55 protein-coding genes and 1 rRNA gene (1 of these 56 cut by a window edge) are annotated in these 55264 nt (G+C 69.3%); 23 read left to right on the top strand and 33 right to left on the bottom strand.

Annotated elements, in window-relative coordinates:
- Both IEX13_RS00280 and IEX13_RS00275 read right to left on the bottom strand, forming a co-directional pair.
- Positions 1-21 carry the 5' portion of a hypothetical protein gene (locus tag IEX13_RS00280; RefSeq protein WP_188659791.1) on the bottom strand. Its footprint begins 555 nt before the window's first position, so 21 of the gene's 576 nt are visible here — the first part of the coding sequence; the start codon lies at positions 19-21; its stop codon lies beyond the left edge, outside the window.
- 68 nt (positions 22-89) lie between these two features.
- Entirely contained in the window at positions 90-569 is a 480-nt protein-coding gene (locus tag IEX13_RS00275; protein WP_188659788.1) for a copper resistance protein NlpE, read from the bottom strand.
- 133 nt (positions 570-702) lie between these two features.
- Here IEX13_RS00275 and IEX13_RS00270 point away from each other — a divergent pair, with 133 nt between their 5' ends.
- Positions 703-1377: an energy transducer TonB gene (locus IEX13_RS00270; protein ID WP_188659784.1), complete on the top strand. Its 675-nt coding sequence runs from the start codon at positions 703-705 to the stop codon at positions 1375-1377.
- A gap of 68 nt (positions 1378-1445) precedes the next feature.
- The gene (locus IEX13_RS00265; RefSeq protein ID WP_188659781.1) at positions 1446-2213 is read left to right on the top strand and encodes a MipA/OmpV family protein; all 768 of its coding nucleotides are present in this window, start codon (positions 1446-1448) and stop codon (positions 2211-2213) included.
- Here the strand turns inward: IEX13_RS00265 and IEX13_RS00260 are convergent.
- From IEX13_RS00260 to IEX13_RS00235, 6 genes are all read right to left on the bottom strand, one after another.
- Positions 2198-2944: an HAD family hydrolase gene (locus tag IEX13_RS00260; RefSeq protein WP_188659779.1), complete on the bottom strand. Its 747-nt coding sequence runs from the start codon at positions 2942-2944 to the stop codon at positions 2198-2200. The genes IEX13_RS00265 and IEX13_RS00260 overlap by 16 nt on opposite strands.
- Positions 2941-3540 carry a hypothetical protein gene (locus IEX13_RS00255; RefSeq protein WP_188659775.1) on the bottom strand — a complete coding sequence of 200 codons (600 nt, stop codon included), beginning with the start codon at positions 3538-3540 and terminating at the stop codon, positions 2941-2943. The genes IEX13_RS00260 and IEX13_RS00255 overlap by 4 nt, the downstream gene beginning before the upstream one ends.
- A 61-nt stretch (positions 3541-3601) precedes the next feature.
- A complete protein-coding gene (locus IEX13_RS00250) occupies positions 3602-4480 on the bottom strand; it encodes a DMT family transporter (RefSeq protein ID WP_188659772.1) in 879 nt (292 codons plus the stop codon).
- Positions 4481-4483: 3 nt separating this feature from the next.
- Positions 4484-4921, bottom strand: a complete 438-nt coding sequence (locus tag IEX13_RS00245; protein WP_188659769.1) for a hypothetical protein — start codon at positions 4919-4921, stop codon at positions 4484-4486.
- Positions 4922-5029: 108 nt separating this feature from the next.
- On the bottom strand, positions 5030-5497 hold the full coding sequence (locus IEX13_RS00240; protein WP_188659766.1) for a DUF4124 domain-containing protein: 468 nt from the start codon (positions 5495-5497) through the stop codon (positions 5030-5032).
- Positions 5498-5500: 3 nt separating this feature from the next.
- Positions 5501-7483 (bottom strand): S9 family peptidase, encoded by a 1983-nt coding sequence (locus IEX13_RS00235; protein WP_188659763.1) that lies wholly within the window; start codon positions 7481-7483, stop codon positions 5501-5503.
- 184 nt (positions 7484-7667) lie between these two features.
- Here IEX13_RS00235 and IEX13_RS00230 point away from each other — a divergent pair, with 184 nt between their 5' ends.
- Positions 7668-9323, top strand: a complete 1656-nt coding sequence (locus IEX13_RS00230; protein WP_188659760.1) for an ABC1 kinase family protein — start codon at positions 7668-7670, stop codon at positions 9321-9323.
- Positions 9324-9338: 15 nt separating this feature from the next.
- On the opposite strand, the gene IEX13_RS00225 is transcribed toward IEX13_RS00230, so the two are convergent.
- The gene (locus tag IEX13_RS00225) at positions 9339-9854 is read right to left on the bottom strand and encodes a DUF2059 domain-containing protein (protein WP_188659757.1); all 516 of its coding nucleotides are present in this window, start codon (positions 9852-9854) and stop codon (positions 9339-9341) included.
- A 171-nt stretch (positions 9855-10025) separates the two neighbouring features.
- Here IEX13_RS00225 and IEX13_RS00220 point away from each other — a divergent pair, with 171 nt between their 5' ends.
- Positions 10026-10502: a PA2169 family four-helix-bundle protein gene (locus IEX13_RS00220; RefSeq protein WP_188659754.1), complete on the top strand. Its 477-nt coding sequence runs from the start codon at positions 10026-10028 to the stop codon at positions 10500-10502.
- 42 nt (positions 10503-10544) lie between these two features.
- Here IEX13_RS00220 and IEX13_RS00215 read toward each other — a convergent pair whose 3' ends face one another.
- From IEX13_RS00215 to IEX13_RS00195, 5 genes are all read right to left on the bottom strand, one after another.
- The gene (locus tag IEX13_RS00215; RefSeq protein WP_188659752.1) at positions 10545-11363 is read right to left on the bottom strand and encodes an EcsC family protein; all 819 of its coding nucleotides are present in this window, start codon (positions 11361-11363) and stop codon (positions 10545-10547) included.
- A gap of 10 nt (positions 11364-11373) precedes the next feature.
- Positions 11374-12102: an energy transducer TonB gene (locus IEX13_RS00210; RefSeq protein WP_188659749.1), complete on the bottom strand. Its 729-nt coding sequence runs from the start codon at positions 12100-12102 to the stop codon at positions 11374-11376.
- Positions 12103-12112: 10 nt separating this feature from the next.
- A complete protein-coding gene (locus IEX13_RS00205) occupies positions 12113-12394 on the bottom strand; it encodes a putative signal transducing protein (protein ID WP_188659746.1) in 282 nt (93 codons plus the stop codon).
- A gap of 897 nt (positions 12395-13291) precedes the next feature.
- On the bottom strand, positions 13292-14032 hold the full coding sequence (locus IEX13_RS00200; protein WP_188659743.1) for an energy transducer TonB: 741 nt from the start codon (positions 14030-14032) through the stop codon (positions 13292-13294).
- A gap of 167 nt (positions 14033-14199) precedes the next feature.
- Positions 14200-14520, bottom strand: coding sequence for a putative signal transducing protein (locus IEX13_RS00195; RefSeq protein ID WP_188659740.1), 321 nt, complete (start codon positions 14518-14520; stop codon positions 14200-14202).
- Positions 14521-14723: 203 nt separating this feature from the next.
- On the opposite strand from IEX13_RS00195, the gene IEX13_RS00190 reads away from it, so the two are divergent.
- The gene (locus tag IEX13_RS00190) at positions 14724-15092 is read left to right on the top strand and encodes an SH3 domain-containing protein (RefSeq protein ID WP_188659736.1); all 369 of its coding nucleotides are present in this window, start codon (positions 14724-14726) and stop codon (positions 15090-15092) included.
- Between the two features lie 21 nt (positions 15093-15113).
- Here IEX13_RS00190 and IEX13_RS00185 read toward each other — a convergent pair whose 3' ends face one another.
- The 4 genes from IEX13_RS00185 to IEX13_RS00170 all read right to left on the bottom strand — a co-directional run bounded on the left by IEX13_RS00185 (position 15114) and on the right by IEX13_RS00170 (position 22133).
- Complete coding sequence (locus IEX13_RS00185) at positions 15114-18026, bottom strand: bifunctional diguanylate cyclase/phosphodiesterase (protein ID WP_188659733.1); 2913 nt, start codon at positions 18024-18026, stop codon at positions 15114-15116.
- A gap of 341 nt (positions 18027-18367) precedes the next feature.
- Positions 18368-19150 (bottom strand): TSCPD domain-containing protein, encoded by a 783-nt coding sequence (locus IEX13_RS00180; RefSeq protein ID WP_188659730.1) that lies wholly within the window; start codon positions 19148-19150, stop codon positions 18368-18370.
- A gap of 104 nt (positions 19151-19254) precedes the next feature.
- The gene (locus IEX13_RS00175; RefSeq protein ID WP_188659727.1) at positions 19255-19929 is read right to left on the bottom strand and encodes a hypothetical protein; all 675 of its coding nucleotides are present in this window, start codon (positions 19927-19929) and stop codon (positions 19255-19257) included.
- Between the two features lie 50 nt (positions 19930-19979).
- A complete protein-coding gene (locus IEX13_RS00170; RefSeq protein WP_188659724.1) occupies positions 19980-22133 on the bottom strand; it encodes an adenosylcobalamin-dependent ribonucleoside-diphosphate reductase in 2154 nt (717 codons plus the stop codon).
- 505 nt (positions 22134-22638) lie between these two features.
- On the opposite strand from IEX13_RS00170, the gene IEX13_RS00165 reads away from it, so the two are divergent.
- The 17 genes from IEX13_RS00165 to IEX13_RS00085 all read left to right on the top strand — a co-directional run bounded on the left by IEX13_RS00165 (position 22639) and on the right by IEX13_RS00085 (position 38882).
- Complete coding sequence (locus tag IEX13_RS00165) at positions 22639-24102, top strand: Do family serine endopeptidase (protein WP_425489064.1); 1464 nt, start codon at positions 22639-22641, stop codon at positions 24100-24102.
- 70 nt (positions 24103-24172) lie between these two features.
- A complete protein-coding gene (locus tag IEX13_RS00160) occupies positions 24173-24460 on the top strand; it encodes a hypothetical protein (RefSeq protein ID WP_188659721.1) in 288 nt (95 codons plus the stop codon).
- A 9-nt stretch (positions 24461-24469) separates the two neighbouring features.
- A complete protein-coding gene (locus tag IEX13_RS00155) occupies positions 24470-24922 on the top strand; it encodes a hypothetical protein (RefSeq protein ID WP_188659719.1) in 453 nt (150 codons plus the stop codon).
- Positions 24919-25416, top strand: a complete 498-nt coding sequence (locus IEX13_RS00150; protein WP_188659716.1) for a hypothetical protein — start codon at positions 24919-24921, stop codon at positions 25414-25416. The genes IEX13_RS00155 and IEX13_RS00150 overlap by 4 nt, the downstream gene beginning before the upstream one ends.
- On the top strand, positions 25403-26536 hold the full coding sequence (locus tag IEX13_RS00145; protein ID WP_188659713.1) for an AI-2E family transporter: 1134 nt from the start codon (positions 25403-25405) through the stop codon (positions 26534-26536). The genes IEX13_RS00150 and IEX13_RS00145 overlap by 14 nt, the downstream gene beginning before the upstream one ends.
- Before the next feature lie 47 nt (positions 26537-26583).
- Positions 26584-27297 (top strand): HAD family hydrolase, encoded by a 714-nt coding sequence (locus IEX13_RS00140; protein ID WP_188659710.1) that lies wholly within the window; start codon positions 26584-26586, stop codon positions 27295-27297.
- Entirely contained in the window at positions 27294-28688 is a 1395-nt protein-coding gene (locus IEX13_RS00135) for a leucyl aminopeptidase family protein (RefSeq protein WP_188659707.1), read from the top strand. Before IEX13_RS00140 ends, IEX13_RS00135 begins: the two co-directional genes overlap by 4 nt.
- Before the next feature lie 105 nt (positions 28689-28793).
- Entirely contained in the window at positions 28794-30035 is a 1242-nt protein-coding gene (locus IEX13_RS00130; protein WP_188659704.1) for an efflux RND transporter periplasmic adaptor subunit, read from the top strand.
- A gap of 53 nt (positions 30036-30088) precedes the next feature.
- Positions 30089-30778: an ABC transporter ATP-binding protein gene (locus IEX13_RS00125; protein ID WP_188659701.1), complete on the top strand. Its 690-nt coding sequence runs from the start codon at positions 30089-30091 to the stop codon at positions 30776-30778.
- Between the two features lie 10 nt (positions 30779-30788).
- Positions 30789-31949, top strand: coding sequence for an ABC transporter permease (locus IEX13_RS00120; protein WP_188659698.1), 1161 nt, complete (start codon positions 30789-30791; stop codon positions 31947-31949).
- A 12-nt stretch (positions 31950-31961) separates the two neighbouring features.
- On the top strand, positions 31962-33143 hold the full coding sequence (locus IEX13_RS00115) for an ABC transporter permease (protein ID WP_188659695.1): 1182 nt from the start codon (positions 31962-31964) through the stop codon (positions 33141-33143).
- Positions 33144-33210: 67 nt separating this feature from the next.
- Positions 33211-34170, top strand: a complete 960-nt coding sequence (rarD, locus tag IEX13_RS00110) for an EamA family transporter RarD (RefSeq protein WP_188659692.1) — start codon at positions 33211-33213, stop codon at positions 34168-34170.
- 38 nt (positions 34171-34208) lie between these two features.
- A complete protein-coding gene (locus tag IEX13_RS00105; protein ID WP_188659690.1) occupies positions 34209-34667 on the top strand; it encodes an iron-sulfur cluster assembly scaffold protein in 459 nt (152 codons plus the stop codon).
- Positions 34667-35611, top strand: coding sequence for an XdhC family protein (locus IEX13_RS00100; protein ID WP_229668483.1), 945 nt, complete (start codon positions 34667-34669; stop codon positions 35609-35611). The genes IEX13_RS00105 and IEX13_RS00100 overlap by 1 nt, the downstream gene beginning before the upstream one ends.
- Positions 35608-36225: a nucleotidyltransferase family protein gene (locus IEX13_RS00095; RefSeq protein WP_188659686.1), complete on the top strand. Its 618-nt coding sequence runs from the start codon at positions 35608-35610 to the stop codon at positions 36223-36225. The genes IEX13_RS00100 and IEX13_RS00095 overlap by 4 nt, the downstream gene beginning before the upstream one ends.
- A gap of 36 nt (positions 36226-36261) precedes the next feature.
- A complete protein-coding gene (locus IEX13_RS00090; protein WP_188659684.1) occupies positions 36262-36729 on the top strand; it encodes a (2Fe-2S)-binding protein in 468 nt (155 codons plus the stop codon).
- Positions 36726-38882: a xanthine dehydrogenase family protein molybdopterin-binding subunit gene (locus IEX13_RS00085; RefSeq protein ID WP_188659682.1), complete on the top strand. Its 2157-nt coding sequence runs from the start codon at positions 36726-36728 to the stop codon at positions 38880-38882. Before IEX13_RS00090 ends, IEX13_RS00085 begins: the two co-directional genes overlap by 4 nt.
- Before the next feature lie 9 nt (positions 38883-38891).
- On the opposite strand, the gene yedA is transcribed toward IEX13_RS00085, so the two are convergent.
- From yedA to IEX13_RS00015, 14 genes are all read right to left on the bottom strand, one after another.
- Positions 38892-39779 (bottom strand): drug/metabolite exporter YedA, encoded by an 888-nt coding sequence (gene yedA / locus IEX13_RS00080; protein ID WP_188659680.1) that lies wholly within the window; start codon positions 39777-39779, stop codon positions 38892-38894.
- Complete coding sequence (locus IEX13_RS00075; RefSeq protein WP_188659678.1) at positions 39776-40636, bottom strand: methylated-DNA--[protein]-cysteine S-methyltransferase; 861 nt, start codon at positions 40634-40636, stop codon at positions 39776-39778. The genes yedA and IEX13_RS00075 overlap by 4 nt, the downstream gene beginning before the upstream one ends.
- A gap of 56 nt (positions 40637-40692) precedes the next feature.
- Positions 40693-42873, bottom strand: coding sequence for a carboxy terminal-processing peptidase (locus IEX13_RS00070; protein WP_188659675.1), 2181 nt, complete (start codon positions 42871-42873; stop codon positions 40693-40695).
- Between the two features lie 108 nt (positions 42874-42981).
- Positions 42982-43989: a lipoyl synthase gene (lipA, locus tag IEX13_RS00065; RefSeq protein WP_188659673.1), complete on the bottom strand. Its 1008-nt coding sequence runs from the start codon at positions 43987-43989 to the stop codon at positions 42982-42984.
- Between the two features lie 6 nt (positions 43990-43995).
- Positions 43996-44700 (bottom strand): lipoyl(octanoyl) transferase LipB, encoded by a 705-nt coding sequence (gene lipB, locus IEX13_RS00060; RefSeq protein ID WP_188659671.1) that lies wholly within the window; start codon positions 44698-44700, stop codon positions 43996-43998.
- Positions 44688-44966 (bottom strand): DUF493 family protein, encoded by a 279-nt coding sequence (locus IEX13_RS00055; protein ID WP_188659670.1) that lies wholly within the window; start codon positions 44964-44966, stop codon positions 44688-44690. The genes lipB and IEX13_RS00055 overlap by 13 nt, the downstream gene beginning before the upstream one ends.
- 60 nt (positions 44967-45026) lie before the next feature.
- The gene (locus IEX13_RS00050) at positions 45027-46250 is read right to left on the bottom strand and encodes a D-alanyl-D-alanine carboxypeptidase family protein (RefSeq protein WP_188659668.1); all 1224 of its coding nucleotides are present in this window, start codon (positions 46248-46250) and stop codon (positions 45027-45029) included.
- 70 nt (positions 46251-46320) lie between these two features.
- Entirely contained in the window at positions 46321-47307 is a 987-nt protein-coding gene (locus IEX13_RS00045; protein WP_188659666.1) for a septal ring lytic transglycosylase RlpA family protein, read from the bottom strand.
- The gene (mltB, locus tag IEX13_RS00040; RefSeq protein WP_188659664.1) at positions 47304-48335 is read right to left on the bottom strand and encodes a lytic murein transglycosylase B; all 1032 of its coding nucleotides are present in this window, start codon (positions 48333-48335) and stop codon (positions 47304-47306) included. Before mltB ends, IEX13_RS00045 begins: the two co-directional genes overlap by 4 nt.
- Before the next feature lie 56 nt (positions 48336-48391).
- Positions 48392-49501: a rod shape-determining protein RodA gene (gene rodA, locus IEX13_RS00035; protein WP_188659662.1), complete on the bottom strand. Its 1110-nt coding sequence runs from the start codon at positions 49499-49501 to the stop codon at positions 48392-48394.
- Positions 49498-51360 carry a penicillin-binding protein 2 gene (gene mrdA, locus IEX13_RS00030; RefSeq protein ID WP_188659660.1) on the bottom strand — a complete coding sequence of 621 codons (1863 nt, stop codon included), beginning with the start codon at positions 51358-51360 and terminating at the stop codon, positions 49498-49500. The genes rodA and mrdA overlap by 4 nt, the downstream gene beginning before the upstream one ends.
- Positions 51361-51364: 4 nt before the next feature.
- Entirely contained in the window at positions 51365-51853 is a 489-nt protein-coding gene (mreD, locus tag IEX13_RS00025) for a rod shape-determining protein MreD (RefSeq protein ID WP_188659658.1), read from the bottom strand.
- Positions 51850-52821: a rod shape-determining protein MreC gene (gene mreC, locus IEX13_RS00020; protein ID WP_188659654.1), complete on the bottom strand. Its 972-nt coding sequence runs from the start codon at positions 52819-52821 to the stop codon at positions 51850-51852. Before mreC ends, mreD begins: the two co-directional genes overlap by 4 nt.
- Positions 52822-52858: 37 nt before the next feature.
- Complete coding sequence (locus IEX13_RS00015) at positions 52859-53896, bottom strand: rod shape-determining protein (protein ID WP_188659651.1); 1038 nt, start codon at positions 53894-53896, stop codon at positions 52859-52861.
- Positions 53897-54065: 169 nt separating this feature from the next.
- Between IEX13_RS00015 and IEX13_RS00010 the strand changes: the two genes are divergently transcribed.
- Positions 54066-55004, top strand: coding sequence for a carbohydrate kinase family protein (locus IEX13_RS00010; RefSeq protein WP_188659647.1), 939 nt, complete (start codon positions 54066-54068; stop codon positions 55002-55004).
- 165 nt (positions 55005-55169) lie between these two features.
- On the opposite strand, the gene rrf is transcribed toward IEX13_RS00010, so the two are convergent.
- A 5S ribosomal RNA gene (gene rrf, locus IEX13_RS00005) occupies positions 55170-55264 on the bottom strand; the annotation flags it as partial.

Below are 55264 nucleotides of genomic sequence, written 5' to 3'. Positions count from 1 at the left end.
GATCAGCAGTTTGTTCTTCATGGCGGACTCCTCGAGATTCTTGTCCCGGCGCCGATTGTGACCGGCCCGGGTGAACGCGGAAGAAACGGTCAGATGCGCTGCAGCCGGTGGCCGACGGCATCGGCGCGTGGCGCGCCCTGGGCATCGAGCAGTTCAAGGCTGCCATCGGGCTGCAGTTCGAACCAGTGGTCGGCGCCTTCCGGGTCGATCCGGAACACGATGGCCGGGCCGGCGTCGCCGCGCTGCCGCACCTGGCGCCAGGTGCCGGCCAGGGTGAATACATTGCCGTCGTCGGCGCCAAGGAAGGTTTCTTCCAGCTCGAAGTCCTGGCCACCCTGGTCGTCGCGACGCAAGGTGAGGCGGGTCTGGATGCCGCTGCAGTCGCTGCAGGGCAGCACGCCCTGCCAGGTGCGCACGAAGGCTTCCCGGTCCGGTGGCGCCAGCCCCGAAAGCGGCGCGGGCTCGTCGTCGGGCAGCGCCGGTTCGCCGGGATCCGCGCCGCAGGCGGCCAGGGCCAGCAGCAGCGCGAAAATGAACGACAACTTACCGAAGGACGTGATCGAAGCCATGGATCGCATCCTAACGCTTGCGCGCCGCTACGGCGCAGGCGCACCTTCAAGCCATACGACGGACGGCGATCGCCAACCCCATCGACGGCGCCGGCACGTTCAAGACCCTGCCACCCACCGAAGGAGGTGCCCCATGGTCCGTAGCCTGCCGTCGTCCCACTCCACCCCGCCCTGGTCCGGCCTTGATGGCAAGCGCATCGCCGGCACCAGCCTGGCGATCAGCGTGCACGTCGTGGTCCTGGGCGTGCTGATGTTCCCGATGAACTGGCAGCCGCCCGCCGAACAACCGCGCCGCGAATCCGTGCCGGTGCAGTTCGAACGCCTGCCCGAGCGCGAAATCCCGGTCACCGTGCCGCCGCCGCGGCAGCCGGTCGAGCGGCCGGTGGAGCGCCCCAGCACGCCCCAGCAGCGCGTGCAGGACACGCCGGTGCCGGTGGCCGACGACACGCCCGTGTTCGACCAGGGCGAGATCGAAGCGCCCCCCGTCGCCGACAGCGGCGCCGAGACCACCAGCTTCGATCCGGGCCAGCCGTCGGTCGCGGTGCTTGCCTACGACGTCGCGCCGGCACCGCGCTATCCGCGGCCCTCGCTGATCGCCGGCCACGAAGGCACGGTGGTGCTGCGGGTGCTGGTGGACGCTACCGGGCAGCCGGTCGAGGTGTCCATCGAAGAAAGCAGCGGGCATCGCGCGCTCGACCGGGCGGCGCGGCAGCAGGTGCTCGAGCGCTGGCGCTTCCACCCGACCCAGCGCGGCGGCCGGCCGGTGGCTGCCTACGCGCTGGTGCCGATCGTGTTCAGCTTGCCCTGACGCTGGACAATCACGCCGGATCGACGGATCGTCACCCACAGTGACGATTCGTTGATCCGGAGTACTGCATGTCCCCACGCCGCCCCCTGTCCGCCGCGCTCGTCCTTGCCCTGGCGCTGACCGTCGCGCCTGCCCTGGCCCAGGACGCAGCGGAGGCCGAGCCGCGCTGGACCCTGGGACTGCTGGCGATCGATCGCGACGCCCCCTATCGCCAGCTTGACGAAGACCTGCTGGTGGTGCCGCTGGTGCGCTTCGAGGGTGAACGTTTTTACCTGCGCGGCCTGCGTGGTGGCGTCGTACTCGCCCGGGACGGCGGCTTCGAGTTCGGTGCCTTCGTCCAGGGTCGCGGCGACGGCTACGAGGCCGCCGACTCCCCGTACCTGGCCGGCATGGACGACCGCGATTTTTCCCTCGACGTGGGCCTGGCCGCCAGCTGGCGGGTGAAGCGCGTAGGCCAGTTCGAAGCTTCACTGGCGACCGACATGCTCGACCGCAGCGGTGGCCAGGAGGCCGCGCTGTCCTGGACAGGGCTGGTGCGTGCGGGCGGCTGGCGGCTGCTGCCGGGTGCGTCGCTGGCCTGGCAGAGTCGCGACATGGTTGACTACTACTACGGCGTTCGCACCGGCGAAGCCCTCGTCGGCCGGACGGCGTATTCGCCCGGCTCGGCGCTGTTCCCGGAGATTTCGCTGCTGGCCACGCGCCCGCTGGGCGAACGCTGGGAGTTTTTCGCGCGCGCCGGCCACACCTGGCTGCCGTCGGAAGTCACCGACAGCCCCGTGGTGGACCAGGATGGCCGCATGTCGGTGATCGTGGGGCTGGGTTACACCTTCGACTGACGCCAGCGCGACTCGAGCAGGCCGATCGCCGCGGGCACCTGCGCGGCGGTTTCCACCGTTTCCATGTGGCTGGCGTGGCCGGGTTCCAGGCCGTGCTCGAGCTCGTGCGCCCAGGTCACGTGGTAGGGCATGTGCACGCCCCACCCGCCCAGGCGCAGCACCGGTTCGATGTCCGAACGCAGCGAATTGCCGACCATCGCGAAATCGTGCGAAGCCAGCGAGAATTCACCCAGCACGCGCCCGTAGGTGGCGGCGTCCTTTTCGGAAACGATCTCGATGCGCTGGAACAGGTCGGCCAGGCCACAGGCGCGCACCTTGGCTTCCTGGTGGAACAGGTCGCCCTTGGTGATCAGCACCACCGGCCGGTCCCGCGCGACGGCCTCGACCGCGGCGCGGATGCCGGGCAGCAGGTCGACGGGATGCGCCATCACCGCCTTGCCCAGTTCAACGATGCGGTGGATGTCGGCCGCGGCGATGCGCTCGCCGGTCAGCGCGATGGCGGTTTCGACCATCGAAAGCGTCATGCCCTTCGCGCCGTAGCCGAACAGCTTGATGTTCCGGCGCTCGGTGTCGAGCAGGCGTTCGTGCAGGCCGGCGTCGGCCAGGTCCACGTATTTGCCGACGATGGCCTCGAAATCGGCGTGCGCGGCGCGGAAATAGCCCTCGCTGTGCCAGAGCGTGTCGTCGCCGTCGAAACCCACCAGGCCAAAACCCATTCGCGCAGGCCTCATTCGGTGATCGGCTGGTCCAGCGTCGGGTCGCTGCCGCCGATGATGACGCTGGAGATGCGCATCGCGTAGATGGCATCGTGTCGCTTGCCGAAGATCTGGTCGGTGCTCTCGGCCAGGGCTGGGCCGGCACCACCCTGCATCACGTAGCTGGCGCATTCGGCGCCGAGCATCGAAGACGCTTCCCGGCGGTGGTTGCCCAGGCCCTGCCCGGTGATGCGCTGGGGCTGGTCGCCCAGGGCCACGATGGCTCGCACCTGCGTTTCCGGACCGGGGCGGATATGCCAGGCGGTGGCTTCCGGGGCCGTCAGCAGCAAGGCCACCGGGCCGGGCACGGCGATATCCACGCGGCGGATCACTTCACGCCCCGGCTCGGCGTCGGCCACCGGCGCGGCGCCGTCCACCACGAACAGGCGCGCGCTGATCGGCAGCCTCAGGCCATCGACCCGGCACGGACCCCAGTCCCGCCCCGCCGGGGCCGGCGCCGACTCGACGCCGGCAGCCGTTGCCACTTCGGTCTCCGGGGCGGGATCGTCGCCGCCGCAGGCGGAAAGCAGGCAAGTGGAGGCCAGGACGGCAAGCAACAGGCGTGGCGACATGTGGGGGGATCCTTGGAACGGGGGTGCGGGAAGCATAAACCCTTGGGTCCCGGCGGCGGGTTCAGGTGGCGCGGCGGCGCCCCAGCACGCGCTCGCGATGCACCATGTAAAGGCCGCTGGCGACGATGATGCCGGCGCCGAAGAAGGTCCAGCGGTCGGGCAGCACGCCCCAGATCACCAGGTCCAGGCCCAGGCCCCAGGCCAGCGCGCTGTATTCGAACGGCGCCACCACCGAAGCTTCGCCGGACCGGAAGGCTTCGGTGATCGCCACCTGGCCCAGGAAACCGGTGACGCCGACGCCGGCGATCACCCAGGCATCGGCCATCCGCAGCGGCACCCATCCCGGCAGGGCCAGCAGCGAGGCGCCGACCGCGGTCATCGCCAGCATCCAGAACACCATGGATTGGCTGCTGTCGGTCCGGTGCAGTACCCGCACCATGATGGCCGACAGCGAATAACCCGCCGCCGCCGCCACAACGGCCAGCCCGGCCCAGCCGAACAGGCCTTCGCCGGTGGGGCGCAGCACCACCAGCACGCCGACCAGTCCGACGGCGATCGCGGCCCAGCGCCGCGGCCCGACGTGTTCGCCCAGCATCGGCACCGACAGCGCGGTGATCAGCAGCGGCGCCACGAAGAAGATGGTGTAGGCGGTGGTCATCGGCATCTGCCGCAGCGCGAAGGCGAATGCCGTGAGCATCATGATCGACAGGCCGGCGCGCAGCAGGTGCAGGGGCCAGCGGATCTTCAGCAGCCCGACCAGCGTGCCCGTGGCGATCACCCAGGCCACGACCAGCGGCAGGCCGGACAACCCGCGCAGGGCCGCGACCTGCATCGGCGGGTAGTGGCCGGCCAGCTGCTTGAGGCCGCCGTCCATCAGCGAAAAGAAGCCGACGGCAAGCAGCATGGCGACGATGCCGCGGAGGTTGGAAGGGCTGGACATTCGTCATTGTCGCGCAGTTCCCGGGGAGCGGGCACAGGCGCGGGCAACCCTGGCGTCGAGCTCGGATCGTTGCTGGAAATCGAGCTTGTTCCAGAGCCGGTCACGCAGGTCGTCGGCTTGCCGGCGCGCCTTCTCGCAGCGAAGCCGGCGCGCCTGTGCCGTGCCGGCCCCGTGCGCGCGGGCCTTGCCGGCGGCCGGCGACGGCCGGCGCCGCGCCTGGCCACGGTCAGGCCCCGCCGCGGGCGGCGCCGACGCCGTGCGCGGGCGCGGCGCGGACTCGGCCTTGACCGGCTGCACCCAGGCCTGGTGGCTGCCATCGGCGCAGGGCAGCGTCTGGTAGCTGACGGCGCCGGAGGCGGCCACGCACTTGCGCAGCTCGGCGGTGGGACCGGCGGCCGACAGCAGCAGGGCCGGGAAAAGGATCACGGACGGGATTCGCATGGCAGGCTCCGGGCGGAGGTGCCAGTGCAGCGCACAAGGGCGTGCCGGCGCATCCGCGAAAGCACCCGCCGACGGGCCCGAAATCAACGCACCTGCGGCGCCGGGAATTCAGGAGTCGTAGACGTTCGCGCACTGGGCAACCACCCAGGCGCGAAGCTCGGCCCGCTGGGCCTCGGTCAGGCGCAGCCACTGTTTCTCCAGCACCGACTCCGAGAACTCATGCGCCTGGGTGCATTCGCTCTTGCGACGCGGACTGCCGGCGGCCTCTTCGGCGCGGGCCTGGGCCTCGGCCTGCAAGCGCTGTTCCTCGGCCAGTCGCGCGGCCTCGGCCAGCCGCGCTTCTTCGGCCGCCCGCCGCGCCTCGGCTTCGGCCAGGGCGGCGCGCGCGGCGAGCTCTTCGACGCTGGGCCCGGGCTCGGGCGTCGCATCGCGCTTCCATACCTGGGTGCTGCCGGCCGGACAGGGTTCGGACAGGATGCTGACCGCCCCCTGCGCGTCGGTGCACTTGAACAGGGACTCGGCCGCGGCGGGCGCGGCCGCGGCCAGGCAACACAGGGCAAGGGCGAACCGGCGCATGGCTTATTCCGCCGCCGCCGGTTCGGCCGGCGTGCCGCCCCGCAGGTGGGTGTCGAGGAAGGCAAGGATCCGGCCGTAGCCTTCGATCTGGTTCTTCTTCTTGGAAAAGCCGTGGCCCTCGTCGTCGAACACGACGTACTCCACCGGCACGCCGTTCTTTTCGACCGCGGCGACAATGTCGTCCGACTCGGGCTTGATCACGCGCGGGTCGTTGGCGCCCTGCAGCACCATCAACGGCACGTCGATCTTGTCGGCGTGGAACAGCGGCGAGGTTTCGATCAGGAAATCACGCTGCGTTTCCGGGTTGCCGATTTCCTGGTACAGCGCCTCGCGGAAGGACTCCCAGTACGGCGGGATCGATTCAAGCGTGCGCAGCCAGTTCGAGACACCGAAGATGTTCACGCCCACCTTGAACTCGCCCGGCTGGAAGGCCAGCGCCGAAAGCACCATGTAGCCGCCGTAGCTGCCGCCGATGATGCCGATCTTCTCGTCGTCCACGTAGTCCAGGGTCTGCAGGTACTTCTTGGCCTCGACCGTGTCCCACAGCGGCTCGCGCCCGTGCTTGCCGTCGTCGGCGGCGAAGAAGGTCTTGCCGTAGCCGGAGCTGCCGCGGTTGTTGATGCCCAGCACCACGTAGCCGTGGTTGGCCAGGTACTGGATGAGCGCCGAATGCGCGCGCGTGGTCTGGCCGCCCGGGCCGCCGTGCACCCACACCAGCGCCGGCGCCGGCTGGTCGGCGCTGGCCTGGTGCGGTTTCCACAGGATGTTGGGGATGGTCATGCCGTCGAAACTGTCGAAGCGCACCACGCTCGAATCCACCAGGTCGGCCGGATCGATCGCCGGGTTCAGCGAAGTCGTGAGCTGGGTCGGCTCGCCGCCGCCGGCCAGGTCGAGCACGTAAAGGTCGTTGGGCTGGCGGTCGCCGTTGAGGTAGAAGGCCAGCTTGTCCTCGGAGCGCGAGACGCGCAGGTTGCGCACTTCGCCGGCGGGGAAATCCGGCAGCGCGATTTCTTCGCCGCTGGCAGTGTTGAACAGCTGCACGCCGGTGCTGCCGTCGATGTTGGTGGCCACGGCCAGGTAGGTGCCGTCGTGCGAAAGTGCTGCATCGACGATGTCCCAGTCGGCCGAACGCACCGGTTCGTGTTCCCAGGACTGCAGGTTCACTCGGCGCAGCGCGGCGAACTCGCCCTGGTCGTTGGCCGTGTAGTACAGCCACTGCCCGTCCGGGCTGAAGGCTTCGGCCGCGAACTGCGCCTGGCCTTCGTGTTCGGACACCTTGGTCAGCTTGCCGGTGGCCAGTTCGACCACGTGCAGGTCGCTGTCGTTGGTGGTGTGGGTCTGGCCCAGCGCCAGCCAGCGGCCATCGGGCGAGATCTCGCCGGGCTCGTAGCCGAGGTCGTTCTTGTAGATGAGTTCGCGCTCGTAGTCGTCGGCGTCGTAGCGGTAGACGTCGAAGAATCGCGGATCGCGCTCGTTGCTGATGACGAAGAAGGACGCGCCGTCGTGGCTGAAGCCCATCAGGCCGGCCTTGAGGTTTTCGCCCGGGGTCAGGTCGCGTTCGCTGCCGTCGGCTTCGATCACGTAAAGGTGGTCGAGCTCGTTGCCACCCTGGTCGCGGCTGACCAGCACGCGGTCGTCCTTGGGGAAGAACGCTTCGGCGTAGACGTTGTCGGTGTCCGATGTCGTGACCGCCGTCCATTCGCCGCCACCCACCGGCATCGTGTAGGCATTCCAGACGCCGGACTTGTTCGACGAGAACAGGATGCGCGACTCGTCGGCGCTGAAGGAGGCGCCGCCGACGCCGATGGATTCGACGAACTCTTCGATGGCGTATTGCCGGGAGGGGCGCACCGTGGCGTTTTCCTGGGCCGCGGCGCTGGCGCCGGCCTCCGTGGCCGGTTCCGGCGAACGCTGGCAGGCCGCCAGGCCCAGCGACAGGGAAAGGGCGACGGCGAGGGTGAGGCCGGTACGGCGCAAAGCGGGCATGGGCGGGGCTCCAGGGGCGTGAAGGCCCCAATCTACGCCGCCCGGCCGGGGCCCGCGAGTGGCTGGCGGACGCCGCTGGCCCCCGCGAACCTGAACGAAGGCTTCGGGATGCTTTGAATCATTCAGCCTGAACCGGCCAGCATCGTCGCATCCGCCGCCCCGTCGGCCTCACCGGAGCCCCCCGATGTCCGAGGCAAACCGCCTGGCCGCGATCAGCGCCTTCCTGCTCAAGCACCGTGCTTCCCCGGTTTTCCGGCCGCGCCACGACCAGCCGGCCGGCATCGAACCCGAAGATGCCAGCGAAAGCGCCGAGGCCTTCACCCACGACCTCGAGGCGCTGGGACCGACCTTCGTCAAGATCGGCCAGATGCTGTCCACGCGGCCCGACCTGGTGCCGCCGGACTACCTGCTGGCGCTGTCGCGGCTGCAGGACCACGCGGCGCCCACGCCGCTGGCGGACATCACCCGTTCGATCGAAGAGCAGCTTGGCCAGCCCATGAACAAGCTCTTCGCCGAATTCGACCCCGAGCCGGTGGGGACCGCTTCGTTCGCGCAGGTGCATCGCGCCAGGCTGCCCAGCGGCCGCGACGTCGCCGTCAAGGTACAGCGCCCCGACCTGGCCGCCCTGGTGGACACGGACCTGGCGGCGGTGGAGCGGCTGATCCGCTCGCTGGGCCTGGTCAGCCGCGCCGGCGAGCGCTACGGCTTCATCGACTGGCTCGACGAGTTCCGGGCCACTGTGCGTGCCGAACTCGACTACCGCCAGGAAGCCGACAACCTCGACACCTTCCACGCCCGCCTGGCCGACTACGACCGCATCAGCGTGCCGCGCCCGGTCTGGGACTACACGCGCCGCCGCGTCCTGGTGATGGACTACGTGGAAGGCATCCAGGTCACCGCCATCCCCGACGTGCTGCGCACCGAGATCGACCTGGTGCCGCTGGCGAACGACCTGGGCAAGGCCTACCTGGACCAGGTGTTCGTGCACGGCCTGATCCATGCCGACCCGCACCCGGGCAACGTCAAGCTGACGCCGGACCATCGCCTGGTGCTGCTGGACCTGGGCATGGTTGGCTACGTGCCGCCGCGGCTGCGCGACCAGCTGCTCAAGCTGATCGTCGCGACCATCGATGGCCGCGGCGAGCAGGCCGCCGAAACCTTCATCCACATGGGCACGCGGCTGGAGGATTTCGACGAAGCGCGGTTCTCGCGCGAAACGGCGCGCCTGGTCGCGCGCTTCTCGAGCGCAAGCACCTGGACCGAATCCGAGGGTGGCTTCCTGCTGACGCTGGTTGAACTGGGCGCCCACTGCGGCCTCAAGCCCCCGGCCGAGCTGACGCTGCTCGGCAAGACCCTGCTCAACCTCGAGTCGGTGATCCTGGCCCTGGACCCGGACGCGTCCCTGCGCGAAGTCCTGCGCCGCCACATGCACGACATGCTGCGCGAGCGCACGCTGGGCACGCTTGACCTGGGGCGCCTGGCCACCGAGGTGCTCGAAGTCCAGGAACTGGTGCGCGAGGCGCCCCAGCGACTGTCGGTGCTGCTGCGCACCCTGGCCGACAACCGCTTCCGCGTGCACGTGGCCGGTCTCGAGGAATCACACCTGATCGAAAGCATGCAGAAGATCGCCAACCGCATCACCGCCGGCGTCATAGCCGCGGCGATGGTGGTAGGCGCCGCGCTGATCATGGACATCCGCACGCCGCACACCTTGCTGGGCTACCCGGCGCTGGCGCTGGTGATGTTCCTGGTGGCGGTGATCCTGGGCGCGGCGCTGGTGGTCAGCTCGTTGCTGGGCGACCGTCGCGCGCGCCCCAAGGCGGAGAAGGATCCGCTCTGAGGCGCGCGTCCGCGATCAGCCTTCGGGCTGGGCCGCGGCTTCCTTCTTGAAGATGGCCTGCAGCTCGGCCTGCATGCGCGGCATGATTTCCTGCGCGCGGCGCTGGCCGATCTGCATCGTCGCCTGCATCAGCGCCGGCTGCTTGGCCAGCAGCGAAGCGCCCTCGGGGGAGCGGTAATAGGCCACCGCGGCATCGATCTCGGCATTGGTCAGCTGTTCCTCGAACAAGGCGCTGATCTCGGGCGCGATCGACTCCCAGGCCATGGCCTCGAGCATTCCCTTCTTGGTGACTTCGTGCGCGGCGCGGGCGCGTTCAAGCGACTCGCCCTCCAGGTTGTGCTGCTGCACGCCCTGTTCGAAGCCCTGGTCCATCATCTGCGACATCACGACTTCCATCTGCGCGTAGTTTTTTTCCACCTGCATGACGTCGAGGTACTCGGCAACCTTGGCCTTGTCCGCGGCCAGGGACAGGCCCGGCAGCGCCAGCAGCGTGGAGAGGGCAAGCGCGGCAAGGCAGTGGCGATGATTCATTCGTGTCTCCAATTTCCGGGGGGATGAATCGCCAAGTTAACCGAATGCGCGCCTCTAACGCGAGATTCAGGCGCGTGGTCGTAGGGTGGCAGTTGCTGCAGGAATGAATATTCGCCGAAACAAGAGATCACCCTGCAGCGTGATCACCGGCCGCATCAAAGGAGAAATCCAATGACGACCAACAATGCCGATCTCCGCCAGGAAAAGGTGGAGACACTCAACGAACTTATCCAGGCCACCCGCGACAGCGCCGAGTTCTATGCCGACGCCGCCAAGGCCGTGAAGAATCCACAGCTGCGCTCGCTTTTCGACGACATGGCCGAGTCCAAGCAGGGACTGGTGGGCAGCATGGCGCGCGAAGTCCGCGCCGAAGCGGGCCAGCCCGCCACCGACGGCAGCCTGCGTGGCAGCCTGCACCAGTTCTATTCGACGCTGCGCGCCGAGATGGCCAAGGACCACGGCGACTATGCCTACGTCAAGGAACTCGAGAAGAGCGAGGACCGCCTGATGGCGGCCTTCCATGACGTCATCAAGCGCGACGACGCACCCAAGGCGGTCAAGGAGTCGCTGCTGAGCTACCTGCCCAAGGTGCAGCAGCACCACGACACCATGCGCGAACGGAAATGGGCCATGGAGGCCCGGCACTAAGCGCTGATATCAGCACAGGCATGGAAGCCCACGCGGGCCCGGTCATCCGGGCCCGTCTTGTTTGGAGGCCAGGCGCGCGTAGGCCGCACGCACCTCGTGAACGCCGTGTTCTCGTTCCAGCCGCCGCACGACGAAATGCCCGCGCGCCACCGACTGGAAGTGGCCAATGAAGATCAGGTTGAGCGTGGCGCCGGTGGCGGCGCCGATCAGCGGCGCGGCCTGGGCCAGCGCCTTTTGCGTGACCGGGATCGAAAAGCGGCTGGCGATGCCGTTCACCAGCTGCACCAGCGCCGGCGCGCTGCCGGTGCCCATGCCGCCGGCCACGTAGCGCGTGGCGGCCGTGACCTGCTGCGCCAGCGCCGCGCGCGTGGCGAAATAGCCCGACTCGGCGCCGTCGTCGTCGCTGCGGCGACCGCCCAGGGCCAGCACTTCCAGGCAGGCCATGCGGGTGTCCGGGTTGTCCGCGGATTCGCCTTCGCTGCGGGCGATGTCGGTGATCGAGCGCAGCATCGCAGCCGTGGTGATGGGCAGTTCCACCAGCAGGCCAGGCAGCCCGAAGAAACCACCGATGGCGCCGGTGCCGGCCACCGCGAACTTGTGCAGGCGCGGACTGGCGGTGTGTCCTGGCGCGGGCGTGCGCAGGGTGCGCCTGGCGGCGTCGAAGGCCGTTTCCACCGATTTGCGCGCGGCACGGTCGACCAGGCGCGCGGCCGGTCCCGGTAGCCGCGCCATCAGGCCCTCGATCGGTGCGCCGATCACGTTCGCCAGCTGCATGGCCAGGCCCGGCGATTCGAGCAGGCGCCGCGCCTCCGCCAGTTCGGCCTGGGCCTCGGGGGGCAACGGGCGAAGGATCTGCGTCATCGTCGGGCGATCACGGCCGGAAGCTTCCGTGGAAAATCTGTTTGGCGCTGAAAACCAGTTCCGGCGAATAGGCCGATTGCCCCGCGGCGCCGGGTTGGCCCGGATCGCGGGCCAATGGCGGCAGGTCGAAGCCTTCAATGTCCATGCCCACCTTTGAAAAGGCCATGGGCTGGTGCACCTGGGTGGCGATGGCGGCACCGTCCACCTCGACCGGATCGAAACGCAGGCTTCGCACCCGGTCCTCGAGCGCCTTGGGCAGTCCGGCCGGCAAACGCCCATCCAGGGGCAGGACCCTGATGTCCTGCGTGCGCCCTTCGGTGTTGACCGTGTAGGCAAGCACCATTCGTGCCGGTCGCGTGGGCGGCCGGATGCCACGCGGATAGAAGTGAGAATGCGGGCGCGGGCCCAGATGGGGCGATTCCAGGGCCACGGCGTAGCTGTCGTCCCGGGCCTGCAGGCGCAGGCCTGCCCGCATCCAGCTTCGCGAGGGCCGGCCCTGGCCCTGCACGCTGGCGGGTTCGAACTGCGTGGCACGCACCAGCGCGTCCGCTGGCTCCTTCAGGGCGTCGGGCAGCTTGTATTCCGGATCGAATTCAAACCCGGTGACCTGCCCCTGCCCGGACAGCGTCACCCAGCCGGCGATCCAGAAGTGGCGGCCCTGTTCGCCTTCATTCGCGGCGACCCGGGCGACCGCGAGCAGGCAAAGCAAACCCGCGAACAGCAGGAGCCGGCTCGTCATCGAGGGGGTCCTACGCGAGCAGGTCGACGTCATCATCCGGGGCCTGGTCGGCAAGACGCGTGAGTTCTTCCTCGTCGGGAATCTCGCCGGCGTCCCAGTCGGTGACGATGCCGCGGGCACGCTCGAGGTCGTCATCAGCCACGAGCACCTGCACCACGCCAATGGCCGGCAGTTCGCCGGCGGCACCGAGCAGCCCGGCGCCCGAGACCCGCGCCGGGATGCCGGCGCTGTGCAGCAAGTCGCAGACCAGCTGCGCGTCGATCAGGTTCTGGGCGTCATAGGCGGTTTTCATGGCTCCGACTCTAGGTCAATCAGGCCGGTTTGCCCATGCCATGCATCCGGGAGCGCGGCGCGAGCGCGATACGCTTCCTGTGCCGGCAGCCAATGCGTTCATGCAAGGCCGGGGGCTGTCAGCCGCAGGCATTCCGGATGGCGTCGCCATGGCGCCGCAGGCCGTCGTGAGTCACCTGCCTCAGGGGCTGCCGGCGATAGCGCGCGTCGGCGGCGCGCGCGGCCTGGCAGGCGGCCGAGTCCTCCTTTCGCACCCGCTGGCGCGACCCTCGCGAACGCAGGTCAGCCGAACCGGAAGGGCTGGTTGAAGCGGACGGTTGCCGCGTTCGTACAGACCGCGCTGGCTCCCGCTCAGGAGTCACCGGTCGCCGCCATTCCTGGCGGCTACCCGCAGGACACGGCGCGGACTGGAAACTGGGGTGGCCGGAAGCATCAACACACTTGTGCATCCAGTGGCCAGCGGGAGCCGGGCGAGGCGTTGCCGGTTGCGCCGGAGGCCGCGCCGGGGCGACAAGCGGCACGGGTTTGGCCGTCCTGGGTACCTGTTCCGCAAGCGGACGCCCGGTAGATACAGCGACATACGCGGCGGCACCCAAGATTGCCACCGCACCGGCAACACCCAGCACCCGCGCGAACGGCGGGTCGACCGGCTGCAGGCGACCGCGGGGATCGCGGCGCAATTCCGGCTTCGCGAATAGCGCAAAGGCGGCAGTGAGCACCGCCATGACAATGAATATCAGTGCCACGCCACGCTCGCCGCGGCCGATAAGGACGCCGGCGACCGCAAGGTCCACGAATGCCAAACCCAGTAGCAGCCCGAAGCTCTTCATCAATGCCCCCGTTCTTCCTGGAGGCTAAACGACGGAAGCGGCAGGATCGACCCGCGAATTTCTCGCGGTCAGGAGCCGGAAACCTCGTGTCTGGCAGGCTTCAGGCTCGCCAGGCGGATGCCCTCGTCGTTGGCGGTGCGGCCGGTGGCGGCGGGCGAGTCGGCCTTGATCCTGGCGCAGACGTTCTGGCGGCCCGGCGGGCAGAAGGTGACCGGTACGTGCCAGGAGGTGGCGACCGGCGCGCCCCCGACTTCTTCGATCAGCGGCTTCCAGTGCTGCATCACCTTCATGACTTCGGCCACGTACTCGTCGCGGTAGACCTGCGAATCCTCGAGCTTGCGACCGCCCTTCCACAGTGAAATCGCCGCCAGGCCCGAACGGTCCATGTCCACGCTGCCGTCGGCATTGAGCTCGATTCGCATCACCAGGTGGGCGCCATAGCCGCGCTGTGCCGCACGCGTGGGATAGACCGGGGGATCGAGCACGGCCTTGGCCGGCTCCACCTTGAGCGCCTTGGCGGAAACGCTGTCGTCGCCTTCGGGCTCGAAGCGCATCTGCACGACCAGATGGGTACGGCTGGGCGCCGCGCGGCCGTTGACCCGGGCCGGCTCGAACTCGACGCCGCGGGTGGCGCTCTCGGCCACCGACGCCAGCGCCTGCGGCAGTTCGCCCAGCGCCTGAGCCGCCACGACGCTGCCGCTGGCATCCACGTCCACGCGCACGACCACGGGGCGTTCGAAGGGCCTGTCCGCGGCCACGGCAGGCAGCGAGAACAGCACGGCGAAGAGCACGGGGAGCAGTCGGGTCATCGGGCATTCCTTGCGGGGCAAGGTTCGGACTCTATGCGACCCGCAGCATGCCAACCAGACAAGCAGGCACGACAATTCCGCAATCAGTCAGCAAACTGAACCCATGCACCGGAACTGTCCAGCATCACTGTACCGGGGCAAATATTGTTGTCTGCAGGGAGGGCGAATCAGGCCTGCTTGCCGGCCGTGTCGAAGAGGTTGAACACCGGCACGTTGGCTTCGATCTCGTGCGGGTCGTCGTCGAGGGCGACGCTGAATCCGTCGTCGTCGTTTTCGTCCGGCATGGTCTGCCATTCGTGGACCAGCTGGCGCGCTTCGCCGGCTTCGTCGTCCTCGACGACCACGCGGACCTGGCGGGTGGCGGCAATGCCCCCTTCGGGATCGGCCACGTTGGGGCCGAAAATGTGCGCGGCGATACCGGCGCTGACCAGCAGGTCCTGGACCAGCTGGGCGTCTAGCTCGTTCTCGGCGACGTAGATGGGCGTCATGCCGGTCCCTCTGGGAGTGGGTCCGGGGTCACATTTCGAGGCGAAAAGAGCGCGTAAACTGTGAACTGGTTCACAGTTTGCTGTATTTTCGGGCAGATGGTGTCCTGGGGCTGACCAACGGGGCGTTTCGTGGCCGTGGCCCCACCGTATGCTCGAAGGCACAGGGCTCCGGGTCGCGGGGCGAAGCAGGGGAAACGACCAGGATGTCGACGCTCAAGGCCATCAATGCGCAGGTCACCGGCGCGCAGGAAAGTCCCGATGCCATCCCGCTGACCCTCAGGCCCGGCGACGTGGTGCACGTGCGGCACGCCCACCCCGACCGCGAAGGTTATGTCTGGGCCGAAGACGGCCAGCTCAGCGCCGGCTGGATACCGCTGGACCTGGTGGACATGAACTCGGGCACGCCCAAGGCCAGTCGTGAGTACTGCAGCGCCGAGCTGACCGTCGAGCCGGGCGACAGCGTGCGCCTTATCTGGGAAGACCCCGCGCACGGGGCCTGCTGGTGCGAGGACCGGCACAGCGAACGTGGCTGGATCCGAAACGAAAACCTGAGGTTCGAGCCCCAGGGCTGAAGCCGCCGGGTTGGTGAGGCATCACTGGCGAGCCCAGGCATGCGCCGGCTGCGGCCGGCCGAACAGGTAGCCCTGGGCGTAGACGCACCCCATCGCGGCGAGTTTGTCGCGTTGTTCCTGCGTTTCCACGCCCTCGGCGACGATGTCCACCCCCAGCGCGTGTCCCAGGGCAAGGATGGCTTCCACGACCGCACAACTGCGGCGGGAGTCGTCGCCCGCCAAGGGCGTGATGAAGCTCCTGTCGATCTTGATCATCTTCAGCGGGAAGCGGTGCACGTGGCCGAGCGACGAGTAGCCGGTGCCGAAATCGTCCAGCGCGGCCTCGATCTTGGATTCGCGCAAGCGCAGCAGAACCGCCACCATGGCATCGGGATCCCCCAGCAGCATGCCCTCGGTCACCTCCAGGCGCAGGCTGGCCGGATCAAAACCCGCCTCCTTCGTTAGCGCGAGCATCCGGGTATCGAAGCCCGGTCGCTGGAAAAGCCGCGGCGACACATTCAGGGTGACGAAACGCCCGTCGACGGCCAGGTCCTTGCTGCACTTCATCGCCAGCGCGAACATCTGCCAGTCGATGGGTTCGATCAGCCCGCTCTCTTCGGCGACCTGCAGGAATTCCCCGGGTGCGAGCAAGCCACGCTCGGGATGGTCCCATCTCAACAGCGCTTCGTAGCCGACAATGCCGCCGTCGTCCAGGCGAACCAGCGGCTGGAAATGGGGGACGAACTGTTCCCCGGCCAAAGCCTCACGCAGGCCCTGCTCGAGGTTGAGCACGGTCATCGCATTGGACTGCATGACGGGATCGAACAGTTCGAATCGATTGCGCCCCCTCTCCTTGGCCCGGTAAAGGGCCTGGTCGGCCTCGTGCAGGACCGCGTCGGCGCCTCCTTCGGCCTTCTCCACAACGGTGATGCCGATGCTCGCCGATACCTTCAGGTTTCGTCCTCCCGCCGACAGGGGTGAGTCGAAGGCCTTGATGATTCGCTGGGCAACCTTGCTGGCCGTCTCCGGCAGCTGCACTTCCTCGAGCAGGATGCAGAATTCGTCGCCGGCCAGGCGGGCCACCAGGTCGGGTTCCCGGACGCAGCTGGCAAGCCGCTGCGAGGCTTCCTTCAACACCGCATCGCCAACGCCGTGGCCCAGGCTGTCGTTGATCAGCTTGAACCGGTCGATGTCCACGTAGAGAAGTCCAAAACGCCGGTTCCCAGCACGGCGAAGCTTGGCGATCGCCCGCTCCAGACGGTCACGCAGGTAGGCGCGGTTTGGCAGGTTGGTCAGCGAGTCGTGCATCACCTGGTGCTGGAGCCTGGCCTCGATCTCCTCGCGAACCGCGATCTGTTCCCGCAGCTCCGCGGTGCGGACCTCGACCCGGCGCTCCAGGTCGGCGTAGGCGTCGTGCAGCAGTTGGTTGGACCGACGACGCAGCAGCGTGCTCGCGATCTGGCGCGAGACGAATGTCAGGAGCTCGGCATCGCGCTGGTCGTAGTCGTCGCCCGCCTGATAGCTCTGCACCACCACCACGCCCATCGGGCCTTCGGGCCCCGGCAGCGGCACGCCAAGCCAGACCAGGGTCGGGGCGCCCACGAAGCTTCCCTCGATCTCTCCCGAAGCCATCAGCTGCTCTGCCCGGGCGGCATCCACCAGCTGGGGCTGGTTCGTGCGCAGCACATACTCGGTGAGCCCGCGCCCGAAGGAACGCGAGCCCCAATCGCGCTCGTGTTCGTCGACGACATAGGGAAACGACACCGTCGCGCCGTCATCCGACAGCAGCGCAATGTAGAAGTTCTTGGCGCTGATGAGGTCGCCAACGCTGGCATGCACCTCGCCGTAGAAGCCAGCGCTGGTCTCTTCGTTGCTGGCAAGTTCGGCGATGCGGTAGAGGGCGGCCTGGAGTCGCTCCCCCCGTTCGCGCTCGGTGACTTCCCGCCGCATGTCCTGGTTCGCCAGCGCGAGTTCGGCCGTGCGCTCCATGACCCGGCGCTCGAGGCGCTCGCGACCGTGGCGCCGCTCCAGCGCGGTCAGGATATGGTCGGCGACGAAGGCCAACAGCGACATTTCCGCCTGGGTGTAGCGGCCGGCCTGGTCATAGCTCTGCACGACCACGATGCCGCGAACCTCACCCTCGCGGATCATGGGTACGCCCAGCCAGTCCAGGCTGTCGGCGCCATGCAGGTGCAGGTGGCCGTCAACCTGCGTGGTCAGCTCCTGCAAGGTGCCCATCAAGGGTTTGCGTCCACGAACCAGGTGCCAGCTCAAGCCGCGTTCGATGCGGCTCAGCGGGATAACCTCGTCCTGGTCCGGCGCCTCCTGGTCGACGAGATCCACGAAGTAGAGGAAGCGCAGGCTGTCGTCGTGGTCGTCGTAGAGCGCGATGTAGAAGTTCTCGGCGTACATCAGTTCCGAGACGATGCGGTGCAGGTCGCGCAGCATCTCCGACATCTCCAGGTCGGACCCGGCCAGGTCAGCGATCGTATACAGCGCCCGCTGCAGCCGTTCCGCCTGTTCCGATTGTGCGACGCTGTCGAGCAGGCTGCGCGTGGCCAGCAGTTCCCCCATGCGCGCCCCGACCACGGCCAGGACCCCGGCCGGGGGAGCCTGGAAGCCGTCGGGACAAACGAGCGCCGCCACATGCGCGTGGCCGTCGTCGAAGATCGGCATTACCCGCGACCGGCGTTCCGGTTCCTGGCGGGACGCGGCGATCCCCTCGACGAGTTCGGCCGCCCGTCCTGGGTCCGGCGGCCCGGAAAGACTCTCGAGTGCCGTCGGCCATTGGGTCGACCATACGACGGACGGCCCTTCGCCGGTCTGCGCGCCCCCGATCAGGTCGAGAAGGACAGAGGCTACCTGGGCAGGAGATCCGGCACCCAGCAGTCGAACCGCGAGGCGGGTATCCGGCGCCCCGGTGTCGATTGCGTTGGCGGCATCCTGCGGTTGCATGCTGTGGCCCACCTCCGAGATCTGCGCGGATTCCGGGAGACGCCGGAGTAGCTGCAAGACCCGGATCTACTCAGGCCGGGCGACCCGCGTCGCCCACTTCCTTCGGCCTTTGCGCCGCCTCTCCATGACAAAGCATAGGCCGGTGCTTGCAGCTCAAGCGTGACCTGTTTCCCGGAACGACCCCTGCCATCCCCGGCATCGAGCCGGGAGACGGCGGGCCAGCGGGCATTCCCGCCCGAATCGACGGTCTTTCGCAGGCACTACGGGACCATGATTGATGGCGGACGATGAGGCGCCGATGAATGGCCGCCGACAGCAGGAAGCCAGCGCGTTTCAGCCGCTCAGCCGCACTTGGAGTACCCGCAGTTCAGGCAGGTCGCGCAGCCGTCCATCAGCACGGTGGCCTTGGTGTTGCACTTGTTGCACATGGTCGCGCTGGGCGGGAAGGACGTGCCCTCGCCGGTGACCTGCACCGCCTCGTCGGCGCGCGCGGCGCCTTCGGTGCCGGCACCGGCGGGGGCCGCCGCTTCACCCGACTTCTTCTTGGCCCGAGCCTCGAACGCAGCGCGCTTCTCGGCGATCAGGCGCTTCTGTTCTTCGCCCAGTTCGGGGTCGAGGATCATGCCGATGGACTTGAGGTGTTCTTCGACCACCGAGCCGATCTCGGCGACGATCGACGGCATGTACACGCCGCCGGCCTTGAAGTAGCCGCCGCGCGGGTCGAACACGGCCTTCATTTCGTCGACCAGGAAGGTGACGTCGCCACCCTTGCGGAACACGGCGCTCATGATGCGGGTAAGCGCCACGATCCACTGGAAGTGGTCCATGTTCTTGGAGTTGATGAACACCTCGAACGGACGACGCAGCTCGTGTTCCGTGCCCGGGTTGAGCACGATGTCGTTGATCGTCACGTACATGGCGTGTTCGACCAGCGGCGACTTGATCTTGTAGGTCGAGCCGATGAGCACGTCGGGGCGCTCGACCTTTTCGTGCATCTGGATGATGTTCGATTCCGGCTCCGGCACGGCCACGGGAGCGACGGCAGGCGCAACGGGGGCCTTGGCCTTGTCTTCCGGCTTCTGGACCGCGTATCCCTTGATTTTCTTGCTGATCTTGATGGCCATGCTGGTTTCTTTCCGCTTATGCAGTTCTGTGGGTTACTTGCCCGGAGCCCCCCGCCGCCGGGCGGCGGGGGGACGGGTGTGACAATCGGGACAGCCGCTAGGCTTTAGCGCTTCCTGGCAACCTTTCGGGCCGTCTTCTTGCGGGCCGCCTTTTTCGCGGCGACCTTCCTCTTGGCGGTGGTCTTCCTGGCCACGGCCTTCTTCTTCACGGCGACCTTCTTCGCCGCGACCTTGCGCTTGGCCGTCGTCTTCTTGGCGGCGGCCTTCTTCTTCACCGCCACCTTCTTGCCGGCGACCTTGCGCTTGGCGGTCGTCTTCTTCGCGGCCGCCTTCTTCTTCACGGCCACCTTCTTGCCGGCGACCTTGCGCTTGGCCGTGGTCTTCTTGGCGGCGGCCTTCTTCTTCACCGCGACCTTCTTGCCGGCAACCTTGCGCTTGGCCGTGGTCTTCTTGGCCGTGGCCTTCTTCTTGGTCGCAGCCTTCTTTTTCTTGGCCGTGGCCTTCTTGCCCGCGACCCTGTCTTCGACGGCCTTCACCGCGGCGCCGACCTTCTTCTTGGCGCCCTTGACGGCCTTCTTGACCGCCTTGCCGGCGTCGGACTTCTCGGCCTTCCTGACCTGCGCCTTGGCCTTCTTGATCACCGGGGCCGCCTTCTTCCTGGCCGCCTTCATCGCCGCCTCGGCCCGGTCGGCGATGGCGCCGCCGATTTCCTGCGCTTTGTCGCTGACGCTGCCAGCGGCACTGGACAGGGCCGCCGTGACACCATTGCCGTTACTCATACCGCTCTCCTCGTCTACGGAAACCGCGGCGGGGCGCCGCGGGGCTAACCTCAGAACTTGCCGTAATACCCTTCCTTGAGGGCGTCGAACAAGTTGGCCGCGGTATGCAACTCGCCGTCGTATTCGATTTCCTCGTTGCCCTTGGCCTCGACCACGGTGCCGTCCTCGAGCTCGAAGCGGTAGGTGGTGTTCTCCAGGTCGGTTTCCTTCACCAGCACGCCCTGGAAGGCGGCCGGGTTGAACCTAAAGGTGGTGCAGCCCTTCAGGCCCTGCTTGTGGGCGTAAAGGTAGATGTCCTTGAAGTCCTCGTACGGGTAGTCCGTCGGGACGTTGGCGGTCTTGGAAATGGACGAATCGATCCACTTCTGCGACGCCGCCTGGATGTCCACGTGCGCCTTGGGCGTGATGTCGTCGGCCGATATGAAGTAGTCCGGCAGGCGGGTTTTTTCGTCGGCGCTGAACGGCATCGCCTCGGGATTGACCAGGGTGCGGTAGGCCAGCAGCTCGAAGCTGAAGACCTCGACCTTTTCCTTGGACTTCTTGCCTTCGCGGATCACGTTGCGGCTGTAGTGGTGGGCGAAGCTGGGCTCGATGCCGTTGGAGGCGTTGTTGGCCAGCGACAGCGAGATCGTGCCGGTCGGCGCGATCGAACTGTGGTGGGTGAAGCGCGCGCCGGATTCGGCGAGCTCCTTCACCAGCTCGGGCGCGACCGAGGACACGCGCTGCATGTAGCGCGAATACAGGGCGTGCAGCTGGCGGCCCTTGATGGTCTGGCCGAGCTTCCAGCCGTCCTTCTTCATTTCCGGGCGCTTGCGCAGCATCTCGGCGGTGACTTCGAAGTCCTCGTCCATGATCGGCGCCGGGCCCTTTTCCTTGGCCAGGCTGAGCGCGACTTCCCAGCCGGCCAGGGCCATTTCGCGGCTCACCTGTTCGGTGAACTTCACCGAATCGGGCTCGCCGTATTTCATGCGCAGCATGGTGACGGTGCTGCCCAGGCCCAGGAAACCCATGCCGTGGCGGCGCTTGCGCATGATTTCCTTGCGCTGCTGTTCCAGCGGCAGGCCGTTGACCTCGACCACGTTGTCGAGCATGCGGGTGAACACGCGCACGACTTCCTTGTACTCGTCCCAGTCGAAGCTGGCCTTGTCGGTGAACGGGTCGCGCACGAACTTGGTGAGGTTCACCGAACCGAGCAGGCAGGCGCCGTAGGGCGGCAGCGGCTGTTCGCCGCAGGGGTTGGTGGCGCGGATGGTTTCGCACCACCAGTTGTTGTTCATCTCGTTGACGCGGTCGATCAGGATGAAGCCCGGCTCGGCGAAGTCGTAGGTGGACGCCATGATGCGGTTCCACAGCTGCTGGGCGCGGATGTGGCCGTAGATCTTGCAGGCCACCATGCCGTCTTCTCGGGACACGTAGTTCTCGGAATGCGGCCAGTCGCGCCACACGACCTGCTTGGGGTCGTTGACGTCCACGTCGCCCTTTTCCTTGATGTTCACCGGGAACACCAGCGGCCAGTCGGTGTCGGCTTCGACGGCCTGGATGAACTCGTCGGTGACCAGCAGCGAGAGGTTGAACTGGCGCAGGCGGCCGTCCTCGCGCTTGGCGCCGATGAATTCCTTCACGTCCGGGTGGGCGACGTCGAAGGTGCCCATCTGGGCGCCGCGGCGACCGCCGGCCGAGGACACGGTGAAACACATCTTGTCGTAGATATCCATGAACGACAGCGGGCCCGAGGTGTAGGCGCCGGCGCCGGACACGTAGGCGCCGCGCGGGCGCAGGGTGCTGAACTCGTAGCCGATGCCGCAGCCGGCCTTGAGGGTCAGGCCGGCCTCGTGGACCTTGCCCAGGATGTCGTCCATCGAGTCGGTGATGGTGCCCGACACGGTGCAGTTGATGGTGCTGGTGGCCGGCTTGTGCTCGAGCGCGCCGGCATTGGACGTGATGCGGCCGGCCGGGATGGCACCGCGGCGCAGCGCCCAGAGGAAGCGTTCGTACCAGTACTTGCGCTTCTCGGCCGTGGGTTCGGCGTCGGAAAGCGCGCGCGCGACGCGCTGGTAGGTGTGGTCGATGGTGGCATCCACCGGTTCGCCACGCTTGGTCTTGAGGCGGTACTTCTTGTCCCAGATGTCCTGGGACGCCGGCTGCATTTCGATTTCCTGCGCCGCTTTGCTCTTCGTTACCGCCTCCAGGCGAACCGTGCTCATAAGTCCTTTCTTCCTCCCGGGGCGCCCCCTCGGGAAGGGCGCCTTTGTCTGCGTTCTTATCGGGTCCAGCCGGCCCGGAATCCGGGGGAAGCGTCACCCGCCCGCGGGACCCTGCCCCGTGGCTCGTGTGATGTCCGTCCCGGTTTCCGCATGCCGTCTCGCCTTCGCGTCGTACTTGCCTGCCACCCCGCGCCTTGAACCCAAGGCCTTGGGGCCGCCCCCCGCTGCCAGGCACAAGATGTAGTGGCAACGGTAGGCAAAACTACCCCTGCCCGGGGGGGCTGTCAACCGCCGGAAACATTCGCCGCCGGACGGGAAATCCCAATGCCATCAACCATTTCCATGTTTGACCTGCGCTTGTCCTGAAATTCTCCCGGTCGACGTTGGAGGCGCCCGCCGGGGGCCGTCCCGGGGCCCGCCGGGACCCGGGCCACCCCTTGTCCAGCCGCCGTTTGGACGCATTCTGGTATGAATCGCGGGCTCTGCCCCCGCCCCGGAGACCTGCCTGATGCGTTTGCCCACCGTCGCCGCCCTGCTGATCGCCGCCCTGGCCGGTGCCGGGGCCGCCCACTGGCTGGCCCAGCCGGCCGGGACCGGAGCCGCCGCCCCGTCGATGCCGCCCAGCCGCGGCGACCAGGCCCTGGAACGCGCCGCCGAACTGGCCCTGCCGCGCGCGGCCCATGCCGCCCTGCCGGTCGAGGTGGACGGGGTCGCCCTGCCCTCGCTGGCGCCGATGCTCGAACAGGTGACCCCGGCGGTGGTGAACATCTACAGCCGCCAGGTCGTGCGCGTGCGCAATCCGCTGGCGGAACTGTTCGGCATGCCGGGCATGCCCCAGCAGCGCAGCCAGCAGTCCCTGGGTTCGGGCGTCATCGTCGATGCCGAACGTGGCCTGGTGCTGACCAACCACCACGTCATCGAAAACGCCGACGAGGTGTCGGTCACCCTGGCCGACGGCCGCACCTTCGAGGCCGAGTTCATCGGCTCCGACCCCGACACCGACATCGCCGTCATCCGCATCCCGGCCGAAGAGCTGGTGGCCATCGCGCTCGCCGATTCGGCCAGCCTGCGGGTCGGCGACTTCGTGGTGGCCGTGGGCAACCCCTTCGGCCTGGGCCAGACGGTCACCAGCGGCATCGTTTCGGCCGTGGGCCGCAGCGGCCTGCAGGGCCTGGGCTACCAGAACTTCATCCAGACCGACGCCTCGATCAACCCGGGCAACTCCGGCGGTGCCCTGGTCAACCTGCGCGGGGAACTGGTGGGCATCAACACCGCCAGCTTCAACCCGCGCGGCAGCGCCGCCGGCAACATCGGCCTGGGTTTCGCCATTCCCGCCAACCTGGCCGACGAGGTCAAGCGCCAGCTGCTGGCCTACGGCGAAGTGCGTCGCGGCAGCCTGGGCCTGGACAGCGAAGACCTGAACCCGCGCCTGGCCGAACAGCTGGGCCTGCCCGCCAACCAGCGCGGCGCCGTGGTCACCCGGGTCTACCGCGGCAGCCCCGCCGAAGCCGCCGGCGTGCGCCCGGGCGACCTGGTCGTGGCCGCCAACGGCACCCGCGTGGACAGCGCCCAGGCCCTGCGCAACCTCGAAGGCCTGCTGCCCGTGGACGAACAGGTGCGCCTGGACCTGCTGCGCGAAGAGCGCCGGCTCAGCGTGCAGGCCGTGCTGAAGGCGCGCACCACCGAAATCGACGGCGCCGACATCGACCCGCGCCTGGCCGGCGCGACCCTGGCCGAACTGCCTGAACGGTTCCGCCAGCGCGGCTGGTATGGCGTGGTCGCCAGCAAGGTGGATGCCGGCAGCCGCGCCGCCCGCAGCGGCCTGCGCCCCGGCGACTACATCCTGGGCGTCAACCAGCGCCGCGTCGACGACCTGCAGGCGTTCCGCGACCGCATGCAGGACCCGCCGCGGGCCCTGCAGCTGGACGTGCGCCGGGGTGGCCGCACCGGCTTCCTGCGCATGGAGTGAGGCCGCGCCGCCGCCGGCTTACGGTGTAAGGTGGATACGTCGTCAATTGGTCGTCCCTGAGGAGCCCCCCATGAGTCCTGCGCAGCAAGCAAATGCCCGTCACATCGACCAGGCCAAGGAAAACCTGGGCGACGCCCGCGACGCCCTCAAGTCCGGCGTCGACGAAGCCCTGGAAGCCGGCGCCGCCGCCGCGTCCGAGGCGCGCGCCGAAATCAACGAACAGCTCGAAGGCCTGATGGAACAGGGTCGCGGCATGCTCAACCAGGCCGAAGACCTGATCCGCAGCAAGCCGCTGGCGTCCTTCGGCGTCGCCTTCGCCGCCGGTTACCTTGTCGCCGCGCTGACGCGCCGCAAGTAAGCCCACGCCATGACCGACGCGGATCCGCGCGCCGGCGAAGGCGCTGGCAAGCTCGGCGACGACGCGCATGCGGTGCTTTCCGCCGCCAGTTCCACCGCCAGCGCCTACGTGGGCACGCTGCGGGCGCTGCGCGAGCTGTTCCTGGCCGAAGTCGGGCTCGCCCGCCACGCGCTGACCCAGGCCATGGTGCTGCTGATGCTGGCCACGGTCATGGTGGCCACCACCTGGGGCCTTCTGACGGCCCTGATCGTGGCCGGCATCCGCGCCACCGGCGCGTCCTGGCCGCTGGCGATCGCGGTGCCGCTGCTGCTGAGCGTGCTCATCGGCGCCGCCGCCGCCTGGCGCGCACACGGCCTGATGCGGCACCTGGATTTCGAAGCCACCCGCCGGCAGGTCAAGCTGGGCCTCAAGGGCCTGCCCTCCGAACCGCCGTCCGCCGGCGATGACGAGACCACCCCGTGAAACTGAGCGAACGCCTGGCCGCCGTGCACGACGCCGAAACGCACTGCGTCCAGCGCCGGCAGCAGATCAGCGATTCACGCGAACACCTTCGCCGCGAACTTCACCGCAGCGCCACGCCCACGCGCATCCTGGTGTCCGGCGTGGCCCTGGGCTTCGCGGTCGGCCTGAAGGAACCCAAGGACGCGCACCAGTCGCTGGCCGGCAAGGTGCTCGGCGGCCCGGTGTTTTCGATGGTGCTCGAAGCGGTGCTGCCGGGCCTGCTGGCGGGCATCACCGCGGCGGCCGGCCTGCAGTCGGCCGAAGAAGAAGACATGGCCGAAGACACCGGCGAAGAAGAAGCGGACGCCCAGGCGCAGGCCGAAGCAGAAGCCGAGGCCGCGGCCCAAGAAGCCGCCGAGGCCGAAGAAGCCGCGGAAAAAGCGGCGGTGAAAGCCGCCGCGGCCAGGAAGGCGCGGGCCGCGAAGGCAGCTAGGGCTCGCCGTGGCACGGCGTAGGCGCCCGGGCGGCGACATCGGGCCCGGCCCCGGACCGGGGGAAGCCGCGCCGCCGGCCGCGCCGCGTCCCGAAGCCGCGTCCGGACCGGCGCAGCGTCGCGCGCAGGCGCGGCCGATGTGGCTGCTGGTCATCGCGGCGCTGCTCTACACCTGCTACCTGGCCAGCAGCCTGATCCTGCCGATCGTGCTGGCTGGCTTCTTCGCGCTGCTGCTGGCCCCGCTGATGCGGCGTGCACCCCTGCGCTGGCTGCCGCGTGCGGTGTCGGCGGGCTTGCTGGTGGTGGCGATGCTGGGAACCATCGGCGCCGTGGGCACCTTCCTGGCGGCGCCGGCGGCCGACTGGGTGCGCAAGGTGCCGTTCGTGATGCGCGACGCGGCGCCCAAGCTGCAGCAGATGATCGAACCCTTCAACCAGGCCAGCCGCGCCCGCGAGTCGCTGGGCAGCCTGACCAAGGAGGCCAGCGGCGGCAACGGCGCCGTGGTGGTGCAGCCGCCGCAGCCGGACCTGATCGAAGCCATCCCCGGCGTCCTGGGCCCGATCCTGGCGGTGATCCTGCTGACCTTCAGCTTCCTGGTGTTCGGCGACGACGTGCTGCGCAAGCTGCTGGCCCTGCGGCCGACGCGGGCGCACAAGAAGCTCACCGCCGGCATCGTGCAGCAGATCCAGTCCGACCTGTCGCGCTACATGCTCACCATCAGCGCCACCAGTTCGATCCTGGGCCTGGCCACGGTGGGCTGGCTGTGGTGGCTGGGCGTGCCCGACCCGCTGCTGTGGGGCGTGCTGGCCGCCGGCCTGAACCTCACGCCGATCGTCGGCCCGCTGGTGATGTTCCTGCTGCTGTCGCTGGTCGGCCTGTCGCAATTCGACTCGATCGGCGCGGCGATGCTGCCGGCTTTCGGCTTCATCGGCCTGAACCTGCTCGAGAGCCAGCTGCTTACCCCGCTGGTGCTGGGCCGCACGATGCACATCAACCCGCTGGCGATCATCCTGTGGCTGATGCTGTGGGGCTGGCTGTGGGGCGTGCCGGGCCTGCTGGTGGCGGTACCGATGCTGGTGTGCCTGAAGATCATTGCCGACCACGTCGAGGACTGGAAGGGCTGGTCGCGGCTGCTGGAGTGAGCCCGGCTTCACGGGCCGCTGCCGGGGCTGCGCGCTATCATCCACGGGTGGAAACGCTGCCCCGGGCACTCAGCCTCGACCTCGACGACACCCTTTGGCCGATCTGGCCCTCGATCGAACGCGCCGAACGCGCGCTCGACGCCTACCTGCGCGAACACTGCCCGCGCACGGCCAACCGGTTCCCGGTGCACCGCATGCGCCGGCTGCGCGAGGAAGTGGCGGCCGAACACCCGCACCTGGTGCACGACTTCACCCGGCAGCGGCTCATCTCGCTGCAACTGGCGCTGGAGCGTTCGGGCGACGACGTGTCCCGCGCCGACGAGGCCTTCGAAGCCTTCTTCGCCAGCCGCAACCAGGTCGAGTTCTACCCCGACGCGCTGGCCGCCCTGGCCCGGCTGTCGGCGCGCTGGCCGGTGGCCGCGCTCACCAACGGCAACGCCGACCTGGCGCGCATCGGCATCGATGGCCATTTCCAGTGTTTCATCAGCGCCCGCGACCAGGGCCACGCCAAGCCCGACACCCCGATCTTCCTGGCCACCTGCGAACGCCTCGGCCTGGAACCAGCCCAGGTGCTGCACATCGGCGACGACCCGCTGCTGGACGTCATGGGCGCCCGCCGGGCCGGCCTGCGCAGCTGCTGGATCAACCGCAAGAAAGATTCCTGGCCCCTGGGGCTGCCCCGACCCGACCTGGAATTCGCTACGCTAGCCGGTCTCGCCGACTGGCTTGAATCCCACCCCGACGCCACGGAGCCCCGATGAACCTGCCCGCCTGCTTCGACCGCCCTGCGTCCGCCGACGGCGCCCTGCCGCTGGTACTGGTCGGGCGCGACGGCCTGGCGGCCTGGCGCGACGCGCAGCCGGCGCCGGTGCAGGCCTGGCTGCGGGCGAACGACTTCAGCGGCCAGCCCGGCGCGCCGCTGCTGGTGCCGGGCGCCGACGGCCAGCCGGCCTTCGCCCTGGCCACCGTGGCCGATGCGGCCGACCCGCTGGCGCTGGCGCACCTGCCGCAGATGCTGCCGCCGGGCAGCTACCGCCTGGCCGACGCCAACCCGCAGGCCGTCGATCCGGCGCTGGCGGTGCTGGGCTGGGGCCTGGGCAGCTACCACTTCGGCCGCTACCTCAAGCCCAGCCGCGAACCGGCGCGGCTGGTGCTGCCCGCGGACGACGACGCAGTCGCCGAAGCCCTGGCCCAGATCGAGGCCGCCGGCCTGGTGCGCGACCTGATCAACACCCCCACCGAACACATGGGCCCCGCCGAACTCGAGGCCACGGCCACCGAACTGGCGCGGACCCACGGCGGCGAAACCCGCTGCGTGGTCGGCGACGCCCTCACCGACCAGAACTTCCCGGCCATCCACGCCGTCGGCCGCGCCAGCCACCGCGCGCCGCGCCTTATCGAACTCACCTGGGGCGACCCCGCCCACCCGCGCCTGGCCATCGTCGGCAAGGGCGTGTGCTTCGACACCGGCGGCCTGGACATCAAGGGCTCCGACGGCATGCGCAACATGAAGAAGGACATGGGCGGCGCCGCGCACGCGCTGGGCCTGGCCAAGCTGGTGATGGCGCGCAAGCTGCCGGTGTTCCTGCAGCTACTGGTGCCGGCGGTCGAAAACGCCATCGGCCCCAACGCATTCCGCCCCGGCGAAGTACTGGCCACCCGCCAGGGCCTGAGCGTGGAAGTGGACAACACCGACGCCGAAGGCCGGCTGGTGCTGTGCGACGCACTCACCTACGCCGCCGAAGGCAAGCCGGCGCTGCTGATGGACTTCGCCACGCTCACCGGCGCCGCGCGCATCGCGCTGGGCCCCGACCTGCCGGCGCTGTTCGCCAACGACGACGGCATCGCCGCCGATTACCTCGCGGCCGGCGAAGCCAGCCGCGACCCGCTGTGGCGCATGCCGCTGTGGCGTCCCTACCTGCATTACCTCAAGTCCAATGTCGCCGACCTGGCCAATTCCGGCGCCACGCGCATGGCCGGAAGCATCACCGCGGCCCTGTACCTCGAGCGTTTCGTGCCCGAAGGCCAGCCCTGGACCCACGTGGACGTGTACTCCTGGAACGACAACACGCGACCGGGCAAACCCGCCGGCGGCGAAGCCCAGGGCTTGCGCGCGGCCTGGGGCCTGCTGTGCAAACGATTCCGTGGCTGAGGCCGGCGCAGGTGACACTCGTCACCTGCAAAAACTAACTTCCGGCACCTTGGTCGTCGACGGGCGGCGGGTACACTGCACGCCTGCCACCGGAAACCATCTGCCATGCCTGCTTCGTCGGACCTGATCAAGGAACTTCGCATCGACCGCAATGCGTCCGCCGCGCCCAAGCCGGCGCGCGGGCGCGGTGCCTGGCCCTGGCTGGCCGGCGCCGCGCTGCTGGTGCTGGGCGCCATGGCATTCTGGCTGCTGCGCGAAGAGGCCGTGCCGGTGCGCGTGGCCACCGCCGAAGCGGAAACCTCGGCGGCTGCCTCGGCCGGCACCTCGGTGCTCGACGCCAGCGGTTACGTCACCGCCCGCCGCATCGCCACGGTGTCCTCGAAGATCACCGGCAAGGTGGACGAGGTGCTGATCGAAGAAGGCCAGGTCGTCGAAGCCGGCGAAGTCATGGCCCGGCTCGAGGCCACCGACGCCCAGGCCCAGCAGGACCTGGCCCAGGCCCGGCTGGAGGCCGCACGCAACGACGCCAGCCGCGCCGACGCGCAGCTCAAGCTTGCCCGGCAGACGCTGGCCCGAACCCGCGACATGGCCGCGCAAAAGCTCGTCGCCGTCGCCGCGCTCGACCAGGCCCAGGGCGAACACGATGCGCTGGTCGCGCAGGGCCAGTCGGCCCGCAGCAACATCCGCGTGGCCGAACAGTCCCTGGCGCTGGCGCGCATCGGCGTGGACAACACCGTCGTGCGTGCGCCCTTCGCCGGCGTGGTCACCGTCAAGGCCGCCCAGCCGGGCGAGATGATTTCCCCGATTTCCGCCGGCGGCGGCTTCACCCGCACCGGCATCGGCACCGTGGTGGACATGGACTCGCTGGAAATCCAGGTGGACGTCAACGAAGCCACCATCGGCCGCGTGAAGCCGGGCCAGAAGGTCGAAGCCGTGCTCAACGCCTACCCCGACTGGCGCATCCCGGCCGAAGTGATCGCCATCGTGCCCACCGCCGACCGCAGCAAGGCCACCATCAAGGTGCGCATCGCCCTGCTCGAACGCGACCAGCGCGTGGTGCCCGACATGGGCGTGCGCGTGTCCTTCCTGGAAGATGCGCCGCCGGCAGGCGCGAATGCGCCGGTCGCCACCGGGGTCACCGTGCCCGCCGAGGCGATCGTGCAGCGCGAGGGCCGCACCGTCGCTTTCGTCGTGCGCGAGGACCGCGCCAGCCAGCGCGAAGTGCAGGTGGCCGATGCCCGCGACGGGCGCAGCCGCGTCGGCCGCGGGCTGGCAGTGGGTGAGAAGGTCGTGCTTGCACCGCCGGCGGAGCTGGCGGACGGGGCGAAGGTCCTGGTGCAGGACTAGGTTCCAAGGCTTCGGGGCCCAGGCCCCTCCTACAAACACATCGAGAGGTCGTCATGTCTGAATCCCTGGTGCAGATCCGCCAACTGACCAAGCACTACACCCGCGGCAAGCAGACCGTCGAGGTGCTGCACGGCATCGACCTGGACATCCCGCGCGGCGACTTCGTGGCGCTGATGGGGCCCTCGGGTTCGGGCAAGACCACCTTGCTCAACCTCATCGGTGGCCTGGACACACCCACCGCCGGCAGCGTCAGCGTCGACGGCAAGCGCATTGACCAGTTCAGCGGCGGCGAACTGGCGAAGTGGCGCGCCGAGCACGTCGGCTTCGTCTTCCAGTTCTACAACCTGCTGCCGGTGCTCAGCGCCCAGAAGAACGTCGAACTGCCGCTGCTGCTGACGAAGATGACCGGCGCCGAACGCGCCAAGCGCGCGCAGGTGGCCCTTACCCTGGTCGGCCTGGCCGACCGCGCCGGCCACAAGCCCAACGAACTTTCCGGCGGCCAGGAACAGCGCGTGGCCATCGCCCGCGCCCTGGTCACCGACCCGACCCTGCTGGTCTGCGACGAACCCACCGGCGACCTCGACCGCAAGACCGCCGACGAGATCCTGGGCCTGCTGCAGGTCCTGAACCGCGAGCACGGCAAGACCATCATCATGGTCACCCACGACCCCAAGGCCGCCGATTTCGCCACGCACACGGTGCACCTGGACAAGGGCCTGCTGGCTGAATCGGGCGCCCACTGAGGACACCGCCATGACCAAGACCGGATTCGTCCTAGCCAACCTGTTCCACAAGAAGACCCGCACCTCGCTCACGCTGCTTTCGGTGGTGATGGCCTTCGTGCTGTTCGGGCTGCTGCAGTCGCTCAACCTGGTGTTCAGCGCCGGCGCCGACTTCGTCGGGGCCACGCGCCTGGTCACCCAGTCGCGGGTGTCCTTCACCCAGTCGCTGCCCATGCGCATGGTGCCCGAGATGGACGCCATCCCAGGCGTGCAGCGGGTGATGTACCAGCAGTGGTTCGGCGCCGTGTACCAGGACAACCCGCAGATCTTCGCCTTCGCGGTGGACCCCGAACGCCTGCACGAGGTGTACCCCGAGTGGGTGATGCCCGAAGAGCAGTGGAACGCCTTCCGCGACATCCGCACCGGCATGATCGCCGGCAAGCTGCTGGCCGACCAGTACGGCTGGAAGGTCGGCGACCGCATCCCGATGAAGTCCAGCATCTTCCCGCAGAAGAACAATTCCAAGGACTGGGAGTTCGAACTGGTCGGCATCTTCGACGGCAAGGACGAGGAGTGGCGGCGCCAGACCGCCGGGAACATCTACATCAACCACGCCTACTTCTCCGAAGCGGCGCTGTTCGGCGGCGGCCTGGCCGGCATCTTCGTGCTGCGGCTCGAAGACCCGGAGATGGCCGAATCGATCGCCACGCTGGTCGACGCGCGTTACCTGAACTCCTCGGACGAAACCAAGACCCAGACCGAGAAGGATTTCCAGGTCGGCTTCATCAAGCAGCTCGGCGACATCGGCATGATCGTGCGCTGGATCCTGTTCGCGGTGTTCTTCACCCTGCTGCTGGTGGTGGGCAACACCATGGCCCAGAGCGTGCGCGAACGCGTGCCGCAGTTCGCGGTGCTCAAGACCCTGGGCTTTTCGGACAACAGCGTGCTGGCCTTCGTACTGGCCGAAACGCTGGCGCTATGCGCCATCGGCGGCCTGGTCGGGCTGGGCCTGGCGACGGCGCTGGGCGCCGTGGTCGCGCAGGCGGCGGGCCCGATGTTGCCCATCGCCGTGGACGGGCGCGTCTGGATGGCCGGCATCGCGGCCATCGTCGTGCTGTCGCTGGTGGTGGGATTGTTGCCGGCGCTGCGTGCGCGCCGCCTGAAGATCGTTGATGCCCTGGCCGGGCGCTGAGGAGGCTTGACCATGCTTAGCCAGATCATCGCCATCACCGGCCTGAACCTGCGGTCCATCCCGCAGCGTTGGGGCCCTTCCCTGGTCATCATCATCGGCCTGGCCGGCGTGGTCGCCGTGTTCACGGCCCTGCTGGCCATGGCCCAGGGCTTCCAGTCCACGCTCAAGGACGCCGGGCGCACCGACAACGCCATCGTGCTGCGCGGTGGCTCCGGCGCCGAACTCAACTCCGGCTTCGGCGGCGACAGCGCCGACCTGATCAAGCTTGGCCCGGGCATCCGCAAGGGCAAGGACGGACGGCCGCTGGCCGCCGGCGAGATCATGGTCATCACCGAGCTGTTCAAGAAGGGCGAGCAGGTCAACGGTTCGAATGTCACGATGCGCGGCGTCGAGCCGGCCTCGTTCGAACTGCGCCCGCAACTCCGGATCATCGAAGGCCGGATGTTCGAACCCGGCCTGCGCGAAATCGTCGTCGGCGTCGGCGTCGCCAGGCAATTCGCCGGCGTCGAACTGGGCGAGGTCCTGCGGATGCGCGGCTCGGACTGGACCGTGGTCGGCATCTTCGAGGCCGGCGACGCCAACGACAGCGAAATGTGGGCGGACCTGGGCACGGCGCAGTCGGCCTTCAACCGCGGCAACAGCGTCAGCGGCGTGCGCGTTGGCCTGGAGTCGCCCGAATCGCTGTCGGTGCTTGAACAGGCACTCACCGCCGACAAGCGGCTGACGGTGGAGGTCCTGCAGGAACAGGCCTACTACAGCGCCCAGACCGGCCAGTTCCGCGCCATGGTCAGCGTGCTGGCCGGCGTGGTGACGCTGATCATGGGCCTGGGCGCGATCTTCGCCGCGCTCAACACCATGTACGCGGCGGTGGCCACGCGCAGCCGCGAAATCGCCACCCTGCGCGCGATCGGCTTCGGCGGTTTCCCGGTGCTGGTGTCGGTGATGATCGAGGCCGTGGTGCTGGCCTTCCTCGGCGGCCTGGCCGGCGCCTTCATCGCCTGGGCGCTGTTCGACAACCTGTCGGTGTCCACGCTGGGACAAAGCTTCACCCAGGTGGTGTTCGCCTTCCAGGTCAGCCTGGAACTGGTGCTGGCCGGGCTGGTGGTGGCGGTGGTGATCGGCTTCATCGGCGGCCTGCTGCCGGCGGTGCGGGCGGCACGCCTGCCGGTGACCACGGCACTGCGCACGCAGTAGGCACCACACCGTTGCAGCCACGCACCGGCGCTTGGGCGGATAATCCCCGCCCCAGCCCGGAGCCGCCGTGACCGCCATTCCCGCCATCGACCGCAAGGGCCTGTCGGCCGCCATCGCTTCCTACGTGCTGTGGGGCGTGTTCCCGCTTTACTGGATCCTGCTCAAGCACGTGCCGTCGATGCAGATCATCGCCCACCGGATCATCTGGTGCGCGGTGTTCGTGGTCGGCTACCTGCTGCTGCGCGAAGGCCGCCGCTGGCTCGGCGACGCACTCGCACGCCCCGGGGTCGGCCGGCTGCTGGTGCTGTCGAGCCTGCTGATCAGCTTCAACTGGGGCGTGTACATCTGGGCGGTCACGCACGGGCGCGTGGTCGAGGCCAGCCTGGGCTATTTCATCAACCCGCTGGTGAACGTGCTGATCGGCGTGCTGGTGCTGCGCGAGCGCCTGAACCCGTCGCAGTGGACGGCGGTGGCCATCGCCGCGGCGGGCGTGCTGTGGCTGGCCTTCCAGCACGGCGATCCGCCCTGGGTGGCGCTGACGCTGGCTTTCAGCTTTGCCTTCTACGGGCTGATCCGCAAGGTCGCGCAGGTGGACGCGATTCCCGGCCTGGCTATCGAAAGCCTGATCCTGCTGGTGCCGGCGCTGGCCTGGCTGGGGTTCGCCCACTGGCAGGGAGTGGCCGCCTTCCTGGACGGCGACATCGGCAGCGACGTGCTGCTGGTGATCGGCGGCGCCCTCACCGCCCTGCCCCTGATCGGTTTCGCCTACGGCGCCCGGCGCATTCCGTACTCGCTGGTCGGCATCCTGCAGTACATCGCGCCGACCCTGCAGCTGCTGGCCGGCGTGCTGATCCTGGGCGAAGCCTTCAGCGCCACGCAGGCGGTGGGTTTCGCCTGCATCTGGCTGGCCCTGGCCATCTACGCCGCCGACGGCTGGCGCCGTGCGCGCCGCCAGCCGACCAGGGCGGCGCAGGAACACTGCGCCGAGGAAGTCCCTGCCACCGACGGTGCCGCGCCGCCGAAGTAGGTTTGCGCCGCCCGTCGCCGCGGCGGCACACTGCCGGCATGACCACGCCTTCCCCCGAGCCGGCCGATGCCGCCGCCGCGCTGTATCGGCAGCAGGTGCTCGAGCACGGGCGGCAGCCGCGGCAGGCCGGGCGGCTGGACGGCCGGGCCCGGCGCGCGCAGGCCAGCAACACCCTCTGCGGTGACCGCGTCGCGGTCAGCCTGCGGGTCGACGAATCGGGCCGCATCAGCGAACTCCGCCACGAATCGCAGGCCTGCCTGCTTTGCCTGGCCTCGGCCTCGCTGATGGCCCAGCACGTGGCCGGGCTTGATGCCGCCGGCGTCGCGCGGCGCCACGAAGCGCTGCGCGCCTGCATTCAGGACGCATCCGGCGCCGACGGCGACCTGGCCGCACTGGCCGGCGTCGCGCCCTACCCTGCGCGCCACCGCTGCGTGCTGCTTCCCTGGGAAGCGCTGCGCGATGCGCTTGAAGCGCCCGAATCGGAACCGTCCCCGTGATGGCCCATGGCGGCCTGCTGGCCGTGTTGGAAGCCGCCCGCGCGTTTCGCGACCAGGGCCAGGCCTTCGCGCTGGCGCTGGTGACCGACACCGAAGGATCGACGTATCGCAAGGCCGGCGCCCTGGCCCTGGTGGCCGGCAACGGGGAACGCAGTGGCACGCTTTCGGGAGGCTGCCTGGAGCCCGCGCTCGACGCCCTGGCCGCACGCGTCATCGCCAGCGGCGAGCCGGAAGCCGCGGTGCTCGACACCCGCGACGACGACGACCTGTTGTTCGGTTCGGGCTCGGGCTGCCGCGGCCGCATGCGGGTGCTGGCCTGGCCGGTTCCCGGCGCCGGGCAAACCCTGCTTGACCGGCTTGGTGACGCGCACGCGGCGCGGCGGGCGCTGGCGGTTTGGGTCGGCGTGGACACGGCGACCCTGGGCGAGATCGCGTTCGATGCAACGCTTGCCGGTCCGGGGGCACTGGCCGTGCAGATCGCGCCGGCTCCCCGGCTGCTGCTGCTCGGCGCCGGGCCCGAGGCGCCACCGCTGCTGCACCTGGCGCGGGTGATGGGCTGGCTGGCGGAAGTGGTCGACCATCGCCCGGCCCTGCTGCGCGCCGAGCGCCTGGCCGGCGCCTCTGCCCTGCATGCGCTTCGCCCCGCGCAGGCGCTGGCGGACCTGGCGGCGCTGCCGGACGCGGCGCTGGTGATGACCCACCTCGCCAGCGCCGACCTCGAAGCCTTGCGCGCCCTGGCAACCCTCGACGTGCCCTATGTCGGCCTGCTCGGCCCGCCGGCGCGACGTGACGAACTGGTGGCGCAGCTCCCCGCCGGTGAACAGGCGCGGCTGCAGTCGCGCCTGCACGCACCCGCGGGCATGCCGCTGGGCGGGCATGGTCCGGAGGCCATCGCGCTGGCGATCGCGGCCGACCTGCAGCGTTATTTCCACGGCGCGCGATGACCCTTCCCCAACACGCCCTGTTGGTGCTTGCCGCGGGGGCGTCGCGGCGCCTGGGCGAACCCAAGCAGCTGCTGCGGGTGGACGGGGAAAGCCTGGTGCGCCGTGCCCTGCGTTTCGGCCTGGCCACCAACCCGGCGCAGGCCCTGCTGGTGCTTGGCGCCGGCGCCGACGAAGTGCGCAACGAGGTCGCCGGGCTGCCGGTCACGCCGCTGGTTTGCGAAAACTGGCAGGCCGGCCTGGGTGCGTCGCTGGCCACCGGCGTGCAGGCGCTGGGCGGGGACATCGCGGGCGCGCTGGTGGTGCTGTGTGACCAGCCCGCCCTGGACGGCGCACACCTGCAGGCCCTGGTCGCGGCCTGGCGCAGGGATCCCGCGCAGGCGGCCGCCAGCGCCTACGCCGGCGTGCTGGGCGTGCCGGCGCTGCTGCCGTGCGCCTGGTTCGAAGAACTCGCGTCCGGCCGCGACGACCGCGGCGCCCGCGGACTGCTGCGCCGGCATGCGCGGCAGGTGTCCGCCGTGCCTGCGCCGGGCCTGGCACACGACCTGGACACGCCGGCGCAGCGTGAAGAATGGCGGGCCCGGTCTTCACTTGGACCGAAGGACCCGGCGGAGTAGGCTCACGCATCAAGCCAGCCGCCGCCAGGGGTCGCCATGAAGCTCACCGTCAACGGCGTCGAACACGACGTCGACGCCACGCCGGAAATGCCGCTGCTCTGGGTTCTGCGCGACCTGGTCGGACTGACCGGCACCAAGTACGGCTGCGGCCTCTCGCAGTGCGGCGCCTGCACCGTGCACCTGGACGGCAGCCCGGTGAAATCCTGCGTGCTGCCGGTGTCGGCCGTGGCCGGACGCGCAGTGACCACCATCGAAGGCCTCTCCAGCGACGGCAGCCACCCGGTGCAGAAAGCCTGGGCCGAGCTCGACGTCGTGCAGTGCGGCTACTGCCAGTCCGGGCAGATCATGGCCGCGGCCGCGCTGCTGCAGCAGGTGGGGCAGCCCACCGACCAGCAGATCGACGAGGCCATGGGCGGCAACCTCTGCCGCTGCGGCACCTACCCACGCATCCGCGCCGCCATCCACAAGGCCGCCGGGCAAAACAGCGACGGAGGCCAGGCATGAACGCCGCCAACGATCCTTCCCGCCGCCGCTTCCTGAAGGCCGGCGCCCTGCTGGGCGGTGGCCTGGTGGTCGCCTTCGTGGTGCCGGGCGGCAAGCGCCTGGCTTTCGCCCAGGAACCCGCGGCCAAGGCCACGCTGCCGCCGCCCAACGCCTTCCTGCGCGTGGGCAGCGACGACAGCGTCACCGTGCTGCTGGCGCATTCGGAAATGGGCCAGGGCATCTGGACCACGCTGCCGATGCTGATCGCCGAGGAGCTCGACGCCGACTGGTCGCGCATCCGGGTTGAACACGCGCCGGCGGCAGCGGTGTACGCCAGCCCGGTGTTCGGCATGCAGGGCACCGGTGGTTCCACCACCACCTGGTCCGAGTTCGACCGCTACCGCCAGGTCGGCGCGGCGGCGCGCGCGATGCTGGTGCAGGCCGCCGCGGCGCGTTTCGGCGTTGCCGCCGGGGACTGCCGCACACAAAACGGCGTGGTGATCTGCGGCGATCAGCGTGCCCGCTACGGCGAGCTGGCCGATGCCGCGGGCCAGTTGCCCGTGCCCGAAGCCGTCACGCTCAAGGCGCCGGCCGACTGGAAGGTCATCGGCAAGGACACGCCCCGGCTCGACACGCCCGAGAAAACGACCGGCCGCGCCGTGTTCGGCATGGACGTGCAGTTCGAGGGCCTGCTTACCGCGGTCGTCGCCCGCGCGCCGGTGTTCGGTGGCCAGGTGAAGTCCTTCGACCCGGCGCCCGCGCTGGCGGTGAAGGGCGTGCGCAAGGTGGTGCAGGTGCCCTCGGGCGTGGCCGTGGTGGCCGATCATTTCTGGGCGGCCAAACAGGGCCGCGATGCGCTGGAGGTGGAATGGGACCTGGGCCCGAACGCGGCGCTCGACAGCAAGGCGCTGCGCGACCAGTTCCGTGGCCTGGCACAGACGGACGGCGCCAGCGCCGCCAGTGCCGGTGACGCCCGCGCCCGCGTGGCCGCGGCTTCGCGCAAGGTCGAGGCCGAATATTTCGTGCCCTACCTGGCGCATGCCGCCATGGAGCCGCTCAACTGCACGGTGCGCATCGGCCCGGACAGCTGCGATCTTTGGGTCGGCACCCAGTTCCAGACCGTGGAACAGAACGCCGCCGCCGCGATCACCGGCCTCAAGCCCGAACAGGTGACGGTGCATACGCCCTTCCTCGGCGGCGCGTTCGGGCGCCGCGCAACGGCCACCGCCGACGTGGTGTCCGAAGCCGTGCACGTGGCCAAGGCCGCGGGCGCGCCGGTCAAGACCGTCTGGACCCGCGAAGACGACACCCGCGGCGGCTATTACCGGCCGATGTTCCTTGAGCGCGCCGCCATCGCCCTGGGCGACGACGGCCTGCCGGTGGCCTGGGACCACACCCTGGTCGGGCAATCGATCATGGCCGGCACGCCCTTCGAGGGCAGCATCAAGAACGGCGTCGACAATGCCTCGGTCGAGGGCGTCAGCGATTCGCCCTACATCAAGGACCTGGCCGACCACCGGGTCGAGCTGCATTCACCCCGCACCGGCATCCCGGTGCTGTGGTGGCGCTCGGTCGGCCACAGCCAGAACGCCTTCGTGATGGAAAGCCTGGTCGACGAACTGGCGCACGCCGCCGGCCGCGACCCGCTTGAATACCGGCGCACGCTGCTGGCCAGGCACCCGCGCCATCTCGGCGTGCTCAACCTCGCCGCGCAAAAGGCCGGCTGGGGCGGGCCGCTGGCGAAAGGCCGCGCGCGCGGCATCGCCGTGCACGAGTCCTTCGGAAGCTACGTGGCCCAGGTCGCGGAAGTGTCGGTGGAATCCGGGAAGGTGCGCGTGCATCGCGTGGTCTGCGCCATCGACTGCGGCATCGCGGTCAATCCGCTGGCGATCCGCGCCCAGATGGATTCGGGCATCGCCTTCGGCCTGGGCGCGGCGCTGCACGGCCGGATCACCTTCGCCGACGGGCGAGTGCAGCAGTCGAACTACCACGACTACCCGTCGCTGCGCCTGCCGGAAATGCCGGTCGTGGAAACCCACATCGTCACCAGCACCGAGCGCGCCGGCGGCGTCGGCGAACCCGGCCTGCCGCCGATCGCCCCGGCCGTCGCCAACGCGGTCTTCGCACTGACGGGCAAGCGCCTGCGCGAACTCCCCCTGCGCCTGGACGCCTGAGGCCGGGCCTCAGGCGACGCGGGCCTTCGAGAAGGTGATCAGGATGACGCCGGTGAGGATGACGGCCATGGCGCCGATGGCGTGCACGCTGAAACGTTCGCCCAGCAGCAGTGCGCCCAGCATCACCGCGATCGGCGGGTTGACGTAGGCATAGCTGGTCGCCAGCGCCGGCCGCACGTTGTGCAGCAGCCAGACGTAGGCGCTGAAGCCGATGATCGACCCGAACGCCGCCAGGTAGCCCACCGCCAGGGTCGCGCGCAGCGGCGGCACTTCGGTCAGGCGCTCGCCCAGGCCCAGGCCCAGCAGGCCCATCGTGACGCCGCCGCACAGCATCTGCGCGGCCGTGCTCATGAACGGTGCGGGCAGGTCGCGGCCCCGGCTCCAGACCGAACCCCAGGCCCAGGCGATGGGCGCCAGGATCAACGCCGCCATGCCCGGCAGGCTGCCGCGCAGCTGGCTGCCGGCGTTGAGCCAGATGACGCCGAGAAAGCCGATCGCCAGCCCCAGCCATTCGCCGCGGCTGGGATGCTGCCGGCGCAGCACGCCGAACAGCGCCGCCCACAGCGGCATCGACGCCACGGCGATCGCGGCCAGGCCCGAGGACACCGACTGTTCGGCGAAGTTCACCATGCCGTTGCCCAGCAGCATCATGAACAGGCCCATGACCGCGGCGTTGTGCCACTGCGCACGGGTCGGCGCGGCGTGGCCGCGCCAGCGAAGGAAGGCGTAGAACACCAGGCTGGCGGCGATGAAGCGGATGCTGCCCATCAGGAAGGGCGGATAACCTTCCAGGCCGACGCGGATGGCCAGGTAGGTCGAACCCCAGACCAGGTAAACCGAGGCGAGCGCCAGCGCGACCGCGACGGCGGACGGAGGCGCGGCGGGCGCGTTGTTCATGCCTGTTTGCGTCTCGCGGAAGGGTGTTGGCGGGTTTCGGTGTCCAGCAGGGCCTGCTTGCGCGGCAGGCCCCAGCGATAGCCGCCGAGGCTGCCATCGCCGCGGATGACGCGGTGGCAGGGCACCAGGACCGCCACCCGGTTGCTGGCGCAGGCGCGCGCCACGGCGCGCGCGGCGCGCGGCATGCCCAGCGAAACGGCCAGCTCGGCATAGCTGCGGGTTTCGCCGGCAGGGATGCGCATCAGCGCTTCCCACACGCGCTGCTGGAAGGCGGTGCCCACCAGTTCCACCGGCACGCTGCCCCGGCCCTGGGCCAGGGCGTCGGCCACGGCGCGAACGCGCGGGGCCAGGAACTCATCGCGGCCCGCGTCCACGCGGTGCAGCGCGGCACGCGGGAATTCCGACTGCAGGTCCTTGGCCAGGGCGTCCGGGTCGTCGCCCAGCAGCACGGCGCAGACGCCGCGTTCGGTCACCGCCACCAGGGCCTGGCCCAGCGCGGTGTCCACCAGCGACCAGCGGATGTCCAGGCCATCGCCGCCGCGCCGGTAGGCCTGCGGCGCCATGCCCAGGCGGGCGGCGCCGTTTTCATAAACGCGGCTGGGTGAACCATAACCGGCGTCGTAAAGCGCGCGGGTGACGTCGTGGCCGGCGCGCAGGCCCTGCTTGAGGCCGGCCAGGCGGCGCTGGGCCCGGTACTGCGCAGGGCTGATGCCGAACTGCTGGCGGAAGCGGCGCTGCAGGTAGGTGGCGCTGAGGCCGACGGCCGCGGCCAGTTCGGCCAGGCCCAGGTCGGCGTCGTCGAGCAGGCGGCGGGCCTGGTCGAGGCGGGGGTCGGCGGCGAGTGGCGGTCTTTCCATGCGGGCGAGGTTAGCCGGCACCCGGGGGGCCGGCTATCCGGTTCTTGCGCCCCCGCTCATTCCGCCCAGATGGTGGGCCGGCGGGTGACCGGCAGCACCTGGGCGGTGAGCTGGCCGTCGGCCGACAGCAGGTCGAGGGCATCGGCCAGGATCGCGGCTGATTCGCGCAGCAGCGGGTCGGGGCCATTCTTGGCGGCCTCTTCCTCGGCCGCCTGCTCGACCACGCTGCGCTCGTTGTAGGCCAGGCCGTCGTCCACCAGGGCGGCGGCTTCGTCCACTTCCAGGCCGGCCGCGACGCGCTCGGCGCGGCGCTGCTTGCGCTCGGCCTCGAGGCGGTCGCGTTCGGCGCGGCGCACGTCTTCGTTCAGCGACACCTGCTTCTTCCCGCGTTCGCTGCGGAAGCGGGCCACGTCCTCCGACCACCACTGGAACTCGCGGTCCTTCGCCACGCGGGCCTCGTGGTTGGCCACCAGCTGCGGGGTAAGCACGGCCAGGTTGCCGACGTTGCCGTGCGGCGCCATGGCGATGCGCGTCGCGGGCAGGGCGTTGTCGTAGGTGCTTTCACCGTATTCGGTGGCGTCGAGGCTGACCGGGAACTGCAGGTCGGGCACCACGCCGGCGTGCTGGGTGGTGCCGCCGTCGACGCGGAAGAACTGCGCCACGGTCAGCTTCACCTGGCCAAACTTGACGTCGCCCTTGCGCGGGAAGCGGTCGAGGTCGATCAGGCTCTGCACGGTGCCCTTGCCGAAGGTCGGCTCGCCGATGATCAGGCCGCGGCCGTAGTCCTGGATGGCGGCGGCGAAGATTTCCGAGGCCGAAGCCGAGGCGCGGTTGACCAGCACGGCCAGCGGGCCGTCCCAGGCCACGCCGGTTTCATCGTCGGCTTCGACGCTGACGCGGCCGCCGGTTTCGCGCACCTGCACCACCGGGCCGGTATCGATGAACAGGCCGGTCAGTTCCACCGCCTCGAGCAGGGAACCACCGCCGTTGTCGCGCAGGTCGATGACCACGCCGTCCACCTGCTCGGCGCGCAGTTCGCGCAGCAGGCGCGCGACGTCGGCGGTGGCCGAGCGCGCGTCCTCGTCGCCGCGGCGGCGGGCGTCGAAATCAAGATAGAAGGTGGGCAGCTCGACCACGCCGATGCGGCGGTCGTCGACCTCGATGATGCGCTTCTGCGCCGCCTGCTGTTCAAGCTTGACCTTGTCGCGCTCGATCACCACCAGCCGGGGCTTGGCGTCCACGCCGGCCTCGGCCGGCAGGATGTCCAGGCGGACCTTGCTGCCCTTCTTGCCGCGGATCAGGGCCACGGTGTCGTCGATGCGCCAGCCCACCACGTCGACCATCGGGCCGGTGTCACCCTGCCCCACCGCGATGACGCGGTCGCCGACGTTGACCTTGCCCGAATTGGCGGCCGGGCCACCCGGCACGATGGTGCGCACCACGACGAATTCGTCCTGGCGCTGCAGCACCGCACCGATGCCCTCGAGCGAAAGGCGCATCTGCATGTTGAAGTTTTCCGCGCTGCGCGGCGACATGTAGCTGGTGTGCGGGTCGATGGACCCGGCATAGGCGTTCATGAAGGTTTCGAAGGCGTCGTCCGCGCGCAGTTCGCCGACGCGTTCGGCCATGCCGGCGTAACGCTTGTCGAGCGTCTTGCGGATCTCGGCCTGGCTGCGGCCGGCCAGCTTCAGGCGCAGGGCGTCGTTCTTGACGTACTTGCGCCAGGCGTCGTCGAGTTCGCTGCCGTTGGCCGCCCACTGGGCTTCCTCGCGGTCATAGAGCCAGGTTTCCTCCTTCGAGAAGTCGAAGGGCTGCTTGAGCAGCGAGCGCGCGTAGGCCACGCGGTCGGCGACCCGGCGCTGGTAGGTCGCGAAGATCTCGAAAGCCGGCGCCAGCTGCTGCGACTTGATCGCGTCGTCATGCTGCAGGCGCTGGGCATCGAAACGTGCGATGTCGGCGCGGGTGAAGAACAGCTTCTGGCCGTCCAGGGAATCGAGGTAACGGCGGTGGATTTCGGCCGACAGTTCGTCGTTGAGCGGCTTGGACCGGTAGACGTAGCGGCTGTCGGACAGGATGCCGTAGACCATGCGCGCCGCCGCCGCCTGTTCAGCCGTCGGCGCCAGCGCCGGCGGGCCGGCGCGGGACGCGGCGGTTTCCGTGGCCGGGCTGCCGGTGGCCGCCATGGCCAGGGCCAGGGGCAGCGCGGCGGAAAGGGCGATCAGCTTGTACTTGAGCATGTTTGGGATCCGGTGCGTCAGGGGCCCACTCTGCGCCCCGGCGAAGGCCGCGGCGTGTGCCAGTAGTGCTGGCTTGGGGCACGATTCCGAGCATACCCCGCCCGGCGTTCAGGCGGTGTCGGCGACGAACCCGGCTTCAGCGGCCATTCGGTCCGCGTGGTAGGACGAACGGACCATGGGCCCGGAGGCCACGTGGGTGAAGCCCAGGGCCTGGCCGGCGGCTTCAAGGGCCTTGAACTCCTCGGGGGTCCAGTAGCGCATCACCGGGTGGTGGTGCGGCGTGGGCTGCAGGTACTGGCCGATGGTGATCATGTCCACGTCGTGTGCCCGCAGGTCGCGCAGCGTGGCCATCACCTGTTCGAAGGTTTCGCCCAGGCCCAGCATGATGCCGGACTTGGTGGGCACGTCCGGATGCTGCGCCTTGAAGCGCTTGAGCAGCTGCAGCGACCAGGCGTAGTCGGCGCCCGGGCGCACGTTCGGGTACAGGTCGGGCACCGTTTCGAGGTTGTGGTTGAACACGTCGGGCGGCGACTGCGCCAGGATCTCCAGCGCGCGGTCCATGCGGCCCTTGCCGCGGAAGTCGGGCGTGAGGATCTCGATCTTCAGCGACGGCGACAGCGCGCGTGATTCGCGGATGCAGTCGACGAAATGCTGGGCACCCCCGTCGCGCAGGTCGTCGCGGTCCACGGACGTGATGACAACATAGCGCAAGCCCATGTCGGCAATCGTGCGCGCCAGGCTGGCCGGCTCGCTGGCGTCGGGCGGCTTGGGCCGGCCGTGGGCGACGTCGCAGAAGCTGCAGCGGCGCGTGCAGACCTCGCCCAGGATCATGAAGGTGGCGGTGCCGTGGCTGAAACATTCGTGGATGTTCGGGCAGCTGGCTTCTTCGCAGACCGTGACCAGGCGGTTCTCGCGCAGCTTGCTCTTGAGCTTCTGCACCGCATTGCCGGACGGAATGCGCACCCGGATCCAGCTGGGTTTGCGCAGGATGGGCGCGGCTTCGTCGAACTTAACCGGGCTTTTGCCGATCTTGTCCCCGCCAAGCTGTTTCTGGCCCTCCACCAGCGGCGAACCCAGGACCTGCAGCGGGATGGACTTGCTGGTGGACTCGGACATGACGCCTCAGGCGGAAGTGAGATCGGGGAGGCCGGCCACGGGCCGGGCCTGCAGGCCAAGGCGGCGGGACAGGGCCTCGACCAGCAGCGGCTGGATCGCGGCGAGCTCGCCGGGACCGCCCAATTCTAGCATCGAGGTCACTTCCAGGCCCTGGTAACCACAGGGATTGATGCGCCTGAACGGCTCGAGGTCCATGGCGATGTTGAAGGCCAGGCCATGGAAACTGCAGCCCCGGCGCACGCGCAGGCCCAGGGCCATGACCTTGCGGCCGTCCACGTAGATGCCGGGCGCGCCGTCGCGGCGTTCGCCGTGCACATCGAAACCGGCCAGCACGTCGATGACCGCCGCTTCGATGCGGCAGACCAGTTCGCGCACGCCCACGCCCAGCCGGCGCAGGTCCACCATCGGGTAGGCCACCAGCTGGCCGGGGCCGTGGTAGGTGACCTGGCCGCCGCGGTCGACCTGCAGCACCGGGATGTCCCCGGCCGCCAGCACGTGTTCGGGTTTGCCGGCCTGGCCCAGGGTGAACACCGGCTCGTGTTCGACCAGCCACAGTTCGTCGGGCGTGTCCGGGCCGCGGGCGTCGGTGAACTTCTGCATGGCGCGCCAGACCGGTTCGTAGGCCTGGCGGCCCAGTTCGCGCACCAGCCAGGGCCGGTCGGCCGGCGCCGCGGCGGGCGCCGTGTCGCAGGCGGCCGCTACAGCGTCCACTTCACCGCCGGGTGCTCGCGCAGCGCGCCGTGCGCGGCGTCGTAGTCCTCGCGGCTGTGCGCCTCGAAGACCAGGGAAACGGAAACATAGTTGCCCTTGGCCGAGGGCTTGATGGCCATGCGGTCGCGGTAGACGGTCAGGCCCAGGGCCTCGAGCACCATCGGCATCACCAGGTGCAGGTCGGCTTCGGCCGACCCCATGGCGCTGATCTCGAAGATGCCCGGGAACTGGAACCCGTGCTCGGGATTGTCGGAGTGGATGGACATGGCCCCATTATGGGGGCGCCGGGCCGCCCGCCCAAGGGCCGGGGACCCGCCAGGCCGGGCTTATTCGCTTTCCCACCACAGCCAGAAATCGTCGCTCATGCGCTTGAAGAAGCCGCCCTCGGCGACCTCGGCCAGCGCCACCAGCGGCCGTTCCGCGACCACCTTGCCGTCCAGGCTCAGGCGCAGGGTGCCGATGGCCTGGCCCTTGGCGACCGGCGCCGTCAGCTGCCTGGGCACGTCCATGCTCGGCTTGAGGTCGCCGTAGCGACCGCGCGGCACGGTGACGAGCAGCGCCTCGGTGACGCCCAGCGACACGACGTCGGCGGCACCGCGCCAGATGGGGTGTTCGGCCACCTGGTCGCCGGCGCCATAAACGCTGTGCGTTTCGAAGTGGCGGAAGCCCCAGTTGAGCAGGGCCAGGTTGCCCTGCTCGCGCAGGCGGAACCCTTCGTTGCGGCTGTTGGTGTCGATGCCCAGCACCACCGACACCAGGCGCTGGTCGCCACGCTTGGCCGACGCGGCCAGGCAATAGCCGGCGGCCGAGGTATGGCCGGTCTTGAGACCGTCCACGCTGTCGTCCTTCCACAGCAGGCCGTTGCGGTTGTACTGCTGGATGCCGTTGTAGGTGAATTCCTTGATCTTGTAGAGCGCGTAGTGCTCGGGGAAGTGGTTGATCAGTGCGCGCGACAGCGTGGCGATGTCGCGCGCGGTCATCAGGTGGCCTTCGGCGGTCAGGCCGTGCGCGTTCTCGAAGTTCGAACCGGTCATGCCCAGCTTGCTGGCGTAGGCGTTCATCATGTCCACGAAGGCCGCCTCGGTGCCGGCCAGATGTTCGGCCAGCGCGATCGCGGCGTCGTTGCCGGACTGGATGACCAGGCCGTGCAGCACGTCGTCGAGTTTGACTTCGGTATTGACCTCCAGCGCGCTGTAGCTGCCGTCGGTGCCGGCGCCGCCCTGGCGCCAGGCGTTTTCGCTGATCTTGACCATGTCATCGAGCGACGCCCGGCCGGCGGCCACCTCGGCGGCGACGACATAGGACGTCATCACCTTGGTGATGGACGCGGGGTTGAGCGGCTCGTCGATCTTTTCGCCGGCCAGCACCTGGCCGCTGACGTGGTCCATCAGGATCCAGGCCTTCGCGCCTACGGGCACCGGGGCCTCGGGCGTGGGCGGCGGCGCGACCTCGGGTTTGTCGGGCAGCGGCGTCGGGGCGGGGGCCTGGGCGAAAGCACCGCCGGCCAGCACGGCCACCAGCAGGAAGGGCAGGAAACGGGAAACGGACATCCGGCAAGAACTCCAGTTATTCAGGGCCTGCGCGGGGCGCCGACCGGGGACGAGGCAATGATGCTAGCCCCTATTCAATGAACACGCGCGGGCTGGGCAGGCCCAGGGCGCGCAGGCTTTCGATGACGCTGGTCGCCGCAGGGGCCGCCAGCGGGCCGATGCGCACGCGCCAGAGTTTGTTGCCGTTGACCTTCACCGACGCGACTTCGACGTCCTTGATGCCGGCGTCTTCGATGAGGCGGGCAACGCGGCGGGCGTTGTCGCGTTCGCGGTAGGCGCCCACCTGCAGGATGCGGCGGCGGCCGTCTTCGGCCACGTGCACGACGGGCCCGGGCAGCGGCGCCGACGCCGGCAGCGGCGCGGCCGGGGTGCCGGCCACGCGGGGCGCATCGGCACCGGGCACAAGGGCCTGCACTTCCACCTTGGCGGTGCCGCTGCGGTCCAGGCCCAGCTTCACCGCGGCGGCATAGCTGAGGTCGATGATGCGGCCGGCGTGGAAGGGACCGCGGTCGTTCACCCGCACCACCACGCTTTCGCCGGTGTCCAGCCGGGTCACCCGCGCGAAACTCGGCAGCGGCAGGGTCTTGTGCGCGGCGCTGAAGCTGCACATGTCGTAGATCTCGCGGCTGGACGTATGCCGGCCGTGGAATTTCTGGCCGTACCAGGACGCCACGCCACGTTCGCGATAGCCTTCGGCCCGCTCCAGCACGCGATAACTCTTGCCCAGCACCGTGTAGGGCGAACGGTTGCCATAACGCGCCAGCGGTTCGTGGCGGGGCTCGGGTTCGACCAGGCCGCTGATGTCCAGGCTTTGGCTGGGCGCCGAGTCCGCCACGCCGGGCGCGTACAGGCCGCCGGCGGTGTAGTCCTCGTCGCGGTGTTCGCGCACCTGCAGGCAGGCGGCCTGCAGCGCCTTCGCCGACGCGGCGGCGGGCGTCGCGGCGACGGCGTTGCGCGGCGTGTCGCCGGCGGGTTCGACCACGGGCGCCACGGGGCGGGTGGGCTTGCCGGCGCAGGCCGCCAGCAGCAGCACCACGCAGGCCAGGCCGGCCCTCATGGCGCGGCGGCGGCCCCGGTGCCGGCGGCGATTTCGCGCGACAGCTGGTGCACGGCCATGGCGTACATCGGCGAGCGGTTGTAGCGGGTGATCGTGTAGAAGTTCCGGAAGCCGAACCAGTGTTCGGTGCCGCCCGTGCCTTCCAGCGTCACCAGCGTGGCCTTGTGGTCATGGCCCAGGGCCTCGGCCGGGCGATAGCCCTTCTCGCCCAGCTCGGCCAGGCTGTAGCGTGCTTCCAGGCCTTCGGGCTTGAAGGGCTCGGTGCCCTCGTCGGCGCGGGCCAGGGCCACCACCGGTTCGCCGGCCTGCCAGCCATGGGCGACGAAATAATTGGCGATCGAGGCGAAGACGTCGTCGAGCGACCCGAACAGGTCGCGGCGGCCGTCGCCGTCGCCGTCGCGGGCGTAGGCGCGGTAGCTCGACGGCATGAACTGGCCGTAGCCCATCGCGCCGGCATAGCTGCCCTTGAGCGCGGCCAGGTCGAGGTTTTCTTCCTTGGCCAGCAGCATCACCTGGGCCAGTTCGTCGCGGAAGAAGCGGCCGCGGGCGGTTTCACGTTCGACCTGGCCGGGGTCGCCGCTGACCGGGTAGAAGAAGCCTAGCGTGTACAGCGCATCGAGCACCGGGTAGCTGCCGGTATTGCCGCCGTAGCTGGTTTCGACGCCGATGATGGCGACGATCATTTCCGCGGGCACGCCGGTGTCGGCCTCGACCTTGGCCAGGGCGTCGCGGTGGCGGGCCAGGAAGGCCTGGCCGTCGCGGATGCGCTTGTCGGAAATGAAGATCGGCCGGTAGTCGCGCCAGGGCTTCACCTTTTCGGCCGGCCGCGACATGGCGCTGACGATACTCGGCCGGTAGGCCGACTTCGCCAGCCATGCTTCGACCTCGGCGGCGGGCAGGCCGTATTCGCTGCGGGCATGGTCGAGGAAGGCCTGGCGCAGCGCCGGGTCCGGCGACGGGTTGGCGGCGGCCGCGGCGGTGAAAACGGCCAGCAGCAGGGCGGACAGGCGGATCAGGTGGGTGCGCATGGAAACAAGCATATGGGAATGCCGGCGATTTGACACGACGGCGTCGCCCGCCCGGTTCAGCTAGCCATGAACTTGCGGTGTGCGTGCACCGACATCACCATGCCAAAACCCACCAGCAGCGACACCGCCGAGGTGCCGCCGAAGCTGACCAGGGGCATGGGCACGCCCACCACCGGCAGCAGGCCGGCGACCATGCCGCCGTTGACGACGACATACACCGAGAAGGTCATGGCCAGGGTGCCGGCCAGCAGTCGGGAGAAGCCGTCGCGGGCCTGGGTGGCGATCCACAGGCAACGCCCGACCACGAACAGGTACAGCGCCAGCACGGTGACCACGCCCGCCCAGCCGAACTCTTCGCTGAGCACCGAAAAGACGAAGTCGGTGGTGTGTTCGGGCAGGAAGTCCAGGTGCGACTGGCTGCCCTGCCCCCAGCCCTTGCCGGTGAGCCCGCCCGAACCGATGGCGATCTTGGACTGGATGATGTTCCAGCCCGCGCCCAGCGGATCGTTTTCGGGATTTATGAAAGTGAGGATGCGCTCGCGCTGGTGCGGCAGCAGGAAGGGCCAGGCCGCCGGCAGCGCCGCCAGACCCAGGCCGGCGAAAAGGCCGATGCGCCACCAGGCGATGCCCGCCAGGAAGATCGCGAACACGCCCGAGGCCGCCACCAGCATGCCCGTGCCCAGGTCGGGCTGGAGCACGATCATTCCCACCGGCACGCCGATGATGGCGGCGCAGACCGCCAGCACCCGCCAGCCCGGCGGCAGCGGCACCGAGTGCAGGTACCAGGCCAGCATCATCGGCACGGTGAGCTTGAGCAGTTCGCCCGGCTGCAGGTAGAACACGCCGAGGTCGAGCCACAGGTTGGCGCTGCGCCCCGTGCCGAACACGAACACCGCCGCCAGCAGCAGCAGGCTGCCGGCATAGGCCAGCGGGGTCCAGAGGCGGAATTTCGCCGGCGTCACCCGCGACAGCAGCAGCAGCGCCACCAGGCCGACGCCGAAGCGCGCCCCCTGCGACACCACCAGCCGGGTGTTTTCACCCGAGGCGCTGGCCAGCACGACCAGGCTGACCACCATCAGCGCCAGCAGGGCCAGCAGCAGCGGCAGGTCCACCTTTTCGAACAGGCGGTCGAACAGTTCACGGGCCCAGCGCAGCACGGCGCTCATGGCGCGGCCTCGTCGACGACCGGCAGCAGCCAGGCGTCCATGATGCGCCGGGCCACCGGCGCCGCGGCGCCGCTGCCCGAGCCGCCGTGTTCGACCAGCACGACCACGGCGATGCCCGGGTCTTCCACCGGCGCGAAGCCGATGAACCAGGCCTGGTGGCGCAGGTGGTAGGGCAGGTCCTTGGGGTTGGTGCGTTCGGTGCCACGGCGGCTGACGCGCTGGGCGGTGCCGGTTTTGCCGGCCATGCGGTAGGTGGCGCCCACGGCGGCGGCGCGGGCCGAGCCGGTGGGGCCGTGCATCACCGCCACCAGCCCCTCGTTGACCGCCGCCAGGTCTTCGGCGCTTTCAATCACCCGACGCCCGGGCAGCTGCAGTTCCGGCTGCAGCGGCTGGTTGAAGCCGGCCTGGCTGGCCTGAAGCAGGTGCGGCCGGTAGAGCATGCCGCCGTTGGCCAGCACGGCCGTGGCCTGGGCCATCTGCAGCGGCGTGGTGACCCAGAAGCCCTGGCCGATGGCGGCGTTGACGGTGTCGCCGGGGAACCAGTTCTGGTTGTACTGCCGCCGCTTCCAGCGCCGCGAGGGCCGCACGCCGGACATCTCGCCGGCCAGGTCGATGCCGGTGGGGCGGCCAAAGCCGAGGCGTTCGAAGAAGGGGTCGATGCGGTCCACGCCCAGCTCGACCGCCAGCTCGAAGTAGTAGGTGTTCACCGACTGCGCCAGCGATTCGGTCAGGTTCACGCGCCCGTGGCCACCCGGTCGCCAGTCGCGGTAGCCACGCGGCTGGCCCGGCAGGAAGAATTCGCCGGTGGACAGGGTTTGGTATTCGGGCGTGCGGATGCCCGCTTCCAGCGCCGCCAGCGCCATGAACGGCTTGATGGTCGAACCCGGCGGCGCACCGCCGAGCACGTTGCGGTTGAACAGCGGCCGCGACGGTGCCTGCAGCGCCTGCCAGTCCGGATGGCTGATGCCGTTGATGAACAGGTTCGGGTCGTAGCTGGGCAGGCTGACCATGGCGAGGATTTCGCCGTTGCGCGGGTCGACGGCGATCGCCGCGCCGTGCTGGCCTTCGAAGGCGTCCACCATCGCCTGCTGCAGGCGGGCGTCCACGGTCAGGCGCAGGTCGGTGCCGGGCGTGGCCGGCTGCCGGCGCACCACGCCCAGGGCCCGGCCCTCGACATTGGTTTCGACTTCTTCGTAGCCGATCTCGCCGCGCAGGCGGTCTTCGTAATATCGCTCGATGCCGGCCTTGCCGATGTGGGTCAGCGCGGCGTTGCGGCTGTCGCCCATGGCCGCCAGGTCGTCGGCATCGACGCGGCCGACGTAGCCGATGACGTGGGCGAAGAGGTCGCCGTAGGGATAGCGCCGGGTCAGGTAGGGAACGACCTCGACGCCGGGGAATCGGTGGCGGTTGACGGCCAGCCGCGCCAGCTCGCCTTCGCTCAGCCGCAGCTTCAGCGGCACCGGGCGGAAGCTGCGGGTCGCGCGGCGTGCCTCGCGGAACCGCCCGATGTCCTCGGGGTCGAGTTCGACCAGCTCGGCCAGGCCCGCGAGCGTGGCGTCGAGGTCGTCCACCTGTTCGGCGACGATCTCGAGGCGGTAGGCGGGCACGTTGTCGGCCAGCAAGCGACCATTGCGGTCGTAGATGAGGCCACGCGCCGGCACGATCGGCCGGGGTTTGATGCGGTTGGCTTCCGAACGCAGCTGGTACTCCTCGTGCTGCAGGACCTGCAGGCGGAAATAGCCGCCCGCCAGGCCCAGCAAGGCCAGCGCGATGCCGATGAAGCCGACGATGGCGCGGCGGTCAAACTGCGCCGCTTCGGCATGCAGGTTCTTGAGCTTGCGGCGCGGGATGCTGCGCATGGGGTCAGTTGCCGCGGTCGCGCGTGCGCAGGCGCAGCCCGTCGAGCAGCAGGAACAGCCACGGCCACAGCGCGAAACCCAGCACCGGCGACAGCCAGCTGGTCCAGTGCAGCCAGCCGTTGCCGGCCATGGCGTGGATGGCCTGGTCGACCAGGCGGTCGTTCACCAGCAGCGCGAAGATGGCCAACGCCTGCTGCCACAGCGGGAAGAAACGCAGGCGGGCGCGGAAGCGCTGCACCAGGAAGGCCAGCACCACCAGGCGCAGCGCCTGTTCGCCCAGCAGGGTGCCGGCCACCAGGTCGGCGGCCAGGCCGGCGATGAAGGCCGTCCCCAGCCCCACCTGGTCGGGGGTCTCGAGCAGCCAGTAACAAAGCAGCATGGCCAGCACGTAGGGCCGGGCCAGGTCCATGCCGTCGGGCAGGGGCACGACCATCAGCAGCAGGGCCAGGAACAGGCCGCCATAGAGAAGCCAGCCGGAAGGTCCGCGATTCATTCGCCGGGCTCCCGGGGCGGGACGGTGGCTGGCCCGGCTTCCGTGGCTGCGCCGGCATCGGTCTGCGTGGAGGCCTGCTCTTCGACCGGGGCCGGTGGTGGCGGCAGCGGCGGGCCGGCATCCAGGCCGGTGGTGGTGTTGCTGACCAGCAGGACTTCGACGCCGCGGTCCAGACGCGCCGAAGGGCGGGCCTCGGCGACGACGAACAGCTGGGTTTCGTCGGGCTCCACGATCTCGACCACGCCCACGGGGAAGCCCGCGGGGAACCGGCCGCCGATGCCGGAGGTCACCAAGCGGTCGCCGACGCGGATGTCGCCGCTTTGCGGGATGCTGGGCAGGCGCAGCATGTCGGTGCGGCCGGTGCCGTAGGCGATGGCGCGCAGGCCGGTGCGGGCGACCTGCACCGGCACCGCGTGCTCGGGGTCGGTCAGCAGCAGCGCGGTCGAATGCCGGGGCGTGACTTCGATGACCTGGCCCAGCACGCCGCCCGCGTCGATCATGGCCTGGCCGACCTGCACGCCGTCGTTGGCGCCGGCGTCGAGCACGATGCGCTGGCGCGAAGGATCGAGGTCAACGTCGATGATGCCGGCCAGCTGGGCGCTGAGGCGGTAGCCACGGGTGCCGCCCAGCAGTTCGCGCAGGCGCTGGTTTTCCTCGGCCACGGCCAGCAGCCGGTGCAGCCGGCTGGCGTTGACCTGCAGTTCCCGGTGCAGGCGGTCGTTTTCCTGCTGCAGGTCCGACCGGCTGCTGAAGAACTCGCCGGCGCTGTCGCTCAGGCGGCCCGGGGCCGATGCCAGCCACCACACCGGCTCGGCCAGCGTCGAGAGGTGCACGCGCGCCTTGGCGGCGAACCCGCCGCGCAGGTCCGCCACCATCAGCACGGTGGCGATGGCGAGGTAGGCCAGCAGCGGTAGGGTGCTGCCGGCGCCGTCGGTCAGGCGCGGCGCCGGGTTTCCAGGATAGGCCACGGCGTCATCCGGATGGGAACTGCGCCTGCAAGCAGGCTCACTCGGCGGAGAAGAACTCGTTGCCGTGCATGTCGATCAGCTCCAGCGCCCGGCCGCCACCGCGGGCGACGCAGGTGAGCGGGTCGTCGGCCACGTGCACGTGCAGACCGGTTTCCTCGGAGATCAGCTTGTCGAGGTCGCGCAGCAGGGCGCCACCACCGCTGAGCACGATGCCGCGTTCGGCGACGTCGGCGCACAGTTCGGGCGGGGTCTGTTCCAGCGCCTGCTTGACCGCGCTGACGATGCCGCTGAGCGGTTCGTGCAGGGCCTCGAGCACTTCGTTGGAGTTGATGACGATCATGCGCGGCACGCCCTCGGCCAGGTTGCGCCCCGACACTTCGAACTCCTTGACCTGGGCCTGCGGGAACGCGCAGCCGATCTCGAGCTTGATGCGTTCGGCCGTGGTTTCGCCGATCAGGGTGCCGTGGTTGCGGCGCACGTAGTTGATGATCGCCTCGTCGAAGCGGTCGCCGCCGATGCGCACCGACTGCGAATAGACGATGCCGTTGAGCGAAATCACCGCGACCTCGGACGTGCCGCCGCCGATGTCGATGACCATCGAGCCGCGGGCCTCGTCCACCGGGATGCCGGCGCCGATCGCGGCGGCCATCGGCTCTTCGATCAGGTAGACCTCGCGGGCGCCGGCCTCTTCGGCCGACTCCTTGATGGCGCGGCGTTCGACCTGGGTCGAGCCGCAGGGCACGCAGATCAGCACGCGGGGGCTGGGCCGCAGGAAGCGCGACTTGTGCACCTTCTTGATGAACTGCTTGAGCATTTCTTCGGTATGGGTGAAGTCGGCGATGACGCCGTCCTTCATGGGCCGATGCGTGGTGATGTTGCCGGGGGTGCGGCCGAGCATCTTCTTGGCCTCCGCGCCGACGGCGGCGACCTCGCGGCCCCCGGGGCCATGGCGCACGGCAACCACCGAGGGCTCGTTCAGGACGATGCCCTGGCCACGGACGAAAATAAGGGTGTTGGCGGTTCCGAGGTCGATCGACAGATCGTTCGAGAACAGCCCGCGGAGCTTCTTGAACATGCGGGAGAGCCCGTTAAATGTGGGGTTTCGGGGGGTGGGCTAGCGTAGCAACCACCCTCGCACGCGGCAAGGTAAAAACCCGTTATCCCGTGCCTTACGGCGGGTGCCGCGCTAACATGTGCGACTTTGCGGGCGGTCGTCCCGCTCCTGCCCCGAGAGGTCCCGAACAATGGCGTCCGCCCTTATCTGCGGTTCCCTGGCCTACGACACCATCATGGTGTTCCAGGACCAGTTCAAGAACCACATCCTGCCCGACAAGGTCCACATCCTGAATGTGTCCTTCCTGGTGCCGCGGATGCGCCGCGAGTTCGGCGGCTGCGCCGGCAACATCGCCTACAACCTCAAGCTGCTGGGCGGCGACCCGATCCCGATGGCCACCGTCGGCCAGGACTTCGAGCCCTACCGGGAACACTTCGAGGCCTGCGAGATCCGCCTGGACCACGTCAAGACGCTGGCCGACCTCTATACCGCCCAGGCCTTCATCACCACCGACCTGGACGACAACCAGATCACCGCCTTCCACCCGGGCGCGATGATGCGCTCCTACGAAAACCACGTCCGGGACGTGAAGGACGTGGGTTTTGGCATCGTCGGGCCGGACGGTTACGAAGCGATGCTGCAAAACTCCAGGGAATTCGCGGAGTTGGACATCCCCTTCATCTTCGACCCGGGCCAGGCCATGCCGCTGTTCAACGGCAAGGAACTGACCCAGATGATCGAACAGTCCACCTACGTCACGGTCAACGACTATGAGTCGAACCTGCTGCAGGAAAAGACCGGGCTGTCGGAAAAGGACATCGCCGGAAGGGTAAAGGCCTACATCATCACCCGGGGCCCCAAGGGCTCCGAAGTACACACCCAGGACGGCGAGCTGCACATCCCGGCGGCCACCGCCATGCGCGTGGTCGACCCCACCGGCTGCGGCGACGCCTACCGCGCCGGCCTCATCTTCGGCCTGATGAACGGCATGGACATGGCCACCACCGGCCGCATCGCATCGCTGATGGGCGCCCTGAAGATCGAACACTTGGGCCCGCAGAACCAGCGTTTTGATTACGAAGAGTTCGCCGAGCAGTTCCGCCAGCAGTTTGGCTACGCGCTGCGCTGATACCTCCCCGGGTTTCTCCGAAAGGCCGCCTCCGGGCGGCCTTTTTGTTGCCCGGGGCTTCGTGCACGATCTTGGACCGGGTAAAGAAAAACCCCCGCCTTCCGGGCGGGGGTTTTGTAAAAAGAGAAAGCCCGGTCCTGTTGGACCGGGCTTTCGGGGTAAAGCCCCTGGCGATGACCTACTCTTGCATGGCTTAGGCCACACTACCATTGGCGCAGCTGCGTTTCACTTCCGAGTTCGGGATGGGATCGGGTGGTTCC

Origin of the sequence: Arenimonas soli, assembly GCF_014643775.1 — a bacterium.
In the GTDB taxonomy this organism is placed as follows: Bacteria; Pseudomonadota; Gammaproteobacteria; order Xanthomonadales; family Xanthomonadaceae; genus Arenimonas; species Arenimonas soli.
Note: the sequence above shows the minus strand (reverse complement) of the source record. Positions and strands in the feature narration are given on the sequence as shown.

Excerpts from the sequence above, each read along its gene's own strand:
- IEX13_RS00275 (WP_188659788.1), bottom strand. The coding sequence starts at position 569 with ATGGCTTCGATCACGTCCTTCGGTAAGTTGTCGTTCATTTTCGCGCTG.
- IEX13_RS00270 (WP_188659784.1), top strand. The coding sequence starts at position 703 with ATGGTCCGTAGCCTGCCGTCGTCCCACTCCACCCCGCCCTGGTCCGGC.
- IEX13_RS00265 (WP_188659781.1), top strand. The coding sequence starts at position 1,446 with ATGTCCCCACGCCGCCCCCTGTCCGCCGCGCTCGTCCTTGCCCTGGCG.
- IEX13_RS00260 (WP_188659779.1), bottom strand. The coding sequence starts at position 2,944 with ATGAGGCCTGCGCGAATGGGTTTTGGCCTGGTGGGTTTCGACGGCGAC.
- IEX13_RS00255 (WP_188659775.1), bottom strand. The coding sequence starts at position 3,540 with ATGTCGCCACGCCTGTTGCTTGCCGTCCTGGCCTCCACTTGCCTGCTT.
- IEX13_RS00250 (WP_188659772.1), bottom strand. The coding sequence starts at position 4,480 with ATGTCCAGCCCTTCCAACCTCCGCGGCATCGTCGCCATGCTGCTTGCC.
- IEX13_RS00245 (WP_188659769.1), bottom strand. The coding sequence starts at position 4,921 with ATGCGAATCCCGTCCGTGATCCTTTTCCCGGCCCTGCTGCTGTCGGCC.
- IEX13_RS00240 (WP_188659766.1), bottom strand. The coding sequence starts at position 5,497 with ATGCGCCGGTTCGCCCTTGCCCTGTGTTGCCTGGCCGCGGCCGCGCCC.
- IEX13_RS00235 (WP_188659763.1), bottom strand. The coding sequence starts at position 7,483 with ATGCCCGCTTTGCGCCGTACCGGCCTCACCCTCGCCGTCGCCCTTTCC.
- IEX13_RS00230 (WP_188659760.1), top strand. The coding sequence starts at position 7,668 with ATGTCCGAGGCAAACCGCCTGGCCGCGATCAGCGCCTTCCTGCTCAAG.
- IEX13_RS00225 (WP_188659757.1), bottom strand. The coding sequence starts at position 9,854 with ATGAATCATCGCCACTGCCTTGCCGCGCTTGCCCTCTCCACGCTGCTG.
- IEX13_RS00220 (WP_188659754.1), top strand. The coding sequence starts at position 10,026 with ATGACGACCAACAATGCCGATCTCCGCCAGGAAAAGGTGGAGACACTC.
- IEX13_RS00215 (WP_188659752.1), bottom strand. The coding sequence starts at position 11,363 with ATGACGCAGATCCTTCGCCCGTTGCCCCCCGAGGCCCAGGCCGAACTG.
- IEX13_RS00210 (WP_188659749.1), bottom strand. The coding sequence starts at position 12,102 with ATGACGAGCCGGCTCCTGCTGTTCGCGGGTTTGCTTTGCCTGCTCGCG.
- IEX13_RS00205 (WP_188659746.1), bottom strand. The coding sequence starts at position 12,394 with ATGAAAACCGCCTATGACGCCCAGAACCTGATCGACGCGCAGCTGGTC.
- IEX13_RS00200 (WP_188659743.1), bottom strand. The coding sequence starts at position 14,032 with ATGACCCGACTGCTCCCCGTGCTCTTCGCCGTGCTGTTCTCGCTGCCT.
- IEX13_RS00195 (WP_188659740.1), bottom strand. The coding sequence starts at position 14,520 with ATGACGCCCATCTACGTCGCCGAGAACGAGCTAGACGCCCAGCTGGTC.
- IEX13_RS00190 (WP_188659736.1), top strand. The coding sequence starts at position 14,724 with ATGTCGACGCTCAAGGCCATCAATGCGCAGGTCACCGGCGCGCAGGAA.
- IEX13_RS00185 (WP_188659733.1), bottom strand. The coding sequence starts at position 18,026 with ATGCAACCGCAGGATGCCGCCAACGCAATCGACACCGGGGCGCCGGAT.
- IEX13_RS00180 (WP_188659730.1), bottom strand. The coding sequence starts at position 19,150 with ATGGCCATCAAGATCAGCAAGAAAATCAAGGGATACGCGGTCCAGAAG.
- IEX13_RS00175 (WP_188659727.1), bottom strand. The coding sequence starts at position 19,929 with ATGAGTAACGGCAATGGTGTCACGGCGGCCCTGTCCAGTGCCGCTGGC.
- IEX13_RS00170 (WP_188659724.1), bottom strand. The coding sequence starts at position 22,133 with ATGAGCACGGTTCGCCTGGAGGCGGTAACGAAGAGCAAAGCGGCGCAG.
- IEX13_RS00160 (WP_188659721.1), top strand. The coding sequence starts at position 24,173 with ATGAGTCCTGCGCAGCAAGCAAATGCCCGTCACATCGACCAGGCCAAG.
- IEX13_RS00155 (WP_188659719.1), top strand. The coding sequence starts at position 24,470 with ATGACCGACGCGGATCCGCGCGCCGGCGAAGGCGCTGGCAAGCTCGGC.
- IEX13_RS00135 (WP_188659707.1), top strand. The coding sequence starts at position 27,294 with ATGAACCTGCCCGCCTGCTTCGACCGCCCTGCGTCCGCCGACGGCGCC.
- IEX13_RS00130 (WP_188659704.1), top strand. The coding sequence starts at position 28,794 with ATGCCTGCTTCGTCGGACCTGATCAAGGAACTTCGCATCGACCGCAAT.
- IEX13_RS00125 (WP_188659701.1), top strand. The coding sequence starts at position 30,089 with ATGTCTGAATCCCTGGTGCAGATCCGCCAACTGACCAAGCACTACACC.
- IEX13_RS00120 (WP_188659698.1), top strand. The coding sequence starts at position 30,789 with ATGACCAAGACCGGATTCGTCCTAGCCAACCTGTTCCACAAGAAGACC.
- IEX13_RS00115 (WP_188659695.1), top strand. The coding sequence starts at position 31,962 with ATGCTTAGCCAGATCATCGCCATCACCGGCCTGAACCTGCGGTCCATC.
- IEX13_RS00105 (WP_188659690.1), top strand. The coding sequence starts at position 34,209 with ATGACCACGCCTTCCCCCGAGCCGGCCGATGCCGCCGCCGCGCTGTAT.
- IEX13_RS00100 (WP_229668483.1), top strand. The coding sequence starts at position 34,667 with ATGGCCCATGGCGGCCTGCTGGCCGTGTTGGAAGCCGCCCGCGCGTTT.
- IEX13_RS00095 (WP_188659686.1), top strand. The coding sequence starts at position 35,608 with ATGACCCTTCCCCAACACGCCCTGTTGGTGCTTGCCGCGGGGGCGTCG.
- IEX13_RS00090 (WP_188659684.1), top strand. The coding sequence starts at position 36,262 with ATGAAGCTCACCGTCAACGGCGTCGAACACGACGTCGACGCCACGCCG.
- IEX13_RS00085 (WP_188659682.1), top strand. The coding sequence starts at position 36,726 with ATGAACGCCGCCAACGATCCTTCCCGCCGCCGCTTCCTGAAGGCCGGC.
- yedA (WP_188659680.1), bottom strand. The coding sequence starts at position 39,779 with ATGAACAACGCGCCCGCCGCGCCTCCGTCCGCCGTCGCGGTCGCGCTG.
- IEX13_RS00075 (WP_188659678.1), bottom strand. The coding sequence starts at position 40,636 with ATGGAAAGACCGCCACTCGCCGCCGACCCCCGCCTCGACCAGGCCCGC.
- IEX13_RS00070 (WP_188659675.1), bottom strand. The coding sequence starts at position 42,873 with ATGCTCAAGTACAAGCTGATCGCCCTTTCCGCCGCGCTGCCCCTGGCC.
- lipA (WP_188659673.1), bottom strand. The coding sequence starts at position 43,989 with ATGTCCGAGTCCACCAGCAAGTCCATCCCGCTGCAGGTCCTGGGTTCG.
- IEX13_RS00055 (WP_188659670.1), bottom strand. The coding sequence starts at position 44,966 with ATGTCCATCCACTCCGACAATCCCGAGCACGGGTTCCAGTTCCCGGGC.
- IEX13_RS00050 (WP_188659668.1), bottom strand. The coding sequence starts at position 46,250 with ATGTCCGTTTCCCGTTTCCTGCCCTTCCTGCTGGTGGCCGTGCTGGCC.
- IEX13_RS00045 (WP_188659666.1), bottom strand. The coding sequence starts at position 47,307 with ATGAGGGCCGGCCTGGCCTGCGTGGTGCTGCTGCTGGCGGCCTGCGCC.
- mltB (WP_188659664.1), bottom strand. The coding sequence starts at position 48,335 with ATGCGCACCCACCTGATCCGCCTGTCCGCCCTGCTGCTGGCCGTTTTC.
- rodA (WP_188659662.1), bottom strand. The coding sequence starts at position 49,501 with ATGAGCGCCGTGCTGCGCTGGGCCCGTGAACTGTTCGACCGCCTGTTC.
- mrdA (WP_188659660.1), bottom strand. The coding sequence starts at position 51,360 with ATGCGCAGCATCCCGCGCCGCAAGCTCAAGAACCTGCATGCCGAAGCG.
- mreD (WP_188659658.1), bottom strand. The coding sequence starts at position 51,853 with ATGAATCGCGGACCTTCCGGCTGGCTTCTCTATGGCGGCCTGTTCCTG.
- IEX13_RS00015 (WP_188659651.1), bottom strand. The coding sequence starts at position 53,896 with ATGTTCAAGAAGCTCCGCGGGCTGTTCTCGAACGATCTGTCGATCGAC.
- IEX13_RS00010 (WP_188659647.1), top strand. The coding sequence starts at position 54,066 with ATGGCGTCCGCCCTTATCTGCGGTTCCCTGGCCTACGACACCATCATG.